The sequence below is a fragment of the Bradyrhizobium betae genome (assembly GCF_004123905.1).
GTDB lineage: Bacteria > Pseudomonadota > Alphaproteobacteria > Rhizobiales > Xanthobacteraceae > Bradyrhizobium > Bradyrhizobium betae_A.
The window spans coordinates 1-56,713 of the sequence record NZ_MZXW01000019.1; the positions used below are offsets into that span (position 1 = coordinate 1).

A 56,713-nucleotide genomic window follows, 5' to 3' on the forward strand; every position below is an offset into this window, starting at 1 on the left:
GAGCAGCTGGCCGTCAGGCCGCTCGACCGCGACGGCCGTTACGGTGTCTTCTTTGCCAGCTGGCAGGTCGGCTCAATCGACTTGACCCGCGGTCAAACTGTCAGTGATGTGTCCGAACAACCGTCAGCTATGTCCCCGGTCTGAACACTTGACCGGGCGATCCAGTACTCCGTGACTGCAGTGACCAGATGCCTCGGCGTACTGGATTCCCCGCCTTCGCGGGGAATGACAGCGGAGTTTGTGGCGAGCGCGTTCGCCACCTGTCACGATCGTTCCCCCACCCTGCCGTTCCATCAATCCAAAAACGGCATCGATCGATACTCCCTTCAACTTGGACACTTTGCCGCGTGCGCCTCTAGGAGTCGCAGTGAGGAAACGTTTCGAGTTTTAAGGAGGCGCGTGATGAGCGCAGTGGTGTCCGCAGCGGACGTGAGGAGGTCTCGCGTCAGGCTGTTCATCGTGACCATGTTGTTCCTGGTCACGACCGTCAATTATGCCGACCGCGCCACTCTGTCGATCGCGGGCCCCGCGCTCTCCAAGGAGTTGCATCTCGATCCCGTCGCCATGGGTTGGATCTTCTCGGCTTTCGGCTGGTCCTATGTCGTTGCCCAAGTGCCGGGCGGCTGGCTGCTCGACCGTTACGGCTCGCGCCTCGTCTATGCTTTCAGCATCATCGTCTGGTCGCTGTTCACGATGATGCAGGGCTGGGTCGGCTTCCTCAGCGCCGGTGCTGCTATCACCGTGCTGTTCGCGCTTCGCCTCCTGGTCGGCGTCGCGGAAGCGCCGTCCTTTCCCGCCAATGCCCGTATCGTCGCGGCCTGGTTTCCCGGCAATGAGCGCGGCACCGCGTCGGCCTTCTTCAATTCGGGGCAGTATTTCGCGACCGTGATCTTCGCGCCGCTGATGGGCTGGATCGCGCATGATTACGGCTGGCGCTACGTGTTCTTCGTGATGGGCGGGCTCGGTGTCATCATGGGCCTGGTCTGGATCAAGACCGTGTACGGCCCGAAGGAGCATCCCGGCATCAACGAGGCCGAGTTCGACTACATCAAGGAGGGCGGCGCGCTGGTCGACCTCGACGCGCCCAAAGACGATCTGAGGCACGAGCGCGCGCCTGAGGCCGGCTCCGGATGGGACCACATCCGCCAGTTGCTCTCCAACCGCATGATGCTCGGCGTCTATCTCGGCCAGTACTGCATCAACACGCTGACCTATTTCTTCCTGACCTGGTTCCCCGTGTACCTCGTCAAGGAGCGCGGCCTGTCGATCCTGCAAGCCGGTTTCGTCGCCACTCTGCCCGCGCTGTGCGGCTTCATCGGCGGCGTGCTCGGCGGTATCATCTCGGATGCGATCCTGCGCAAGACCGGCTCGTTGACGATGGCGCGGAAAATCCCGATCGTCGGCGGCATGCTGCTGTCGATGTCGATCATCGCCTGCAACTATGTCGACGGACAGGCACTGGTGGTCGGCTTCATGGCGCTCGCCTTCTTCGGCAAGGGCATCGGCGCGCTCGGCTGGGCGGTCGTCTCCGACACTTCGCCCAAGGAAGCCGGCGGCGTCTCCGGCGGCCTGTTCAACACCTTCGGCAACCTCTCCTCGATCTCTACCCCGATCGTGATCGGCTACATCCTGGCCGCGACCGGCTCGTTCAACGGGGCGCTGGTCTTCGTCGGCGCCAATGCGCTGGTGGCCGCGTTCGCCTACCTCGTGATCGTGGGCAAGATCGAGCGGGTGGTGCTCAAACGTTCCTCCTGAGCGCTCCGAGTGATCGGAGCGGGACAGGCAACTCAACGGCGGCTTCTTCAGCCGCCGTCTTTGTTTTGGGAGTGATCGATGCTAGAAGTGCCGGGGAAACGCCTTATTCATCTAAGGCATGTATCGATGTTCGACCTCAACCAGCTCCGCTGTTTCGTCACAGTGGCGGAGGAATTGCATTTCGGCCGCGCCGCCGCGCGGCTAAACATGACCCAGCCGCCGCTGTCGCGGCAGATCCAGGTGCTCGAGCACATCATCGATGCACCGCTGCTGGAGCGCACCAGCCGTTCCGTGCGCCTGACGCCTGCGGGGCGCAGCTTCCTGCCGGAGGCGCGGCGCATCCTGAAGCTTGCGGAAAGCGCCTCGCAGGTCGCCCGCCGCATCGCGCTCGGCAAGACCGGCTCGCTGAAGATCGGCTTCACGGCGGCAGCCGCCTACGGCTTCCTCCCCGAGCTCGTCGCCGCCTGCCGCGCCAAGCTGCCGGAGGTGGATTTCTCGCTGAAGGAGATGGTGTCGGGTGACCAGTTCGAGGCGCTGACCTCGGGCCAGCTCGATGCAGGTTTGCTCCGGCCGCCGATCGCGCGCCCCGAGCTGACCAGCCGCCGTGTTGTCGCCGAGCCCCTGCTCGCCGCGATCCCGAAGAAGCATCCGCTCGCGACTGCCGACAGCATCACCATCAAGGATTTCGACGACCAGCCCTTCGTGATGTATTCGCCCTATGAGAGCCGATATTTTCACGACGTGCTGGTGGCGCTGTTCACCCGCGCCGATATCCTGCCGCGTTATGTCCAGCACCTCAGCCAAATTCATTCGATCCTCGCCATGGTGCGCGCAGGCCTCGGCCTTGCCATCGTGCCGGCGGCGGCGGCGAACCTGAAAATCTCCGACGTTCGCCTGCGGCCCCTGAAGCTGCGCACGCGCGTCCCGGTCGAACTGTTCATGGTCTGGCGCCGCGACAACGAGGACCCGCTGCTCTCCGCGCTGGTCAAGATTGCCGGCGAATTGTCCTCCGCGGAGGTGATGGAAGATTGATGCTCAATCCGCATCGGTCGATATAGGGTTTGGCTTGGACGCGCATCGAACGGTCTCCTAAACCACGGCGCATGGACGCGCAGGCCTCAAGCCCGCGTCCTCCACAACACGCAAACAGGGAGCAGCGCTCATGAGCAAGATGACCCCCCAGGAAATGGCCCAGAAGATCGGATCGGGCCTCCTGTCCTTCCCCGTCACGCCGTTCAAGGCGGACTATTCTTTCGACGAGGCGACCTACCGCGCCAACATGGACTGGCTGTGCGGCTATGACGTCGCTGGCCTGTTTGCCGCCGGCGGCACCGGCGAGTTCTTCTCGCTGACGCCGTCTGAGGTTCCGCAGGTCGTCAAGATCGCCGTCGACGAGACCAAGGGCCGCGTGCCCGTGCTCGCCGGCACCGGCTACGGCACCGCCACCGCGCGCGAGATCGCGATCGGCGCGGAAAAGGCCGGCGCCGACGGCCTGTTGCTGCTGCCGCCCTATCTCACCCATGCCGAGCAGGACGGCCTCGCCGCTCACGTCGAGGCGATCTGCGCCTCCGTGAAGATTGGCGTCATCGTCTACAATCGCGACAACGCCATCCTCCAGCCCGATACGCTGGCCCGCCTTGCCGACCGCTGCCCGAACCTGGTCGGCTACAAGGACGGCATCGGCGACATCGAGCTGATGACCCGCGTCTACACCAAGCTCGGCGATCGCCTGACCTATGTCGGCGGCCTCCCGACTGCGGAAACCTTCGCGCTGCCCTATCTCGACATGGGCGTGACGACCTATTCCTCGGCCGTGTTCAACTTCGTGCCGGAGTTCGCGACCAATTTCTACGCCGCGGTGCGCAAGCGCGACCACGAGACGATCAATGCCGGGCTGAAGAACTTCATCCTGCCGCTGATCGCGATCCGCAACCGCAAGAAGGGCTATGCGGTCTCGATCATCAAGGCCGGCATGAAGGTGATCGGCCGCGATTCCGGTCCGGTCCGCCCGCCGCTCACCGATTTGACCGAGCAGGAGATGGCGGAACTGACCGCGCTGGTGAATAATCTGCCCGCCATCCGATCGTCACAACAGGCTGCAGAATAAGAGAAGACAACAGGGAGGAGCGTGCGATGGCCGAGACCAATATCTCCGGTGCACCGGTCGTCACATCGATGCAGGTGATTCCGGTCGCGGGCCGCGACAGCATGCTCCTCAATCTGAGCGGCGCGCATGCGCCGTTCTTCACCCGCAACATCGTCATCCTCACCGACAATGCCGGCCACACCGGCGTCGGCGAGGTGCCGGGCGGGCAAAAGATCTGGCAGACCCTCCAGGACGCCCGCGATCTCGTAATCGGCAAGACCGTCGGCGCGATGAACAACATCCTCGCCGACATCCGCACCGCCTTCGCCGACCGCGACGCCGGCGGCCGAGGCAAGCAGACCTTTGACCTCCGCGTCATGATCCATGCGGTCACCGCGATCGAATCCGCCCTCCTCGACCTGCTCGGCCAGCATCTCAATTTGCCGGTCGCAGCGCTCCTCGGCGAAGGCCAGCAGCGCAAGAGCGTCGAGACGCTCGGCTATCTCTTCTTCGTCGGGGATCGCCGCAAGAGCAAGCTCGACTACGTCAAAGGCGAGACCGGCAAGCCCGACTGGTTCAACCTCCGTCATCAGGAGGCGATGACGCCCGAGACCGTGGTGCGCCTCGCGGAAGCGACCCACGACCACTATGGCTTCGCCGATTTCAAGCTCAAGGGCGGCGTGCTCCGCGGTGAGCAGGAGATCGAGGCTGTCACCGCCATCGCAAAGCGCTTCCCCGACGCGCGCGTCACGCTCGATCCCAACGGCGCCTGGTCGCTCGATGAAGCCATCAGCCTCTGCAAGAACATGCACGGCATCCTCGCCTACGCCGAGGATCCCTGCGGCGCGGAAGCCGGCTTCTCCGGCCGCGAGATCATGGCGGAGTTCCGCCGCGCCACCGGGCTTCCTACCGCGACCAACATGATCGCCACTGACTGGCGCCAGCTCTCCCATGCGTTGCGGCTGGGCGCGGTGGACATTCCGCTCGCCGATCCCCACTTCTGGACCATGCAGGGCTCGGTGCGCGTCGCCCAGACCTGCCGCGACAACGGCCTGACCTGGGGCTCGCACTCCAACAACCATTTTGACATCTCGCTCGCCATGTTCACCCATGTCGGCGCCGCCGCCCCCGGCAAGGTCACCGCGATCGACACCCACTGGATCTGGCAGGACGGCCAGGCCCTCACCAAAGAGCCGCTCCAGATCAGAGGCGGCAAGATCGCCGTGCCGGATCGTCCTGGCCTCGGCATCGAGATCGACCGCGCGGCCATCGAGGCCGCGCATGAGCTCTACAAGAACCATGGACTTGGCGCCCGTGATGACGCTATGGCCATGCAGGACCTGATCCCGGGCTGGACCTTTGACGACAAGCGTCCCTGTCTGGTTCGTTAAAAACTCTGGAGGAACGAGATGACTGCGATCCTGAAAAACTTCATCGGCGGCGAATGGGTCGACGGCTCCGGCGTCACCAAGAACATCAACCCCTCCAACACCAACGATCTGGTCGGCGAATACGCCAAGGCCGATAAGGCGCAGACCGAGAAGGCGATTGCCGCCGCAAAGTCGGCCTTCCCCGCCTGGGCGCAGTCGACGCCGCAGGTGCGCTATGACGCGCTGAACAAGATTTCGCTCGAAATCATCGCCCGCAAGGAAGAGCTCGGCCGCCTGCTCGCCCGCGAGGAAGGCAAGACCCTGCCCGAGGGCATTGGCGAGGTCGCCCGCGCCGGCCAGATTTTTGCGTTCTTCGCAGGCGAAGCCCTGCGCCTGATCGGCGAGAAGGGCGCCTCGGTGCGTCCCGGCCTCGACGTTGAGCTCACCCGCGAGCCGGTGGGCGTCATCGGCATGATCACGCCCTGGAATTTCCCGATCGCAATCCCGGCCTGGAAGATCGCGCCGGCGCTCTGCTACGGCAACACCGTGGTGTTCAAGCCGGCTGAGCTGGTGCCCGGTTCGGCGCATGCGCTGTCCGAGATCATCACCCGCTCCGGCATTCCTGCCGGCGTGTTCAACCTCGTGGTCGGCTCCGGCTCGGTGGTCGGACAGACCCTGCTCGAGCATCCGGACGTCGCCGCAATCTCCTTCACCGGCTCGGTGCAGACCGGCCGCAAGATCGCGCAGGCCTGCGTGCTCTCGAACCCGATGAAGAAGTTCCAGCTCGAGATGGGCGGCAAGAATCCGTTGGTCGTGCTCGACGACGCCGACCTCAAGACCGCCGTCGAAGTCGCCGTCAACGGTGCCTATTTCTCTACCGGCCAGCGCTGCACGGCGTCCTCGCGCCTGATCGTCACCGAAGGTATTCACGACCGCTTCGTCGCGGCGATGACCGAGCGCCTGAAGGGCCTGACGGTGGACGACGCGCTCAAGGCCGGCGTGCATATCGGCCCGGTGGTCGACCAGAGCCAGCTCGATCAGGATTTGCGCTACATCAAGATCGGCCAGGACGAGGGCGCCAAGCTCGCCTGGGGCGGCGAGCTGCTCAAGCGCGAAACGCCCGGCCATTACCTTCAGCCGGCGCTGTTCACCGAGGCCAACAACAACATGCGCATTTCGCGCGAGGAGGTCTTCGGCCCCGTCGCCGCCGTCATCCGCGCCAAGAACTACGAAGAGGCGCTGGCGATCTCCAACGACACCGAGTTCGGCCTCGCCTCCGGCATCTGCACCTCCAGCCTGAAATACGCCTCGCACTACAAGCGCAACAGCGAGTCCGGCATGGTGATGGTCAATCTGCCGACCGCCGGCGTCGACTATCATGTGCCGTTCGGCGGCCGGAAGGGCTCGAGCTACGGCGCCCGCGAGCAGGGCTCCTATGCGCGCGAGTTCTACACGACGGTGAAGACGGCTTATACTTTCCCCGGCTAACCACGGGGGAAGATATCGTAGGGGTGGGCCAAGCGAAGCGTGCCCACCACCTATGCTCGACGTGAAAGATGGTGGGCACGGCGCGTTGCGCCTTTGCCCACCCTACGACTTCAGTTTCTGAGGCAAGCGCATGGACCAGGACGTCGCAGCGAAAGAGCAGCCCCGCTACATCAAGCTCAACGAGCGCGACAATGTCGCGATCGTGGTCAACGATTTCGGGCTTCCCGCCGGCTCCCGCTTCGCCTGCGGGCTGACGCTACGCGCCTTCGTGCCGCAGGGGCATAAGACGGCACTGGTCGATATCGCTGAAGGCGCACCGATCATCCGCTACGGCGAGGTGATCGGCCACGCACTCGCACCGATCCTGGCCGGTGAATGGGTGGACGAGGCGCGCATCCGCATGCCCGAGGCCCCTGCCCTCGACAAGCTCGAAATCTCCACCGCCGTCCCCGCACCGCTGCCGCCGCTCGAAGGCTTCACCTTCGAGGGCTTTCGCAACACCGACGGCTCGGTCGGCACCAAGAACATCCTCGGCATCTCCTCCTCGGTGCAATGCGTCAAGGGCACGATGGAATATGCGGTGAAGCGCATCCGCGCCGAGCTGCTGCCGAAATACCCGAACGTCGACGACGTGGTGCCGCTGACCCACGCCTATGGCTGCGGCGTCGCGATCAATGCGCCCGATGCGGTGGTGCCGATCCGCACGCTGCAGAACATCGCGCAGAACCCGAACTTCGGCGGCGAGATTCTGGTCATCAGCCTCGGCTGCGAAAAGCTCGCACCTGAGCGGCTGGTGCCGGAAGGCGTCAGCGACGCCATCGTCCGCATGCAGGACGAAGCCTTCGACGGCTTTGGCGCCATCGTCGATGCGATCATGACCCAGGCCGAGGCCCGCCTGAAGATCCTCAACAAGCGCACCCGCGAGACCTGCCCGGCCGCCGATCTCGTGATCGGCCTGCAATGCGGCGGCAGCGATGCGTTCTCCGGCGTCACCGCCAATCCCGCCCTCGGCTTCGCTGCCGACCTGCTGGTGCGCGCCGGCGCCACCGTCATGTTCTCCGAAGTGACGGAGGTGCGCGACGCCATCCAGCTGCTCACGCGACGCGCCATCAACGAGGACGTCGGCCGCGCGCTGGTGCGCGAGATGGCCTGGTACGATTCCTATCTCGCCCGCGGCGGCGCCGACCGCAGCGCCAACACCACGCCCGGTAACAAGAAGGGCGGCCTCGCCAACATCGTCGAGAAGTCACTCGGCTCGATCGTGAAGTCCGGCTCGTCTGCCATCACCGGTGTGCTCGCACCCGGCGAGAGGGCGACGCAGAAGGGCATGCTCTTTGCGGCAACGCCCGCATCCGACTTCATCTGCGGCACCCTCCAGCTCGCCTCCGGTATGACGCTGCAAGTGTTCACCACCGGCCGCGGCACGCCCTACGGCCTTGCGGCGGCGCCCGTGATCAAGGTCGCGACCCGCACCGAGCTCGCGCGACGCTGGAAGGACCTGATCGATTTCGACGCAGGCGGCATCGCCACCGGCGAGAAGACCATCGAGGAAACCGGCTGGGACCTGTTCCGCCTGATCCTCGACGTCGCCAGCGGCCGGACGAAACCGTGGTCGGATCGCTGGGGCATCCACAACGACCTCACGCTGTTCAATCCGGCGCCGGTGACCTAGCGCGAAGTTGCCGCGCGGACGTAACCGTTCGTTCCGGGGCACGTCCCCGGAACCATGTCGGACGGAGGCACGCGACACCAGGTGCCGCGCGCCGGTTCAGATGATTGCGAGTGTTCTAGCTGCCCGGAGGGCGGTAGGAGGCCCGAAGCTTGACCGCCTTCTGACGAACCTGCGTGATTTCGTCTTGGGTGAAGAGTCGCATCAGCTTCGCGTTTTGCAGCGTGCCGGCCGCAATCACCACACCGTTGATCGCAGGTGCAGCGCTGGGGTCGGGAACATCGAAGATCACCAGCACACCGGGACCATCGGTCGCTGTGCTGTACATCGAGACCAGCTTGCCGCCGGCCGCTTCAATGAGTTTCTGCGCAGCCTCCATGCGGTTGGTGGTGGGATTCTCCATGATGTTGTTGAGAGCTCGCTGCGTATATTGTCCTGTGATTGCAAAATGCATGGCGATTGACTCCCTTGGATACAAAGACGTCGTGAGTCCCGATCCGATCTGATCGGAACAGGTGTCGCTCTTGCAATAATCATGAGACTGCAACGCCCGCCGTGGGCACAGGCGCCGCCAATGATGTCCCGGTACTCCGGCACGTTCCGGTGGCGGCTCTCCAGGCAGCCTACATCAACCAACACGGACACGAAAGAGGCTTGGCTCTGATCGTCCGACTCGTTGGCTACTGAGTTACCGCTCGCGGGCGGGCTTTGCATCTCGCGAGCGGCGATGGCGGTTTCATCGACATCACCGTTCGTCGCCATTTGCGAGATGCATGTCGCCCAGCGTGACCGGCAGGCTGCGCGTGATGAGATCCGCAATCGCCGCGCGCATCCTTTCGCTCGAAGCCGGACCGTCGAGCCCCTGGTCGACCGTCCCGCTCGGACCAGCGAGCCGCATGGTCCCGGTGTTGTCGAGCGGTGCAGCCGCCCGCTTCTCGATCACGTCGAACGACTTGCCGTCGATGACGCGGACTTCGTAGAGCGCGTGGATCAGGCCGTAGTCTGCAAGCAGCGTGCGGTATTGGGCGAGCCCGACGCCTTCGACGTTGCGGCCGTTGCCGAGCTTCGATCTTGCGCGCGTGATGACGATGTAGGCGTCCAAACCCTGCGGCGCGACATCGCTGCGAACCAACTCCTTGAACGGGTCGCTGCGCAGGAGATTGACGGGCGCAACCGCGGAATCCCGGATCGCGGCGAACGCCGTGCGCCTGTAGCTCACCGGCTGCACGCGAAAACGTCCGCTCAAAAGCTTCGTCGTCTGCTGGACGATCAGCTCGTCCAGCCCCCATGCGCTGATCGAAGCGGTCTGCCCCGTGTTGCCTAGGCCGGTCAGGCCGGCTTGTGTCAGGCTCATCTCCTCGCCGATGGCCGAGACAATGCCGACGGTCTTGATCGCCTGGAGCCGCGTCGCGCGCGTCTCGAAGGCCGCGGCGGCACCGAGAGCGACAGACGCAACCGCGAGGCCCAGCCATAGAATGACAATGCGACGCATGGCGAGCTACCGGATCCTGAAGTCGAACGAATAGGACGCGCCGAGACCAACGGTCGTCTGGTTCGACGAGCCCCGCAGCTTCACGAGCGGGCTGTCGGCGGCATCGCCGAGCAGCTTCTGGTACTCGACATAGGCATGGACCTCCCATTGCGGATTGATCCGATAGGAGATCTGGCTGCCGACGCCGACCGAATGCGCGCCGCCCCTGGCATCGTACATCGGCAATCCCGACGCCAGCGCCTGCGCGGCGTCGACGCCGAAATACGGTTCTGTCGCCTTGGTACTCTTCCAGGTGAAGCGCGGGCCGGCCGAGATCGTGAGCCTCTGGATCAGCGGCACGATGACATCGGCGGAGACGTCCGCCACCGCGCCACTGTGACCACCGAAACCCTGACGCAACTCAGTGCGCAGGCGCAGCCAATCGACCGGGTAGTATTCGACGAAGCCGCCGAGCTCGTATGCGGCCTTGACGTCGCCGAGACCGGTCAGCTCGGAATATTTGTCGCTCTTGCGCGACGAAACGTATTTGAACGCAGGCCCGGCGCGAAAATTGCCGACGTCGAGCAGCGCAATGCTGGCGCTGTCGCGCGGCCCGCGAAACTGGTCGATCGATCCGGCGCGGCGGATGGAGAAGATCGGGATCGGAAGAAATTTTCCGTTCTTCGATCCGACGAAGTCAGGCGTGTACTCGCCACCGATGCCGACCATGACGGTCCAGTTGCCGGAGGGCGACGGCAGCATCGGCACCTCGAACGGCGGGGCCGGTAGCGTGAACGCAGTCTGCGCCGATGCAGACTGAGGGATCGCCACGATCGCGACCAATGCGGCAAGGATGGCGGTCAGCAAGATCTGCTGCGCGCTCACCGCAGGATCGAGAGCGGCTTCGTCAAAATGGTTCATTACAGGGCCCCGGACCGGCCTTGCTGGCCTGGTCTATACGTGTGGTTGGAGCCCAAGCATGTGGTCCGGCAAAATTGCCCCAAGATTGCAAGGCAGAAGGCAGCCGCCCCAATCCGTTTCCCGGCGCGCGCCGAGCCGCGTCGCCTGATCAACATTGCCCGAACATTGCCCGGCTGTACTCACGCTCCCGAACTTTCACCGCCGGTGCCGATAAGCCGCTGCAGCCTGCCTTTTATTCGCCAAGCTCGCTGCCTTAAAGGGAACCTCGCGCACGAACCGAAACGCCGGAATTCGGCCAGAGAGCGTCAAGGTCGGGGTTTGTTGCCCCAGCAGAGTCAAGGACGGTCCGCGTGCGTTCCCTCGTGATCGAAGACGAACCGCAGATCGGCGCCTATGTCAGCCGCCTGCTCGGCCAGTTGCACGGCGTCGTCGATCTCGTCGGCTCGATTGCCGACGCCCGGCAGGCGCTGAACAATTTCAAATACGATCTTGCCATCGTCGACCGGATGCTGCCGGACGGCGATGCGCTCGAGGTGGTCACGGCGCTGAGCCGGTCGCCGGAACGCCCCGCGATCATCATGCTGACGTCCAAGGACGCCAAGGAGGATGTCGTCGACGGCCTCAACGGCGGCGCCGACGACTATCTCGGCAAGCCGTTCGAGCCGCAGGAGCTGATTGCGCGGGTGCGTGCCGTCTTGCGGCGGCCGCGGCTGCTTGCCCCCACGGTGCTGTCGCTCGGCAATGTCGAGCTGCATCTCGGCAGCAACGAAGCCGTGGTCGCCGACACCAAGATCCTGCTGCGGCGGCGCGAGGCGCTGATCCTCGGAGCGCTGCTGATGCGCCGCGACCGTGTCATCACCCGTACCGCCCTGATCGAGGAGATCTACGGCTTCGACGACGAGATCGAATCGAACACACTCGAAGCGCAGGTCTCTCGCCTGCGGAAAAAGCTGGCCGAGCTCGGCGGCGACGTCGAGATCCGCAGCATGCGCGGCATCGGTTACATCCTGCGGCTGGCGGCTCCACGATGACGTCGATTGCCCGGACGTTTGCGCTGTCGTTGGGCATTGCCGCGACGACGATCTTCCTGACCATGCTTGGTATCTTCATCTGGCGGTATCCGACCGAGGAACGCGAGTTCAGGGCCTGTCAGGTCGTGGCCGCCATTCTTGATCGCGCGACGGTGGTCGAAGGGCAAAAACTGACGGTCCGTTCGACTCCTGCCCTCGAGGAATTGAGGGCGGACAGCCCAAACCTGTGGTACGTCGTGTCCGCGGGCGACCTGCATAGCGAGTACGGCAGCGAGCACCGGCCCGCTCTCCCCTTCGTGTTTCCCTATCACGGGCCCGTCGGCTCGTCCGTTTTCAGCACGCTCGACCAGAAGAGCACCTTCTGTCTCTCCGCCGTGCAACGGGGCCCGTTGCGGCTCGCGATGATGGTCGGCGAGCCTCAGGTCCGCTTTGGCCGGATTGCACGGACTTTTCTCTTCCGCAGGATGTTTTCGATCATGCTGGTGGCGCTGGCCTTTGCGGCAACCGTCGCCATCGGCTCGGTGCTGACCGCACGTTTCGTCTCACGCGGTATCGAGCGGGTGGCGCGCCGCGCCCTCGCGATCGACCCCTCGGCCCCGCAAGGCCTGATATCGCTGTCCGAAGTCCCTACCGAGCTGAAGCCGTTGGTTGAGGCGCTGAACCGCGCCTTCGGCGAGATCGACGCCTATATCAGGATGCAGCGTCGCTTCCTCGGCAATGCCGCCCATCAGCTCCGCACACCGCTGACACTGCTGCGCGCGAAGATCGAGGACGTGCCGGAGCCCGGCCTGAAGGTCGAACTGGTGCGCGATGTCCGCCGCCTCACCTCACTGGTCTCCGCCATGCTCGACCTCGCGCGGCTGCAAAACCACGCGATCGAAAAACGGCCGATCGATCTCGCCGAGATCACGCTGGATGTGCTGGCCGATTTCGGTCCCTCGGCGCTGGACGCCGGCATCGAGCTTGCGCTGGAGCGCGACGGGGAAAGTCCGCTCCTGGTGCAAGGCGTGGACGCCGCCATTCGCAGCGCGCTCGCCAATCTCGTCGGCAACGCACTCATCCACGCCCGCGGTGCGCGGCGGATCACCGCCACGCTCGGCCGCGACGGCATCTCGATTCACGATGACGGCGCGGGCCTGCCCGATGGCGCCGAACAGGGGCTGACCGAGCCATTTCAGACCGGCAACAGCGCGGGCGATGGCGCGGGCCTCGGCCTGTCGATTGTCCGCGAGATCATGGCCGCCCACGGCGGCGAACTGGTCATCTCTTCCGCGCCGAGTCGTGGCACGACGATGAGCCTGTACTTTGCCGCGGCCACCGCGCCGGTCAAATCTCCGCAGCTTGATCTGCAATTGCGCTGAGCGAGGCGCATCGGCTCTTCCTGCGAAACCGTCCGGAAACATTGGCGCACAAAACTTCTTCCTCGTTTCGTCCCTTCGCATCAAGCAACCAATATCTTCGCGCAAGGCAATGGGAATGTTCGCATACGAGCGAACCTGTTGCGGCATCGACGCGACCAAACCTCCGATTGCCATCTTCCACGGAGATTTTCCCAATGCGCGTTCTTTCAATGATTGCCGTTTCCGCCGCGATGATTGCGAGCTCGGCCGGTGCGTTCGCCGGCGAGCTTCCCTCTTACGAAGTGAAGTCGTTTCCGATCTCGGCGACGCAAGTCCAGCTGCTCGGCGGCGCCGGCGTCGAGGAGCAGTCGACTGCGCCCGCGATGGTCGTCGCCGGCATGCCCGCTTCGCCCGCGCAAATGTCGGTGCTGTCGCCGCGCGTCAAGCGGCTTGCGAGTGTGAATTCGGAGAGCGAGGCGCGTTGAGCTCTGTTCAGCCATTCCGGGGCGCGCGACGCGTCGTCCCGGAATGAGCCTCTACGTCATGCTGCCCGGCATGAAGCAGCGCACACGCGGGTGGCCGTCGATATAGTGCTTCCACACCATGGTGCGGCCGATCTTGTTCGGCTCGGTGATCACGGCGCCGTCGGGTACGACGACCCATTCGTCATCGAGGTGCACGCGGTAACGCCCCTTGTCGGATTCCCAATCGACATCGGCGACGACATAGCCGTCGGCATCCGAGCAGCATTGTCCGTATTCGCTATGCAGGCTCTCGAACCAGGGCTTTAGGGGCGAGTTGGCGTAGCGTCCGTCGTCGCGCGCCAGCGCCGATGTCGCCAGCAACGCCGTCAAGGCGAGCAGCACCGCCGCACACGGTCTTGCAAGTCTCATGTCGTCTTCCCGCGGATCGAAGTCAGCGCCGCGAGGGACAGGCACCGCCGTCCGCCTTCCGCGCGGTGGCGTCAGGCGGTGAGACAGCGACTCAGCTCCCCCAGCAGCTTTGCGACAGCTATGCAAATCCGGCGCCAGCGTGCATTCCGGGGAACTACTGCCGCACGCACTTGCCCACGATCGTGCGCGCCGTGCATGTGTGACGCCCCGGCGACTTAACCCAGCTGTTTTCGAGGCTTTCCTTGGCACGCCGGGACGTGTACGAACATTGCCGCGAACCTTATCGTATTGTTTAACCAGCTGTTCGATTAGAGAAATCGGGTGCTGTCGTGACTGACATCGGACCGTCAGCACTATGAGTGATTCGAAAGACCTGCTTCCCAGCCAGCAGGACCCGACCGACTTGCCCGCAAACCAGGTGCAGTTTGCGCTCGTGATTTCGCGCATGCTGGATACGGTGAAGGAGGATCCCGAAGCCAGGCGGCAGATGGTCTACGACCTTGCCCGCTACAAGCTCCAGGAGCAGTTCACCTACGCCGACGCCAAGAACATCGACCAGATGAAGCGGGCTCTCGAGGTCGCCATCGAGGAGGTCGAGAAGTTCTCGCGTGAAACGGCGCCGCTCGAGCGCCTGCCGTCGCAACAACTCACATCGTCAAAGGAGACGGGCGGTCTTCTGGTGTCCGGCGACGCGAACGTTTCGCCATGGGGAATCGGGAGGCCGCGCAGCAAGCCGCCTGCGATCTCGGGCTCGCTTCTACCCGTGATCAAGCGCACGGCGGCCATCCTGCTTGCCGTCGGCGCGGTCATCCTGATCGTCTCGCAGCGGGACAATATCGCAGCGCTGCGCCGGCTGGTGTCGTCGCAGGCCCCGGAGATCGCGCTGGTCGCGCCCAAGCCCGAGACGACGATCGCGGTTGCCAAGCCGGAAATGGTCACCGCCGTCGCGCCTCCGGCGAAACCGGCGCGCGTGCTTCCGACCGACTATGGCATCTACGCCTTGATCGATGATCAGTCGCTGGCGGAGTTGAACGCAACCGGCATCGCGGCGCCAGACATACGGATCGCGATTTCAGCGGCGTTCAAAAAACCCGATCGGCCCCATTTGCCCAACGGTCGCGTCAAGTTCATCGTGTTTCGCCGGGAAGCCGCAAACGCGGGCCCGATGCGCGCCGAGGTTCGGGTGGTGGCGAAGGTCGCCAGGGAGTATTCGAACGACGCCGCAGGCAAGACGCCGGGTGGCGGCGACGACGTCGGGGTCATCCGCAACTTCGCCTATCCGTTCCGGGTGGCGCCGATTCCGGCAACACCCGAAATGTACGACATTCACGCAAGCGATCCGGAGCTCGACCTTCCGCCGGGGCATTACGTCCTGAGCCTGGGAACGCAGAGCTACTATTTCCAGGTCGACGGCCAGATCACCGATCCCAGGCAGTGCCTCGAGCGGGTCGTCGCCACCACCGGCACGTTCTACGCGCCTTGCAAGAATGCGCGGACGTATTAGCGCGCCTCTGCGCTCACAAAGACGAACTGAGGCGCGCACGCACCACGCACTCAGCTGTCATCGCCCGACTTGATCGGGCGATCCAGTATCGAGAGACCTGCGAGAGCTTGCTCTCACAACATCTGCCGCAGCGTACTGGATCCCCCCGCCTTCGCGGGGAATGACAGCAGTGTTTGAGGCGAGCACCGTCTGAACGACGCCGAGAGTGCGCAGCAGCCCTACTGCTTCGGCGCGGGCGCCATCATCGCGCCGCCCTTCTTCGCGGGCACAGGCTTCGGCGCAGTCGCGGCGGTCGCCTGTGCGGGCAGATACTTTGCGACGATGGCGGGATCGAGCTGGGCGATGTTGGCGTCGGGCAGGCGCGTCCAGGTCTCGTCCTTGCCGAACAGGGAGATGCCGAGGAAGCCACGCATGGTCAGGGTCTGGCCATCGGGGCTCACCGTCATCTTGGCCTTCCAGATGTTGCCGTCGCGCGGATTGACCACGTTGCCGCCGTCATACTTCAAGCCGTCGCGCTTCATGTCGCGGATGAAGGACAACCCGAGCACCGGCGCGTTCTTGCGATCGTCGGCGCATTTCGAGCAGATCTCGTTCGGGTCATCGCCGGGCCGCGGAAAGGTCTTTGCGATCACGCCTTCGAAGATGCCGTTGTGGTCGATGAAGAGGAACCATCCCACCGTCTTGCCGTCTTCGACCTTCTGCCAGAGCCCTGCGGCGGTTGGCTGGCCCGACACCGCAGCTGGCACTTGCGCCGCAGCCGGCCTCACCGCGCCAAACGACAACGCGAGCGCGAGGAGCGAGAGCAGCCGAAAGCTGGAAAAGAGTTTCCGCATTATGATCACCTTGCTAAGCCAGTCGCGTTGCCAAGCCAAAACTGGAATGGCCGCAGACTACGGCGATTTCGCGAACGGTTCCAGCACCAGAAACATGGGGCACCGCGTTCCCGCCCCTCGCCCGTCAGTTGACACCGAGCTTCTTTTGCAGGCTGGAGGACGAGGTCGTGTATTGGAACACGAGCCGCTTCTCCGGATACACGTAGCGGTGGGCTTTTTGCGACATCAGCGCACCCTCGTGGAAGCCGCACAGGATCAGCTTGATCTTGCCGGGATAGGTGTTGATGTCGCCGATGGCGAAGATCCCAGGCACGTTGGTCTCGAACGCTGAGGTCTCGACCGGCACCAGATTGTTCTCCAGCGCAATGCCCCAGTTCGCGACCGGGCCGAGCTTCATGGTCAGCCCGAAGAACGGCAGCATGGTGTCGCAGGCAATATCGCTCATGCTGTTGTCGTTGCCCTTGATCGTGGCACCGGCGAGCTTGCCGTCGGCGCCTGACAGCGCGGTGACCTGGCCGAGCCGCAGATCCATCTTGCCGCCGGCGACCAGCGCACGCATCTGCTCGACGCTGTGGGGTGCTGCGCGAAAATCGTCGCGACGATGCAGCAGCGTGATGCGCTTGGCGATCGGATGCAGATTGAGCGTCCAGTCGAGCGCGGAATCGCCGCCGCCGACGATCAGGACGTTCTTGTCGCGGAACGTCTCCATCTTGCGCACGGCGTAGTGCACCGAGCTGCCTTCATAGGCCTCGATGCCGGGCACCGGCGGGCGCTTGGGCTGGAACGAGCCGCCGCCGGCCGCGATCACCAACACCTTGCATTCGAACACCTTGCCGGTGTCGGTGGTGCAGCGAAATGCGGGATCGCCGATCCTCTCCACCGTCTCGATCATTTCGCCGAGATGGAAGGTCGGATGGAACGGCTTGATCTGCTCCATCAGGGCATCGGTGAGACCCTGCCCCGAAACCTGCGGAATGCCGGGAATGTCGTAGATCGGCTTTTCCGGATAGAGCTCGGCGCACTGGCCCCCGACCTTGTCGAGGATGTCGACGAAATGCGCCTTCATGTCGAGAAGGCCAAGCTCGAAGGCGGCGAACAGGCCGCAAGGGCCGGCGCCAATAATCAGCACATCGGTTTTGATCACGTCGCTCATGTCGTCTCTTTATCGATGGTTATCGGTTGGACGGCGCCCTGCGGGCAGAAGTGACCCTGCCTGTCTAGCCAACGGGGATGGATCAGGGAAGGCATAAAAGCGGGAGCGCCCCGCAGCCGCGCCCACTTGCCGGGTCAGGATAACTGGGCTGTAACGGGAAGCGATATGACGGAGATCAATCGGTGAACGCACCAAGCCGCCTCGATACGACGCCGCGCCTGGAGGACTTCCCTTTTCGCCTCAGCGACAATGTCCGCTTCGGTGATCTCGATCCCAACCAGCACGTCAACAACGCGGTCTACGCTACCTATTTCGAGACCGGCCGTGTCACGCTGATGAAGCTCCCGGAATATGGGCTGACCCCGCCGGGCCTCGCCTGGATCATGGTGCGGCTCGACATGCATTTCCGCGCCGAGCTGCACTGGCCGAACACGATCGAGCTCGGTCTTGGCGTCGTGAAACTGGGACGGACGTCGGTGACCTTCGAGCAGGTCGTGTTTTCAAACGGGACGTGCATTGCGTCGGCGACGTCCGTCGGCGTCCTGCTCGACGAGGCGACGCGGCGGCCGGCGCCGCTGACCGCAGAGGTGATCGAGAAGTTCAGACCCTGGCACAAGCGCGGCATCGAGGTCGCGCCGCCCGCCGCATAGACGAGAAATGTTTAGGCTTGGCGTTCGGGCGTTGCCACGACCAACCCGTCGAGTTCGTCGGAGACCTTGATCTGGCAGGACAGGCGCGAGTTCGGGCGCACGTCGAAGCCGAAGTCGAGCATGTCCTCTTCCATCGGCGTCGGGCTGCCGACCTTCTCGCGCCAGGCTTCATCGACATAGACATGGCAAGTCGCGCAGGCACAGGCGCCGCCGCATTCGGCTTCGATGCCGGGAATGCTGTTACGGATGGCGGCTTCCATCACGGTCGCGCCGTTCTCGACGTCCACCGTGCGGGTTTCGCCCTTGTGATCGACAAAGTGAATTTTGGCCATGTGTGCTCGTGCTGCCGCGATCTTGGGAAAAAGGAGGGTCTGGGCTGTCCTATAACGGGTCGATCAGGCCTGCGCTAGTGCGTAGGCCGCCCGGTTTTTGCGGGGATCGCCGGCCTAGTGCTTCAGGATCGTCTCGATCGCGGCGCGGACCTCGGCCACGGCCTCTTTCAGTGCGGCGAAGGCGTGGGGCTGGTTGTGGCCGATCCGGATCGCGGTCTCCAGGCTCGCGGCGGCGTCCGCCACGGCAAAGGCGCCGATCCCGCGCGCCGAGCCCTTGAGCTTGTGGGCGAGCGCGCCGGCATCAGTCGGGAGCGCCGCCATCGCCGCGATCAGGCGGACCGCCTGCTCGGCGAACATCGCGAGCACTTCCTGTTCCAGCTCGGCATCGCCGAGCGTCATCCGGGAGAGATGGTCGAAATCGAGCGGGCTGTCGATCGGTGCAAGCGGGGGCGAGGGCATCCAGTCCATCCGTTGCAGTTCAGGCGTCATGGCGCAGGCCCCGGCATCGCGCGTCAGTCCGCCGGTCCGGCGGTCAGGTTCCGCCCACCCAAGCATGGAAATGGTTAACGAAATGTTTGGGCCGTTTTACGCAAATCCGCCCGTTTATTGACGAAAAGTTGCCGCAATCCGGCGAGTCCGGTGGAGAATTGCATTGATTGCTAAGGCGTTACGGCGCGATCCTGTTAACGATGATTAAGATTGTCTTAATCGCGGGCATTTCATTCGCGACGCTCTGCCAATAGGATGTTTTGGAAATTGGCGGACAAGCCGTCCGGGTGGGGACGGCTCGGAAATCCGCGCAAGCGGCATGATCCGGACTGTGAGCTTGCGTAGCGCGCGGGGCTCGCGGGGGGACGCGTACCAGTAACGAGGGCTCGGACTGAACATGGCAAACACTCCGAAAAAGGCCAAGGATCCCACGGAAGTTGCGCTTTCTGCGATCCAGGAAGCCCTGAACATCAGCGACACGGCGGCCGATACCAGCCGCAGCGCCTCCATGCGCAACGAAACGGCATCTTCTTCCATGGCGCCGCCCCCTCCCCCGATGTTCGACGAGCCGAGCTTCGAGCCGCATCCTGCCGCCAACGAACGCGCCGTGTTCGACCCGATCGAGGAGCCGCGTTCCTCGCGCCGCGCCGCCAACGACGACCGCGCGACCATCGGTCAGCTGCTGCAGACGTTGCAGACGGCACGCCCGACCCGCAACATCTACACGGGTGCGATCATCTTCACCGTCATCTGGCTCGCGGCCTGCGCGGCGCTGACGGTAGGCTTCCTGCCCTCGATCCGGGCCGCCATGGGCGAGAGCGGCGGCGTGCTGGCGATTGCCGGCCTCGTCACGATGTTCTTCGCGCCGATCATGCTGTTCTTCTTCCTGGCGAGCCTCGTCTGGCGCGGCCAGCAGATGAGCGCGGTCGCGCAGGCGATGGCGCAGGTCGCGATCCGTTTCTCCGAGCCGGAAGGCTCGGCCTCCGATTCCATGGTCACCGTCGGCCAGGCCATCCGCCGCGAGGTCGCGGCGATGGGCGACGGCATCGAGCGCGCCATTGCGCGCGCCGGCGAGCTCGAGACGCTGGTCGCCAACGAGGTCGCAGCACTCGAGCGCGCCTATTCCGACAACGAAGTGCGCATCCGCGCCCTGCTCCAGGACATCGCGCATCAGCGCGACAACCTCGTCGGCCAGGCCGAGCAGGTCCGCAGCGCCATCTCCGGCGTGCAGATCGATCTGCGCCACGACATTGCCCTGATCTCGGACGCGATCGCCTCGCGCGTCGACGAGGTCGCCAAGTCCATCACCGGCGCTCTCGAAGAGCGCGGCGCCCACATCACGGGCGCGCTGAGCAATGCCGGCGACAACATGATCCTCGCCCTCGGCGAGCGTGGCGGCGACCTGCTCGACCGCCTCGAGGAAGCCAGCAACGAGACCACGCGCGCCGTGCTCGACGCCAGCGAGCGTCTGACCACCAGCCTCAACTTCAAGACCGGCCACGTCCACGACGAGTTCGTCGACCTCGCTGACCGCGTCCACGAGATGCTGAACGAGCGCATCGACCGCATCACCGGCGAGTTCGAGCAGCGTTCCGCCGCGATCGTCGACGGCATCTCCGAACGCACCGAGCAGGTGCATGATAGCCTGAAGAACTCTTCGGACTCGCTGCTGCTCGAGCTCGAGCTGCGCTCCAACGACCTCTCGGCCAAGATCGACGACGCCGGCAACCGCCTCGCAACCCAGATCATGACGAGCGGCGACAAGGCGAGCGACGCGCTCGACGCCACCGTCAACACCCTCGTCGCCAAGGTCGTGAGCCAGACCGAGACCGCGCACGATTCTCTCTCCTTGCAGATGAGCGCCTTCGACGAGCTGGTGAAGAACCAGGGCACCGAGCTGGTCGAGAAATTCGCCCGCGACTCCGGCACGCTGGGCGCGCTGATCACCCGCCACATCTCCGAGTTCGACCGCACCGTGAAGACCTTCGGCGGCGAGATCGTCGAGCGCATGGGCCAGCGCACCCATGACATCCATGAATCGCTGAAGACCTACGTCGACAATTTCGACTCTCGCTTCACCGCCAACGGCGGCGCGATCACGGATGTGCTCGACCAGCGCCTGGTGCAGTTCGAAACCGTGATCGGCGAACGCGTCACCAACCTCGACGCCTCGCTGAACGGCAAGATCTCCAGCCTCGACAGCACGATCGAAGGCCACATCAAGACCTTCGACGACCAGCTCGGCGGCCGCGTCAGCGCGCTGGAACAGTCGTTCGACACCCGCGCCACCTCCGTCACCGAAACGATCGACGCGCGCCTCAACACGCTCTCGACGTCGCTGACCGACGGTGCCGCGCAGGCGATCCAGTCGATCGACTCCCGCCTCACCCACCTCACGACGTCGCTCACCGACGGCGCGTCGCAGACCATTGAGGCGATCGACTCGCGCCTCAATCACCTCACGACCTCGCTGACCGATGGCGCTTCGCAGACCATCCAGTCGATCGACACCCGCCTGACGCACCTCACGACGACGCTGACGGGCGGCGCGACGCAGGCGCTGGAGTCCATCGACTCCCGCCTCACCTACCTGACCACCGCTGTGACCAACGGCGCATCGCAGGCCGTGCAGTCGATCGACACCCGCCTCACGCTGCTGACCTCGACGCTCACCGACGGCACCGCGCAGGCGATCGAGGCGGTCGACCGCCGCATCACCGGCGTCACCGAGATCATCGACGGCCGCAGCACGCACCTGACCGACACGGTCACGGCGCGCTTCCAGGATATCCACCAGGCCATCGAGACCAAGGTCGGCTCGGTCGCCAGCGACATCGACGTGCGCGTGGCGCAGTTCGAGGACCTGCTCGGCTCGCGCGTCGAGGCCGTCGCCGGCCGCATCGAAAGCAGCGGCCGCCAGGCCAGCGAGGACATGATGTCCCGTGCCGAGATGATCTCGACCGCGATCCGCTCGCATGTCGAGGACGCCGAGCGCTCGCTCACCAACCTCGTCGTCAACACCAGCGAGACGATCCAGACCGGTGCGCGCACCGCGCAGCAATCGCTGATGACGGTCTCCTCTGACGTCAACGCCCAGCTCAAGATGACCTCCGCCGAGGTCGAGCGCGCGCTGACCGCGGTCGGCACCGGTGCTGCGAACTCGATCCTGACCAGCGCCCGCGAGGCGCAGTCGACCCTGGTCGCCGCCTCCGGCGATGCCTCCAACCAGATCAAGGGGCTTGCAGCCGACGTCGAACGCACGCTGTCTGCGACCGGTTCGGCTACTGCAGCCTCGATCCTGGCCGGCGCCCGCGAGGTGCAGACCACGCTCGTCACGGCGTCCTCGGACGCGGCCAACCACGTCAAGACGCTCACCGCCGACGTGCAGCGCTCGCTGTCGCTGGCCGGCACCACCACGGCCGAGGCGATCACCGCCGGCGCCCGCGATGCGCAGAGCGCGCTGATCGCGGCCTCGAGCGAGACCGCCAACCAGATCAAGGCGCTGTCCTCCGACGTGCAGCGCTCGCTTTCGATGGCCGGCACCTCGACGGCAGAGACCATCATGACTGGCGCCCGCGAAGCGCAGAGCACCCTCGTCAATGCGTCCTCGGATGCGGCGAGCCAGGTCAAGTCTCTCGCGGCCGAAGTGCATCGTTCGCTCTCGCAGGTCGGCCAGTCGACCGCCGAGACGATCACCACCAGCGCCCGCGACGCCCAGAGCACCCTGCTCTCCGTCTCGGCCGAGCAGACCGGCCAGGTCCGTTCGCTGGCTGCCGAGATGCAGCGCGCGCTGGCGACCGCCGGCGGCGCCACCATCGAGGCGCTCACCAGCGGCGTGCGCGAGGCGCAAGGCACGCTGATCTCCGCCTCCACGGATGCGGCCAGCCAGATCAAGTCGCTGACCACGGACATCGAGCGCACGCTGACCTCGGTCGGCGCCGACACCGCTTCGACCATCCTCAACAGCGCGCGTGAGGCGCAGACCTCGCTGACCTCGACGTCGGCGGATGCCGCAAGCCAGATCCGCACGATCTCGACCGAGATCGAGCGCGTGCTGAGCACGGCCACGACCAATGCGACCAACGATATCCAGACCAGCGCGCTCAACGCCCAGAACGCGCTGATCAACGCCTCCAACGAGGCGAGCTCGCGCGTCAAGTCGAGCTCGGCCGACGTCGAGCGCTCGGTGCTCGCCGCCAGCAGCAGCTTCGGCCAGGCCATGACCGGCAAGACCGACGAGATCGTCACCTATGTGCAGCAGCAGGCCGACCGTCTGACCAACATGATCGACGCCAAGCGCGGCGCGCTGGTCGACGCGATCGGCTCGAAGACCAGCCAGCTCACGCTCGACATCGACCGCGTCACCTCCGATGCGCTGAAGTCGATCGAGACGCGCGGCCATGCCTTCTCGCAGACCATGATGGGCAACGGCTCGGAAGTCGCCCGCACCATCAACGCGGCGAGCGAGATGGCGACCGGCGCAGTCGGCAAATCGCTCAAGGACCTCGAGCAGGCCTCGCGCTCGGCGATCGACCAGTCGCGCCAGGTCTCGATCGCGGCCGTCACCGAGATGCAGGAGACCAGCAAGATCCTGCGCACCGACACGGTCGCCCTGTTCGAGCGTCTGCGCGAAGGCAACATCCTGCTCCAGGAGGTGCTGACCGGTGCGCACGACAACCTCAACTCGCTCGAGCGTGCGCTGGTGACCCGCGTCGCCGACTTCGTCTCGGCGATGAACGACGTCACCTCGCGCAACGGCGCGGCGACGCAGAACCTAGAAGACCAGCTCAACGTCTTCAACACCAAGACCACGCGGGCGCTCCAGGATCTCGGCGAGCTGTCGACCCAGTTCGACGCGCACGGCAAGGCGCTGGTCGATGCCGCCCAGGTCGTCGAGCAGAGCAACAAGAACACCACCGCCTCGCTTGCCGAACGCAAGGCGGCGCTGGAATCGCTCGTCACCACGATCGACCTGCGCACCACCGATCTCGACCAGCGTCTGTCGCGCTTCACCGGCCTGCTCGATGAATCGCTGGCCGCCGCCGAAGAGCGTGCCCGCGACATCGCCCGCGTCGTCGCGGAGACTGCCGGTGCCGGCTCGGCCGCGATCACCCGCCAGTTCGAGGCGGTGCGGTCGGCGTCGGAAGAAGAGCATCGCCAGACCATCGATGCCATGCAGGACATCTACCGCCAGACCACGGACGAGGCGGATGCGATGTTCAAGCAGTCGGCCGAGAAGTTCGGCAACCTCGTCGCCAGCATGAAGCAGATGGCGTACGAGATGCACAACGAGCTCGAAGCCACCCGCAACGAGTTGCGCCGCGGCGTGCTCGAGATGCCGCAGGAGGCCGCCGAGAGCACGGCGCAGATGCGCAAGGTGATCGTCGACCAGATCGAGGCCCTCGCCGAGCTCAACCGCATCGTGGCCCAGCATGGCCGTGGTCTCGACGTCTCGACGTCGGGCCGCGCTTCTGTCGCCGTCCAGCGCCAGGAAGAGCCGATGATGGCGGCCGTCGGCGCGCGCAACACCGAGACCCGCATGCGCGACACCGGCAGCGCCTCCACGCTGCCGCCGCCGGACCTCGGCATGCCCGCGCCCTCGCGCCGCACCGAAGCGCCGCCGGTCGCACCGTCCAGCAACGACCAGGGCCGTGACGGCTGGCTGTCGGACCTGCTCAACCGCACCGACGCCAACCAGGGCGCACCGACCGGTCGTGAGGCGCCCCGCGGCCGCGCTGCGCCCGCGCCGCAGCCGCAGGCCCCGCAGCCCAGCAGCAATCCGCTGGAATCGCTGTCGCTCGACATCGGCCGGCTGATGGACCGCAACCTCGCGGCCGAGATGTGGGACCGCTACCAGCGCGGCGAGAACAAGGCCTTCACCAAGCGCCTCTACACGCCCGCCGGCCAGAAGGCCTTTGACGAGGTCGCCCGCAAGTACCGCGCCGACCGCAACTTCAAGGGCACGGTCGATCGCTACGTCGCCGAGTTCGAACGCCTGCTCGACGAAGTCGCCCGCGACGGCCGCGGCCCGCAGGAGCTGCGCAGCCACCTGACCTCCGAGACGGGCCTGGTGTACACGCTGCTGGCACATGCGGCGGGCCGGCTGGGGTAAGCAGTGCGTAGCGACAACGAATAGCGGCAGTGCGTAGCGACAACGAATAGCGAATGAAAACGGAGGCCTCACGGCCTCCGTTTTTGTTTTGGGGTGATCGTACGCTCGCGTGCCCCGGACGCAGCGCAGCGCTTCTTCAGCGGTGCGCTGCAGAGCCGGGGCCCATTTCGCGACACTGTATCGTGTTGCCTTCTGGGTCCCGGCTCTGCGCAGCAGCGTTGCACGCTGCAGCGCGTCCGGGACACGAGACCTGATTGCACACTCTCTCCGCGTCGTCATTGCGAGGAGCCCTTGCGACGAAGCAATCCAGAATCCCTCCGCGGAGACAGTCTGGATTGCTTCGCTACGCTCGCAATGACGAGGTGAGAGACGAGCGCCTACTGCCGCCTCCGCTCCGTCGCCGCCGGCTTCGGCGGCTCGGCGGGCGGCGGAGCGGCGGCTGGTGCGCTGTTGCTGGCGCCGAACAGCACGCGGGTCGGGTTGCGATCAAAATTGTTCACGGCGCGGCTGATGTCGCCGAGGGTACGGCGGCCATCGGTCATCAACGCGCCCGAGCGCTTGTCGAAATCATCGGCCAGCTCGCGGATCGACTTCACCGCCTGGAACAGCTCGCCGCCGTCCTTGCCGCCGGCGAGCGTGTTGAGGCCGAGCATGAGGCTGTCGGCCTTGAGCATCACGCCGTCGACCTTGGCCATCACGCCGTCGATCTTCTCGGAGTTGCGGGCGAGCGAGTTGGTGAAGGTCTCGAGGTTCTTCAGCGAGTTCTTCACCGATTCCTGATTGTCGGCGACGATCTTGTTGATGTTCTGCAGCGTGCCGCGGATGGCCTCGGTAACGTCCTGGAGCTTGTTCGGATCGGCCAGCAACGTCGGAATGCCGTCCTCGTCGAGCGATGGCGGCGGTGCGGCCTCCTCGCCGCCCTTGAGCGAGATCGCGGCGACGCCGGTGAGGCCCTGGAATTCGAGGCCGACCAGAGTGTCCTTGCGGATCGGGGCGTTGTTCTCGATCATGGCGAGTGCGACAACCCGACGCGGGTTGTCGAGCTTCACCGAGACCACTTCACCCACCCGGATACCGTTGAAATTGACGCTGCCACCGTTGCGCAGGCCCGCGGCCGGCCCCTCGAACACCACGCGCAGCGGGCTGCGCTGCTTGGTGGAGTGCAGCGACTGGAACCACAGCACGAAGCCGATCGCCGCGGCGATCACCGCCAGCGTGAACGATCCGATCAGTACGTAATTCGCCCGCGTTTCCATCAGCTGCTACTCCGGCTACTTCAGCCCATGACCGCGCGGGCGCGCTTGCCATGGAAATACTGCCTCAGCCAGGGATGCTGCGAGGCCTGCATGTCGGCGATCGACCCTGCCGCAATGATCTTACCGTTCCCTAAAACGGCGATGCGGTCGCAAGCTGTGTAAAGGCTGTCGAGGTCGTGGGTTACCATGAAAACGGTCAGCCCCAAAGTGCGCTGGAGCGTCCGGACCAGCTCGTCGAAGTCGCCGGCGCCGATCGGATCGAGACCCGAGGTCGGCTCGTCCAGGAACACGAGGTCCGGATCGAGCGACAGCGCACGCGCCAGCGCCACGCGCTTGATCATGCCGCCCGAGAGCTCCGAGGGAAAGCGCTCGGCAACTTCGGGCTTGAGGCCGACCATGGTGAGCTTGGCCATGGTGATCTCGTTCATCAGCCGCTGCGACACCCGCAGATATTCGCGCATCGGAAACTGGATGTTCTGCCGCACCGTCAGCGAGGAGAACAGCGCGCCCTGCTGGAACAGCACGCCCCAGCGGCGTTCGACGTTGCGGCGCTGCGAGGTGCTGGAGGAATCGAGATCGACGCCGAACACCTCGATGGAGCCTGCGACCTTCGGCACAAGTCCGATGATGGTACGCGTCAGCACCGATTTGCCGGCGCCCGAGGGACCGACAAATCCCAAAATCTCGCCGCGCTTGACGTCGAGGTTGAGGCCGTCGAGCACGCGCGTCGCGCCGAATTGCACGGTGATGTCGCGGACGCGGATGATGGGATCTTGAATCTCGCTTTGAGCTTCTCTTGCCATCGTCACATCCCGATCGAGGCGAAGAAGACGGCGAACACGCCGTCCATGACGATGACGAAGAAGATGCCCTTCACCACCGACGCGGTGGTGTGCTGTCCAAGCGATTCCGCGCTGCCCTGCACGGCGAGGCCCTCGACGCAGGCGACGATGCCGATCACGGCGGCCATCACCGGCGCTTTCACGATGCCGACGATGAAATGGTCGATCGAGATGGCGTCGCGCAGGCGCAACAGGAACGCTTCAGGATCGACGCCGCCATAGAGCCAGGCGACCAGACCGCCGCCGTAGAGCGCGGCCATCGCGCCGAGAAAGGCCAGGATCGGCAGCGCCAGCACCAGCGCCAGCATGCGCGGCAGCACCAGCACCTCGATCGGGTCAAAGCCCATGGTACGCAGCGCGTCGATTTCTTCCCGCATCTTCATCGAGCCGAGCTCGGCGGTGTAGGCGCTGCCCGAGCGGCCCGCGACCATGATCGCGACCAGGAGCACGCCGATCTCGCGCAGCACCAGCACGCCGAGCATGTCGACGACGAAGATGTCGGCGCCGAAGCGGCGGAAATGGAAGATACCTTGTTGCGCGATGATGCATCCGATCAGGAAGGTGATCAGCACCACGATCGGCACCGCGCGCCAGCAGACCTGCTCCATGTGGTGCACGGTCGAGGTCAGGCGGAACGAGCGCGGGTGGATCAGGGTGCGAAAGCCTGCCGCGAGCACCGCGCCGAGCATGTCGACGAGGCCTGCCACCGTCCCGGCGAGGCCGGCAACAGTGCGGCCGATCTGCTCCAGCATGCCGGTGATGGTGATCGTGCCCGAGTCTGTCACGGGGCTTGCCCTGACCCGCCGCACCTCGTCCACGAGGCTCGAATAGTTCGCCGAGAGGCCCGCGATCTGGGCCTCGACCGCGCCTTGCGTCAGGCTGCGGCGCAGCCGCTCGATCAGCCAGGCGCCAAAGGTGTCGAGCTTGGCGACCTCGGAGACATCGATGAAGATGCTTTGGGGGCTGCCGGCCAGCTTCTCGGCATCCGCCACCATCCGCTCCAGGACCGGCGCGAAGCTCGCGGTCCAGGTTCCGGTGGCGCAGAGTGCCAGCGCATTGCCCTTCGCAATCCGTTCCAGCTTCGGATCGCTACTCAAGATGTCCGCTCCCGTGCCGGGGCGGAGAAAATCGGATGGTTGCGCACGCGCCCTTACCCGGAGAAGGTATCCCCAACTGGTTAATGTTAGTTGCTAGAGGTAACTAGCAGGTTCAGATTTCGCCAGAGTTCAAAATGACTTCCAGCAAAGTTCCGGCACTTCGGGCGCGAATCGAGCGCTTTCCCATCGCCGGCAGTTTCACCATCAGCCGGGGCGCCAAGACCGAGGCCGTGACCGTTGTGGCCGAAATCAGCCGGGACGGCCTGACCGGCCGCGGCGAGTGCGTGCCCTATCCGCGCTATGGCGAGACGCCCGAGGCGACGCTGGCCGCCATCCAGGCCATGCAGCAGGCCGTGGCGGCGGGCCTCTCGCGAGAGGCCCTGCAAGCCGCCATGCGGCCGGGCGCGGCCCGCAATGCCCTGGACTGCGCCCTGATCGACCTCGAGGCCAAGGCGGCCGGCCTGCGCGCCTGGAACCTGCTGGACCGCCCGCTGCCGGGCGAGCGCACCACGGCCTACACGATTTCGTTAGGCAGCCCCGAGGCCATGGCCGCGGCGACCGCCAGGGCGGCGCACCGCCCCCTGCTCAAGATCAAGCTCGGCGGCGACGGCGATCCGGATCGCATCGCAGCGGTGCGCAAGGCCGCGCCGGAATCCGAGCTGATCGTCGATGCCAACGAGGCCTGGACCGAGGCCAATCTCGAGCAAAATCTCGCCGCCTGCGACGCCGTCGGCGTCACCCTGGTGGAGCAGCCGCTGCCATCAGGCAAGGACGAGGCGCTGGCGCGGATCAAGCGGCCGCTCGTGGTCTGCGCCGACGAGAGCGTGCATGACCGCTCTTCGCTGGCGCCGCTCCGCGCCCGCTACGACGCCGTCAACATCAAGCTCGACAAGGCCGGCGGCCTCACCGAGGCGCTCGCCATGGCCGATGCCGCGCAGGCGCTCGGCTTCGAGATCATGATCGGCTGCATGGTCGCGACCTCGCTGTCGATGGCCCCCGCGATGTTGGTGACTCCGCAGGCCCGCTTCGTCGATCTCGATGGCCCGCTGCTGCTGGCGCGCGATCGCGATCATGGGCTTCGTTACGACGACAGCCTGGTCTACCCGCCGGACTCTTCACTCTGGGGATGAGCGATCAGCCGGTGCCGCGCCGACCAGATCAGAAACGCGCCGGCGGCGGCCATCGCAGCCATGACGTAATACAGGCCGTCGCCGATGCGGGCGTAGATCGCGCCTGATGCGATCGAAGTCGCCGCGCCCAACAGCCCGCTGCACGCGGCGTAATAGCCCTGCCCGCGCGCGATCTGATGCGAAGGCACGCGTTGCACCAGCAAATTCATGGTACCGACGATGGTCATGCCGAAGGTGAGGCCGTGGCCGAGCTGCACGACCGCGAGCAGCGCGAGCGGCGGCTCGTTGGCGGTGACGATCCAGCGCACCACGGCGCTTAGTCCCCCGATCGCGATCAGCGTGGATGGGTGCAGCGAGAAGCGCGGCGACAGCGCGAACACGACGATCTCGGCGATCACGCCCAGCGTCCACAGACCCGCGATGGTCAGCCCACTGATCCCATGCTGCTGCCAGTTGATGGCCGAGAAGGTGTAATAGGCGACGTGGCTGCCCTGGATCAGCGCGGCCGAAGCGATCACGGCCCAGAAGCCGCCGTCGCGCAGCAGCGCCTTGCCGGCATGCGTCTCGGCGGTCTTGCGCCTGACGTCGTCGAGGGGCTGAAGCAGCAGGCTGGCCGCGACCGCAACCACCGCCCATGCGACGATCACCCAGATCAGGTCGCGCGCCGCGATGATATCGACGAGATAGCCGCAGGCGAGCGAGCCGGCGGCGAACGCCGCCGAGCCCCATAGCCGCAACGGCCCGTAGTCGAGCCCGTAGCGCGCGACGCCGCGCAGCGCATAGGCATCGGTGAGCGGGGTCGTCGGCGTCCACATCGCGCAGGTCAGCGCGTAGATCAGGAACAGCGCCAGCGGCTGGTGCTGCAAGCCGACCGTCACAAAGCCGATCGCGGTCGCCAGCACTGACACCATCATGGCGGTGCGAATGGCCTGTCGCTTTTCGGCAAAGGCGGTGATCTGCGGCAGCGTGGTGAAGCGCGTGATCGCCGGCAGCGCGTTGATCAGGCCGATCCAGCTTGCGTCGATGCCAATCGCCTTCAGCCAGACCGGGAAGAACGGCAGATGCGTGCCTGAAACCGCGAAGACCGCCGAGTAGAACACGGCAAGGCTCACGGCGAATCGCCGCTTCACGGTGGCTTGCGTGGGGATTTGTGATTCGGGTTGCATCAAACCAATTGCGATTCGGTCGATATCGTGGTGATCGTTACAGTAACGCGCACTGATTTGCGCGACGAGATTGTCATGGCCAACGAAGCATTCGCCCTCTCGCCCATGTCTGCCCGCGCGGCCGAGCCGAACGAGCAGGATTACGACGCGATCCGCGAAGCCTTCATGGAGACCGCGCGCGGCCGCTGGTTCCTCGGCGAATATGCCAAGCGCAACCGCAACGCCGACACCAGCATGGTGCTCGACGCGGTCGCGAAAATCGAAGAAACCCTTGCGGCACAGCGACAACCTGTCGTCGAGGACCGCCTGCCCGAGGCGCTGGTCGAGATCCGCCGCGCCATCCGCGAAGCCGAGACCATCGCGATTGCCGCCTTCGATCCCGCGGCGATCGAGGCGAGCCTTGCCGCCATTCCCCGCGGCGTGCGCATCATCAAGGAGATCTCCTGGCGCTGGCGCGAGATCGGTGCCGACGGGCGAATCTGCGATCTCATTGATTCGCAGCTCGCCTCCATCGAGGCCGCCTGTGGCCAGATTTCGACCATCGACCCCCGCATCGAACTCAAGGCCGCATTCGATCTGCTCAGGGATCGGGTCGGGCAGCTCGACGGTGACGGCGACACAGCGCCGCAAGCGGCGGCGAGTCCCGCGCCGGCGCCGGTCGCCGAGGCTGCGCCTGTCGAGACCCCGCCTGCCGCAATGGTGAGCGAAGCCCCCGTGGCTTTTACGGAGACGCCCCGGGACATCGTCGAGACACCCGCAATTGCCGAACCGGCAATGGACGTCGCGATCGAGCCGGAGATCGTCGCCGACAATCACGTCGCGCGCGAAGAGGAGATCGCCGAGCCCACCGCCCTCGCGGAGGTGACCGACGAGTTCTCGCTCGACGCCGCGGCGGAAGCCGAGGACGAAGCCATCCTCGATGCCATCGCGCTGGAGATGGCCGCGCCCGATCCGGAGTTCGACGCGATCATCGAGCCGGTCGAGATGGAAGCCGCAACGCCCGAGCCGATGGCTGCGGAGGTCGCAGCGCCGATTGCAGCGGAGATGCCGCAGCCGATCGCGCCGGAGCCCGTCGTCGCACCGGTCGTGGTGGAGCCCGCCGAAGACGCCCCGATTGCGATGGATTCGCTCGCGCGCCTCACCAGCGCCATCGCAGAAGCCGCCGCCGAAGTGATGGAGCAACCGCCGCAGGCCATCGCCGCCACCGCACCATTCGCCGCAGCGCCAGCCGCGACGCTTCCGATGCCCTCACTATCGGCCGCGTCCTTGCACGAGCCCTCGCTCGGCGCCACCATCCTCGCCAGCGGCATTTTGCAAAAGCCCCGCGCCGCCGCCAACGATCCGCTCGCGCCAATCCGCCGCATGACCCAGGCCGAGAAGATCGCGTTCTTCTCGTAAGGTCTCAACTCTCGTGTCCCGGACAAGCGAAGCGCAGAGCCGGGACCCAGAAGCTGCAAATTCCCGTGTAGCATGGGCGCCGCCTCGGCAGCGCACCGTCGAAGAGATGCTGCGCTGCGTCCGGGGCACGCAAGTAAGATGCGGCGTCCACTCTCGCCGCACGGTCATTGCGACGCCATCAGCTCCGTCATCCTGAGGCGCGAGGCATGGGACGCAACGCGTCCCATGAGGAGCCTCGAAGGATGAGCGGCCCCGATGCAGCCGGGCCGTCACCCTTCGAGGCTCGCCGAAGAGGCGAGCGCCTCAGAGTGACGGTGATGGAGCTGAGGACCATGTCAGTGTAAGTAAGGGACTCCAGGAGCCCATCGTCAAAATCTGTCCCCCACCGAAAACACCCTCACCCTCTGGCGCCCTGTCGGACCGAAAGAACTGGAGCTGATCCAGCAAGCCGGCATGCGTGCGTTCCCGCCGCGCCTTCCGGACCAGCCGATCTTCTATCCTGTGCTGAGCGAGGACTACGCCATCAAGATCGCGCGCGACTGGAATGTGCCGGCGAGCGGCGCGGGCTTCGTCACGCGCTTTGAGGTCGAGCGCAAGTTCATCGCGAAGTACGACGTGCAGGAGGCCGGCGGCCGCGCGCATCTGGAGTACTGGATCCCGGCCAAACACCTTGATGACTTCAATGCTGCGATCGTCGGCCAGATCGAGGTTGTCGGCAGCTTCCCCTAGCCGCTGCGCACCCGCCCGTTCACCCGCAATTCCAGACCGCGCCGATCGGCGTCCGCGTCCAGCACGGCCCAAAACTGCCGCCGTTGTAGCGGCCACCGCCGAAGCCGGGCCGGCCGAAATAGCGCCACTCGCCATCCCAGCCGTAATATTGGGGAACCGGGTCGATGTACCAGTGGCGGCGGTCGCTGCGCGACATGCGCCGCATCGCTTCCTTCTGCTTATAGAGGGGAATGCTGTTGCTCAGCGGCTGGCGATAGCCCGGCAGGAAGCCGTAGCCATGCCAGGCTTGCTTGGGGCGTTTTTGAGTTGACGCAGCGGACGCGATAGCGGGCAGCAGCGACAGGACGACAGCAACAGATAGACACATGAGGCGCGACATGGAGCAAGCATAGACAGTCGGTTGCAGAGAGGCCACTCAAATTCGAGTGCGAGGCTCTTTTGCCTCATGCGAATTGCAGATTAGCCGATCTTGCCGCGCACATAGGTCTCCGCGCGCTCCAGCAGATGATCGAGCGAACTCTCGGCTGTATCGAGCACCAGATGTTCACGATCCCATGGCTCATAAGCACGGCTCACGACGTCATCCCAGGTTGGAAGCTTGAGACCATCAATGTCGGGCAAGCGGCTTTCCACGCGCTGCCGGTGCACCACCGGGTTGCCGCAAACCACTTCGATCTCGATCATGCAGGCCGAGCTCTGCAAAGCGGTCTGTCGCCATCCCGCACGGCTTGCCAGCACCGGATTGACGCAGTCCGCGATGACGCTGCGCCCGAGCCTCAGATTTTCGGCGGCCAGCGCATTGGCAAGGACATAGCCCGTTGCGCCGACCGCGAGATCTGCGTCCCGCAACGTCTGCTCGATGGAATCGATCCGGAGATACGTCGCCGCGAGCCGAACGGTCAGTTCGCGAGCAATCGTCGTCTTGCCGGTGCCCGGAAGGCCGCCGAACACGATGAGTATGGGTGATCGCTTCATGGTGCCCTAACTGATCACGCCCTTCCTGATCAGGAAGCAGCCATAGCCCCTGCTGTCCCCCACCTGCACCACACCAAAACCCGCCGCCGCCGCGCGATAGAAATCCGGCCGCGAGAGTTTTCCTGGAGCAACGGCGCGGCCGACGGCGCGCTCGATCTCGGCGAGCACCGCGCGCTGCACATCGGGGACGCGGTCGGGGTCGTCGACCGGCGCCATCACGCGCACCGGATCGGGATCGAAATCATCGAGCGGGTAGACCGACATGATGGCGCGGATGGCGGTCTCCATGCTCAGGCCCGGCAGCTGGATCAGGCGCTGCGACGTGGTTCTCTGCGCGATGCGGGTGGCCGGATGATTGGCATCGACGAACACGAGGTCGTCGCCATGGCCCATGGAGGCGAGCAGCCAGAGCAGATCGGGCGTGAGGATCGGATCGATCGATTTCAGCATGTGACAGCCGGTTCCAGCGTGATTCAGATCACGCACACTAGCATGGTGATCGTAATCACGGACCACCGGCTCGAACGCGGCCAAGCTGCCTCGCAACCAATCTCGCATCGAGATCAGTGCCAGAGGAGCACGCCATGTTCCGCCTAAAGCCTTTCCTGATGACGGCCAGCCTCGTGGGAAGCCTGTTCGGCTTCGCCTGCGGCCCCGTTTCCGCGCAAGTCGCCCCGGTCCAGCCGGCCCCCACCGCGTTGCAAGGCCCGGAACAGCGGGTTGCGCTGGTGATCGGCAATTCGAACTACCAGAACGCGCCGCAGCTCGCCAATCCCGACAATGATGCCGAGTCGATGGCGCAGTTCTTGAACTCGGCCGGCTTCGAAGTGGTGGCAGCGACCGACCTGACCCAGAATGACATGCTCCGCGTCGTGCAGGATTTTTCCGCAAAAGTGTCCGCGCGCGGTCCGAACACGGTGGCCATGGTCTACTACGCCGGCCACGGCGTGCAGCTCGCCGGCGAGAACTATCTCGTCCCGGTCGATGCCAAGGTGTCGAGCCAGACCGAGCTCGTCAACAATTCGGTTCGCCTCGTCGACGTGATGTCGACACTGGAGACGATCCCGAGCCGCATGCGCATCGTCATCCTCGATGCCTGCCGCAACAACCCGTTCCCGAACGTGAACGACGCCGGCCGCGGCCTTGCCATCGTCGATGCGCCGAACGGCTCGATCGTCGGCTACTCGACCGCGCCGGGCGCGGAAGCGCAGGACGGCACCGGCGGCCACAGCCCCTACACGCAGGCGTTCCTGAACGTCGCGCGTGAGCCCAACGTGCCGATCGAGCAGCTGTTCAAGCGCGTGCGCCTCCAGGTGAACGAGACCACCAGCGGCGCGCAGATCCCGTGGGAAAGCTCCTCGCTTACGAGCGACTTCACCTTCTTCGGCGACACCGCGGTTGCCGCCAACCGCGCGCCCGTGAATGCGCCTGTCGTGCAGATGGCCTCCAATTTGCCGAGCCGCTCGACGCGGCAGGCCTATGATTACGTCGTGTCCGAGGGCCGGCCGGAGTACTATCAGGAGTTCATCCAGATGTACCCGCACGACCCGCTGTGCGACCACGTCCGCTGGCTGCTCAACAACCTCCTGCTCACGCAGGCCTGGCACAAGGCGGTGCTGGCGAACTCGCCGCTCGGCTACAAGAGTTTTTACGACAGCTACAGCAACACGCCCTATGCGCAGGTCGCGCTGAACCTCGAGGCCCAGCCGAAGCTGATCCCCCTGATGCAGGCGACCAAGTTCCTGGCGCCGCAGACCATCAATCCGACCTTCAAGATCGGCAATCTCGGCCAGCCGAAGTATATGCCGCTGCAACAGGGCAATGGTGGTGGCCAGATGAACGGCAACCTGCCGATCGTGCAGAAGCCGGGCGACAGCAATGTGATCGGCAAGCTCGGCAATGGCGGCCAGATCGTCAACCTGCCGGCGGGCAACAACCAGCCGAACCAGAACGGCACGCCGTCGCAGACCCCTGGCAAGATCGTCACCCTGCCTGCGCCGACCAACACGACCAATGGCAATGGCGGTATCGGCAAGATCGTGACCCTGCCCGCGACCAACAACAATCGGAACGGCGGCAACAACAATGCCGACACCAACAACGGCGCCACCAACAACAATCCTGGCAAGATCGTGAGCATGCCGGTGAAAGTCGGCAAGGGCAGCTCTACTGTCGACGCGAAGCCGGTGACCGTTCAGACGCAGAACAACCCGATCCGCATCAACAACGGCGTTAAGATCGTCAACAACCCGGTGAACAAGGTGCAGGTGCAGAACACCCAGCAGACCAACCACCCGCAGTTCAACACGACCAACCGGATCGGCAACGGCGGCACCAACAACTTCCGCCAGTCGATGAACCAGGCCCAGAGCATGGGTGGCGGCAACAATCACCGCGGCTTCATGCACTGATCGCGCGGAGAAGAAGGTGCGCTCCCTCCCCCGCTTGCGGGGGAGGGTTGGGGAGAGGGTGCTTCCGCAGAGAGACTCCCCAAGAGGAGCGAGCCCCCACCCGGCGCTTCGCGCCGACCTCCCCCGCAAGCGGGAGAGGTTGCACCGAGCAAGCGGCAAGTTCGAATCCGCCCAACGACAATTGAGGAAGGGGCAGAGCAGAAACGCTCTGCCCCTTCTTCATGTCAAAAAATCAGGCCACCAGCTCGGCAAACAGATCCGCGTCAACATTGCCGCCGGACAGCACGATGACGACGTTCTTCCCGGCAACATCGAGACGTCCCGCAAGCAGCGCGGCAAGGCCGACCGCGCCACCCGGCTCGACCACGAGCTTCAGCTCATGGTAGGCGAACGAAACCGCCGCGCCGACTTCCTTGTCCGACGCGGTCACGCCGCGCGCCAGCAGCTTGCTGTTGATTGCAAACGTCATCTCGCCGGGGATCAGCGCCATCAGCGCATCGCAGATGGTGCGGCCTGCAGGCCCATGCGGCTCGCGATGGCCCGCGGTCAGCGAAATGCCGTGATCGTCGAACGCCTCGGGTTCGGCCACCACGATCTCGGCCAGCGGATAGCGCGCCTTGACCGCAGTCGCAACGCCCGCGATCAGGCCGCCGCCGGAGGCCGGCGCCACCACGATGTCGGGGCTAAGACCGAGCGTTGCCATGTCCTCAGCGATTTCGCGGCCGGCGGTGCCCTGCCCCGCGATCACGAAGGGATCGTCATAGGGCCTGACCAGCGTCGCACCGCGCTTCTCGGCGATATCGCGCGAGATCGCCTCGCGGTCGTCGTTATAGCGGTCGTACAGCACAACGTCGGCGCCGTAGGATTTGGTGCGCTCGCGCTTCGACAGCGGCGCGTCCGCGGGCATCACGATGGTTGCGTGCATGTCGAGGATTTTTGCCGCCGCCGCCACGCCCTGGGCATGGTTGCCGGAGGAGAACGCGACGACGCCGCCGGCCCGCTTGTCCTGCGGGATCGAGAACACCTTGTTGAAGGCGCCGCGGAACTTGAAGGAGCCGGTGCGCTGGAGCATCTCCGGCTTCAAAAACACTTTGGCACCGACGCGCTCGTTGAGCACGGGAAAGGACAACAGCGGGGTGCGGACGGCGAAGGGCGCGAGCACGCGCGCTGCGGCATCGATATCGGCAGGGCCGATCGGGAGGAGCTGTTCGGTCATGGCCGAACTGTATCGCGGCAGCCTCGGCGCGGGCAAGACACCTCCGCGCGATGAACGGTGGCTTTCAGGCTACGAAACTAACCGGGTCCGCCCCATTCCTGCCTGATAGCACCGCGCCGACCGCCAGAATGCTGTCTATGAAGGCCCTCGCCGAGGCTTCCCAGGTGTAGCTGGAGGCGAACTCCACACAGTCCTGCCGGGAGATGTCGAGCGCCGCGAAGCAGGCGTTGCGCAGATCGTGATCGAGCGCGCCGACCGGCGCATCGCCGATCACGTCGCGGGGACCCTTCACCGGGAAGGCTGCAACCGGCAGGCCGCTGGCGAGCGCCTCCAGCAGGACCAAGCCGAACGTGTCAGTCTTGCTGGGAAACACGAACACGTCCGCCGCAGCATAGATCTCCGCCAGCGCCTCGCCGTGCTTCTCGCCGAGAAAGATCGCGTCGGGATAAGCCTCTTCGAGCGAGGCACGCGCCGGTCCGTCGCCGACGATCACCTTGGTGCCGGGCAGGTCGAGATCGAGGAACGCCTCGAGATTCTTCTCCACCGCGACGCGGCCGACCGACAGGAACACCGGCCCCGGCAGGCAGAGGTCGATGGCGCGGGGATGGAACAGGCCGGTGTCGACGCCGCGCGGCCACAGCACGACATTGTCGAAGCCACGCTCGGTCAGCTCGCTGGCGAGCGCAGGCGTCGCCGCCATCACGGCACGGCTGGGCGCATGGAAACGACGCAGCGCCCGCCAGATCAGCGAGCCCGGAACCGGCACGCGGGCGCGGACATATTCGGGGAAGCGGGTGTGGAAGCTGGTCGTGAACGGCAGCTTGCGCTGACGGCAATAGCGGCGAACCATCAGGCCGATCGGCCCTTCCGTCGCGATGTGGATGCTGTCGGGGCGCGCTTCCTCGATCAGTTTTGCGATTCGCGCCGGGCGCGGCATCGCGAGCCGCACGTCGCGATAACTGGGCATCGCGAAGGTGCGGAACGATTGCGGCGTCAGGAACGTAAATTCGGCGCCAAGATCTTCGGCGTGAAGCGCCCCCGCAGCATCAGCGAGCTTGGTCAGCGTCCGAACCACACCGTTGACTTGCGGGTGCCAGGCGTCGGTCGCGACCAGGATGCGCATCAGGCGGCCCTCGTTATGCAGCTCTGGCTGCCACCTGCGGGACCTGCGCCGGCTTCTGCGCATGGTCCGCCCAGGTGATGATCTCGAAATGGCCGTCGTCGTGCTCGACGAGCGCGGTGCAGCTCTCGACCCAGTCGCCGCAATTCATGTAGCGGATGCCGTTCTCGTCGCGGATCACGGCATAGTGGATGTGGCCGCAGATCACGCCGTCGGCGTCATGGCGCCGTGCTTCGGCGGAGAGCGCCTGCTCGAACGCGCCGATATAGTTGACGGCGTTCTTGACCTTTTGCTTGGCCCATTGCGACAGCGACCAATAGGGCACCTTGAACATGCGGCGGAAGAAGTTGACGAAGCGATTCATCTGGATCGCGAAGTCGTAGGCCTTGTCGCCGAGATGGGCGAGCCAGCGCGCGTTCTGCACCACGAGGTCGAAGATGTCGCCGTGGATGACGAGATAGCGCTTGCCGTCCGCGCCGGTGTGAACGGTGTTCTCCACCACGTCGATGCCGCCGAAATGCGTGCCGTAATAATTGCGCAGGAATTCGTCGTGATTGCCGGGCACGTAGATGATCTTGGCGCCTTTGCGCGCCTTGCGCAGCAGCTTCTGGACCAGGTCGTTATGCGATTGCGGCCAGTGCCAGCTCGATTTCAGCGCCCAACCATCGACGATGTCGCCGACGAGATAGATCGTGTCGGCGTCGTGGTAACGCAGGAAATCCAGCAGAAGGTCGGCTTGAGAACCGCGGGCTCCGAGATGAACGTCGGAGATAAACAACGTGCGAAAGCGCCGCTCCGGGCTCTCGTCACTCACATCGTAACTTCCCATGCGCCAGCCTGTAACAAATGTCCCGTGACAGGGGGATGACAGATTGAACCCTTGAGGCACCCTCGAATACGAATCAGGCCTTGCCTCGCCCTCCCCGCGAATATCAGTCGCATGCGACAATCAGGCGACATGAGGCCGCAGCGGCCTCCGCAAAGCTACGGAACCGCACGGCCTTAGTGGTTAATGCCGCGGTCAGTGGCGCCGCGCGCCGCCGGCGTCAGTAAAACTTGTGGAAATGATGGATCGGCCCGTGGCCGTGACCGACGCTGAAACGGTCGGCGGCCGCGATCGCGGCACTGATCCAGGCCTTGGCACTGCGCACGGCCTGCTCGAGCTCCTCGCCCTTGGCGAGCCCCGCTGCGACCGCCGAGGATAGCGAGCAGCCGGTGCCATGGGTATTCTCAGTGGCGACGCGCGGCGCGGCGAGCGCGATCGTTGTCTGGGAATCGACGAGATAGTCGGTGCTCTCGGCGCCCTCGCCGTGCCCACCCTTGATCAGCACCGCCCGGCAGCCGAGCGCCATCAGCCGGCGCCCCTGGCTTTCGATCGCGGCCTCGCTTCGTGCAATGGGCTCGTCGAGCAGAGCCGCGGCCTCCGGCAGGTTCGGCGTGATCACCGAGGCGAGCGGCATCAGTTTCGTGCGCAGCGCCTCGACGGCTTCGGACGCGAGCAGGCGATCACCCGATGTCGCGACCATCACGGGATCGAGCACCACATGCCGGGGCTTCCAGCGCGACAGCGCTGCCGCGATCGCATCGATGCTGGCGGCCTGCGCCACCATGCCGATCTTCACCGCGCCGATGTCGAGATCGGAGAACACGGCGTCGATCTGGGCGGTGACGAACTCGGCCGGCACCGCGTGAATGCCGGTCACGCCGCGCGTGTTCTGCGCGGTGAGTGCCGTGATGGCGGAGGCGCCATAGACGCCGAGCGCGGCAAAGGTCTTGAGGTCGGCCTGGATGCCGGCGCCGCCGCTGGAGTCGGAGCCGGCGATGGTGAGCGCCACGGACGTCGTCATTGCCGGACACACTCGGTTGAAAGGGACAGCACCATGCCCTGTCCTAGCGCGCCCCGGATGAGCCAGCAAGCCGGGCCGGCCGGGGAACAGCGACTCATCTGGAAGTGGCCCTGCGTAGGCCTGTCGACCCGCAAGCGTGCATATCACCGGAAAATATGACTTCGCCATAGCCCGGCCTTGGCACCCGCCCCGACGAGTGAGACGGTAATTGGCGGATTCGTCCAGGGGCGCCATGTGCTGGCCGGCCTCGGCCCGCAAGACTTATCGGGGTGGAATCATGTGGGCTTACTTCGAACGCATCCTCGACTCCTCGATGTTTTCACCGCACGGGATCTGCCTGCTGTGGGAGCCCGAGCTGATCTGGCTCCACGTCATCTCGGACGCCTTCATTGCGGCAGCCTATTTCTCGATTCCGTTTGCGCTTGCGATCCTCGTCACCAAGCGGCGCGACCTCAAATTCGGCTGGGTCTTTTGGGCCTTCGCCGTTTTCATCATGGCGTGCGGCCTGACCCATGTGCTGTCGATCTACACCCTCTGGGTCCCGGTCTACGGCATCGAGGGCCTGGTCAAGGCGGCGACGGCCGTGGCATCCGTGTTCACCGCCGGCGCGCTCTGGCCGCTTCTGCCGAAGATCCTGACCATCCCCTCCCCGTTCGAGCTCCGGAAGGTCCAGGCCGCGCTCGAGGAGGAGGAGATCAAGAGCCGGGACGCGGCGCAGCTGCTCCGGCAGGTCGAAGACGCCCAGCGCGCGCTGCGCGAGAGCATGACGCGCCTCACCGCCGTCGTCGACACCGCGGTCGACGGCGTCATCCTGTTCGACGCGCAAGCCCGCATTCTCCTGTTCAATCCTGCCAGCGAACGGCTGTTCGGCTATCGCGCCGACGAGGTCATGAATCTCGACATCGGCATGCTGATGTCCAACGAGAAGAGACCCTCCTCCCCCGGTCAAGCACGGCGTCTCGCAACCGGAGAGGCCGTCGGCGTGCGCAAGGACGGATCGACCTTTCCGATGGATCTGTCGGTGGGCCAGGCGTGGCAGGACGGCGAGCTGATCTACGTCGGCATCGTCCGCGATCTGACTGCGCGCAAGCTGACCGAGCAGCAGCTCCAGCAGGCCCAGAAGATGGAGACGGTTGGCCAGCTCTCCGGCGGCATCGCCCACGACTTCAACAATCTGCTCACCGTCATCATCGGCAACGCCGAGCACCTCAGCGAGCAACTCAAGTCCCGGTCCGACCTGCGGCAGTTCGCCTACGACATCTGCCAGTCCGGCGAACGCGGCGCGGAGTTGACGCGAAGGCTGCTCGCGTTCAGCCGCCGCCAGCTGCTCCAGCCGCAGACGATCGACTGCCGCGAGCTGCTCGAATCCATATTCAAGCTGCTCAAGCGCACCTTGCGCGAAAACATCGAGATCAAGACGGCGTTCGGCCCGCGCGCGATCCAGGCTTTTGCCGACCGCGCCCAGCTGGAATCCGCCGTGCTCAATCTTGCACTGAACGCGCAGGACGCCATGCCGTCAGGCGGCCACCTGACGCTGAGCACCGAGCTTGCCGCGATCGACGAGGACTATCGCGCCCTGCATCCGGAAGTGGCGGCCGGCAGCTACGCCTTGATCTCCGTGACCGATGACGGCGAAGGCATGACGCCCGAGGTCATCGAACACGCCTTCGAGCCGTTCTTCACCACCAAGGAGGTCGGCAAGGGCTCGGGCCTCGGGCTCTCCATGGTCTATGGCTTCGCCAAGCAATCCGACGGCCATGTCTCGATCTACAGCGAACGGGGCCTGGGCACGACGGTCCGGATCTACCTGCCGCGCGCCGGCGGACAATCCCTGACCGAGCCGCCGGAGAACGAAGAGGCAGCACCGAGAGGATACGAGACGATCCTGATCGCGGAGGACGATCCGTTTGTCCGCTCCTCGGCCATTCGCAGGGTGGAAGCGCTCGGCTATCGCGTCGTCGCCGCCGTCAACGGCAAGGAAGCCTTGCAGCGGCTGCGCACCGACCCCGGCATCGACATGCTGTTCACCGACATCATCATGCCCGGCGGGATGAGCGGCTGGGACCTGGCCGAACAGGCCCGGCGGATTCGCCCCTCGCTGCCGATCCTGTTCACCTCGGGCTATGCGCTGGAGGCCCTGATCGAGCAGGGCCGCGCGCAGGCGCAGGCGATCATCCTGACCAAGCCCTACCGCAGGGCCGAGCTCGCGCAGCGGCTCAGGGACGCATTTGCGGCGGCGACCGTGACCTCCTGAGCGCCGGACTGGCGGCCCGGCAGCCGGCTTGCTAAATCGGGCTGGGTTTGGCCTATTAGAGCGTTTTCGAGCGAAGTGGATACCGGTTCGCGTAAAGAAAACGCGTCAAAACAAGAAGCTAGAGCCCCGTTCCGATTAAATCGGAACGGGAATGGCTCTAGCGGCCTGCTATGCCTTCGGAGTGACTGCAATGGTTCCCTTTTTCGTCCAGATCAAATGCAAGCTCGGCCAGTCCTATACGGTCGCCAATGCGCTTGCCGAAGCCGAGATCGCCTCCGAGATCTACTCCACCGCCGGCCATTACGATCTGCTGGTGAAGTTCTATGTCGACAACGACACCGACATCGGCCACTTCATCAACGAGAAGGTGCAGGTTCTGCCTGGTATCCAGGACACGCTCACCATCATCACCTTCAAGGCGTTCGGCACGAGCTGACTGCCCGCATTTGGCGCAAGCGGCATGGTTGCGCAGCCGGCCGCCTGTGTTAGCGTCCGGCCGTTGAAATTGAACTGAGTACTGCAAGTCATGGCCCTCACCACCTCGGTGCCGCTGCTGATCAGCCAGCAATTTGATAGCGAAGTGGTGCTCGCCAACTATCAGAACGGCGTCTACTACAACCTCGACGGCAGCGCGGCGCAAGTCTGGCTCGGCCTCAAGGCCAACCGAACGGTTGAGGAGATCGGCAGCACTCTCGCGGCGGCGACCGGCGGCGACGGGCCGGCCATCACACAACAGGTGCAGGCCTTCGTCGACAGCATGCTGGCGGAAGGCCTGATCGCCGAAGGCGATGCCGATGCGCGCGCCGAGACATGGGCGCCGGTGTTGTCGGGCACATTCGTTACCCCGGAATTCCAGCGCTTCGACAATCTGCGAGATCTGCTCCTGATGGATCCCGTGCATGATGCCGGCGAAGAAGGCTGGCCGCTGCGCGAGACCCAAGAAGCGAAATGAGAGCTAGCGATCTCATTCGGCAGGAGATCGCTGGGGTCTTCGCCAAGACGGCCCTGGTGCCGGTCGAAGCGCACGCCCGCTGCGGCCCGTTCGGCTTGGACCTCGGCTTTGCCTCGCAGGATTTGGCCGGCATGTTCCTGCCGGCCTATATCCAGTCCACGCCCGGGACGATCGATCTCGACCTGCGCTTCATAAGCGCCGATCACTACGACCTTTCCGCGCTGGTGCCGGTGGCCGCCGAGAAGCCGCGCCTCCTGATCGAGGACGGCATCTATTCGGTATGGCAGCCCGCTGTCATTCCCGTGCTCTATGCGGTCGACCTCGCGGCAAGACGAGGCATCGCCTGGCTGCCCAAGGGTGAAGCGCCGCCCTGGATCCGCAGCCGTCCCGCGATCTCGCTGATCCATGCCATGATGCACGACACGCCCTGGTGCGCCGTCCATGGCGCGGCGGTGGGACACGACGCAGGTTTTACGCTGCTCGCGGGCGAAGGCCACAGCGGCAAGACCACGGCGGCGCTGGCCTGCACGAAGGCCGGCTGGCGCTATGCGGGTGACGACTTTGTCGCGGTCAACAGCGCCACCGGCCGGATCGAGCCGCTGTTCTGCTCGGCGCGCTTGCGCCCTGCCCTGGTCGAGACCTTTCAGAGCTTCATCGGCGAAACCACGGCGGTCTCGGATTTCAACGGCGAGCCGCGCCACGAGCTGAGCCTCGCCGGTCTCGGCGACCGCATCGGCGGCGGCAAGCTGCGCGCGACGTTCATCCCGCGCCGGCGCGGCGCGGCAACGCCCGAGTTCACGCCGGCGAAGCAGTCGGACGCGTTTCGCGCTCTGCTGCCGACCACCGCCTACGAATTGCCGGGATGGCCGAACGAGATCGCCGCCAAGGTCGCGAAGATCGCTGGCCTCGCACCGGTGTTCTTCACCGACACCGGCACCGCGCCGATGGAGATTCCCACGGCCTTCGCCCACCAGCTGGACCAGCTCTGAGGCCGCATGCGCGTCTCCGTGGTCATCGCCGCCTACAATGCCGAGGCTTACATTGCCGAGGCGATCGAGAGCCTGCTCGGCCAGACCGTTCCGCCCGATGAGGTCATCGTCATCGACGACGGCTCGACCGACGGCACGCGCGGCATTCTCGATGGCTTCAGTGACCGCATCGTCGCGTTCACCCAGGCCAACAGCGGTCAGGCCACAGCCGTCAACAAGGGCCTGGCGCTCGCATGCGGCGAGCTGATCGGCTTCTGCGATGCGGACGACCTCTGGACCCCGCGCAAGCTTGAACTGCAATTGGCGCTGCTGGAGCGCGACGGCGCCATTGAGGCCGCGTTCGGCAAGGTGCAGCAATTCGTCAGCCCCGACGTGCCGGAACAGCACCGCGTGCGCCTCACACCGGCCGTCGAGATCATGCCGGGCGAGCTGAAGCAATGCATGCTGATCCACCGTGCTGCGCTCGACCGGGCCGGCCCATTCGACGAGACGCTGCCGGCGACCTTCTTCATCGCCTGGCTCGGCCGCGCCAAGCAGAGCGGATTGAAGATCGCCCATGTCGATGACATCCTCGTCCGACGCCGGCTGCATCTCGGCAATGGCGGCCGCACCAATACGGACGCTCAGAACCTCCAGACGCTGATGGCGCTGCGCAAGGCCATCAAGGCGCAGCGGCCGCCGGAGTGAACACCGGCACGCCGTCGACCGCGACCCACTTCACGAACAATCCGAGCAGGCGGTGGTCGATCGAATGGCCGATATCCATCGGACGCCCGACGTCGAGCATCCGCAGCGCGACGACGATCTTCCGCTCGCCCGTGCCGACGACCTTCGCTTTCAGCGTCAGCCTGAACGGCATCGGGTCGTTACGCCCCGCGATCATCTGCAACACCTCACCGGTGCCGGTAAAGGCCGCGAAGCGAAAGCTCTCGATGCCCGGCGGCAGGAACGGGATCACCGCCAGCTCCACCACGGCAAACGTCTGCGGCTGTCGATCGATCGGCACGTCGATGACGGCGAACTGATGATCAGTCCACCGCCCCTCGTCTTCCGGAATGGAAAACCCCTGTCCGAACCAGACGCCTTTTCCGCGCAGCGGATGCGTCGTAGCAGCCGCCTGCTGCCAGATCCGCTTCAGGATCGCGTCCCGAAACAAGGGAAAATGCGTGACGCTGGCATCGAACGCGGCGATGGCCGCGCCCGGCAGCCGCAGCCAATCCAACCCGCGAAACGGCGCCTTGAACTGCGCGCGCAATGACGCGAAGAAGGCCACCCGGAACTGCTGCCATGGCGTGCGCTGCGCCCATGGCACCGCGCGCAACCTCATCTCGACGGATTTCCCGGGCGGGCCGTAGCGCCACAACTGCTCCACCAGGCCATCCGGCATGAGCGCCGGCATCTCCCGCGCGACGACGTCGAGCAATTGCGCCGCGAACAGGCCGCCGTTGTAGCGCGTCACGATCGAACGGAAGCGATCCCAATCGACCTTGTTGCCGTAGTTCTCCAGCACGTGGACGACCTCGAGCGCCCGGAACACCATCTCCTTCTGATCGGCAGGCTCCGGCCGCATGGCCGCGATCGCCAGCTGCTCGGCAAGGCCCGGGATCAGCACGTCATGGGTCAGCAGCTTCGCCCGCTCGGCGGTCCTGAACAGCTCCTCGGTGAAGCTCTCGTCGTCGAGCCAGAAGATCGCGCGCCAGTGCAGATCGATGGCCCGGCTGAAGCCGGCCCGCGACATCGCGGCAGCATGGATGTCGCGGTCGAAATCGGACTCCGAGAACAGCTCGACCTTCATGCCATGGCTGCGGAACGAAGCCTGCCGCAGCACCTCGATGGCGCGCGGCGCCTCGACGCGGCGAACCAGGAGATCGTAATCCCCCGTCATGCGCTTGGCCATGTAGCTCTCGTCGCGCGCAAACAGCGCGCCGCCCTTGATCAGCAGCGCGTCGATGCCGGCACTTTCGAGCGCGCGATTGGCCTCGACGAGATCGCGAACCCGCGTCGCGTTCGACAACCAGACATGCTTGACGACACCGCGCATCCGCTTGGTGTCGGCATCGACAATCCCGGCCCTGTCGACGGTGGCGACGAGCAGCGGCATGGTGCGGTAGACGATCTCGTCGGCGGCCTCCAGCGGCTCGGAGGCGCGCCAGTCCCGATAGGCGTCGATGGCGGTCTGGCCCTGTCCGAGAGCGGCCCGAAACAGCGTCAGGAAACGCCCATGGAGCACGAGCGGGAGCTTTGCTGCGCCAGCCATCTCAACCGAACGGTTGAGATGCGATGCCTGCTGCATCCGGCCCGGCACAATCACGCGTCGAAACAACGGGCGCTACCCGCGCAAAGACCAGACAACCCATCGTGACGCAATTCCAATTCGCAACCGGCAGCAAAACATGCGGGTGCGCTCCCGGCGTGTCAATTGGAAAGGCCCTGCGTCAGGCGCCACCTTCCTTGCGCTTCGGTCGCGGCGGGCCGTCCACCGGCGGCAGCGACTTCAGATAATCCGCCATCGCCGCAAGATCCGCTTCCGGCAATTGCGAAATGTTCTTGATCACGCGCGTCATCGCGCCGCCGACGCTGTCGCCGTCGGGCAATTCGCCTGACTTCAGGAAATAGGAAAAATCCTTCACGCTCCACTCGCCAAGGCGCTTCTGCGTGATGTTCGGCACCCATCCCTCGCCTTCCGGATTGGGCCCACCGGCAAAGCGCTCGCCCGAGATGATGCCGCCCAGCACATTGCGCGGGCTGTGGCATTCGGCGCAATGGCCAAAACTATTCACGAGATAGGCGCCGCGATTCCATTGCGGCGACTTGGTGCCATCGGCGACGAACGGCTTGCCGTCCATAAACAGGAATTTCCAGATGCCGACATTGCGCCTGATGTTGAACGGAAAGGGCACGTCGTGGTCACGCACTTTTCCTGCAACGGCCGGCAGCCTTTTCAGATAGGCAAAGAGATCGAGCACGTCCTCGCGCTTGGCGTGCTGGTAGGAGGTGTAGGGAAAGGCCGGGAAATAATGCTGCCCGTCAGGTGAGACCCCGCGCATGACCGCGTTGACGAAATCGGCCTCGGTCCATTTGCCGATGCCGTAGGTCGGATGCGGGGAGATGTTGGGCGCGTAGAACGTTCCGAACGGCGACTTGATCGCGACCCCGCCGCCGAGCCTGAGACGATCGGGCTGGTCGGGAACGGCATGGCAGGACGCGCAGCCGCCGGCGTTGAATATCACCTCGCCATTGGCGAGGTCAGGCACATGGGCCGGCCCCGGGCCAACGGCGGCCACCACCGGCGCACTGAGCCACCAATAGACCCCGGCAGCGGCAATCGCTGCAAGCAGCGCCGCCCAAATTGTTCGTTGCAACATTCGCTCCATCCACGCGTTGGGTCGAGCCTATGACCGATATCCGCGCGGCTCCAGCCACGAAGAATTTAAGGCGTCCCCCGCGGTCACGGGAATAAACTGAAACGGCGGCTGTTGGAAGTTTGGAAGCCCAACGAGGTCACCAGGGAGAATGTTCATGAACAAGATCGTCATCGCCATATTCGCGCTCGGCGCCGTTGCCTTTACAGGCTCGGCCAGCGCCGAAAAGCTGAAAGCAACGCTCGACGCCAAGTCCGAGGTCCCGGCCACGACCAGCAGCGGCACCGGAACGGCCGATCTGGACTATGATGCCGCCAGCAAGAAATTGTCCTGGAAACTCACCTATTCCGGCCTGTCAGGCCCCGCCACCGCGGCCCACTTCCACGGCCCGGCCGAGGCCGGCAAGAACGCCGGCGTCGCGGTCCCGATTCCGGGCGCCGCCAATAGCCCGGTCGAGGGCTCGGCGACGCTGACCGACGCGCAGGCCGCCGATCTCCTCGCCGGCAAGCTCTACGTCAACATTCACACCGCGGCCAATCCGGGCGGCGAGATCCGCGGTCAGGTGACGAAGTAGGCGAAGACGCCGCTTCGTCGCGGAAAGGCCGGACGCAAGGAGGGAGCGTCCGGTCTTTTCGATTCTGCACGTCTCGATTCCGGTGTCTCGATTCCGCGCGTCTCAGGCGGGACGCTTCCGCACCGCGACCTGATGGCTCCTGAGGATCATCTCGGCATCGCCGTGCCAGGCGAGGAACGTGTCGACGGCAGGCGCGACGCGCTCCGCGTCGGGATTGTCGGGCTTCCAGGTATAGTCGTCCACCAGCATCACGCCGCCGACGCGCAACAGGCGCCAGGCGCCGAGGCAATCGATCATCACGTCGTCGCGCTGATGGCTGCCGTCGACATAGATGAAATCGAACACCGCGTTCTCTTCGCGCAGCAGCCCGAGCGCCTTGATCGAGGTGCCCGCGATCTTGCGAAGGCGCGCTCCATGGGCGGCGAGATTACGGTCGAAGCGCCCGCCATCCTCCTCGGGGAAGAGGTCGACGCAGGTCAGATGCGCGCTCGCGAAGAATTCTAGCCAGAACAGCGCGGATCGTCCCTCCTTGGAGCCGATCTCGAGCACCCGTGTCGTCGTATCGCGCATGTCCTTGAACAGCGTGCTCCAGACCATCGTGCGTCCCGCCACGTAGTCGCGCCGAAATTCCCTGCCCGCAAAGATGTGCGCATAGGGGTCCTGGGCTCGCGCCAGCTCGACGACCCGCGCGTGAAGCTGCGTCAATCGGGATGACTCGCTCATGAGAGGCGCGACCTTGGCTGTGCGACGACGCCCGCCATTGTGCCATCGACCTGACGCTTTATGATCGCCTCCAGAGCAAAGGGCCGCAACATGACCACTCCCAACGAGATTTATCCCGCCTTCCCTGGCAAATTATCGCACCAAGGGGCCTGCCGGAAGCCTGCTCGCGCGCCATCGCATATCCTGGCGGCCGTGGCCGTTGCCGCAACGGTTCTTTCGTTCTCTGGACCGGTCGTCGCGCAATCCGACATGGAAAGACAAGCTCAATGCGAGCTGTCTGCCATCCGCGACACGCGATCGCCCCTTGCGGTCCAGTATATCCGCTCGGCCTGCAACTGGCTCGCGGTCAACGGCGACTCCCTGCTGAACGCATCCAACAAGGGCTATTATGTCTGCCTCGTGCGGCAGCTCTCGGGTGCGCAGAGCAACGAGGCTGCCGCAGCGATCATGTCGGCATGCCGCACGTCCAATCCGCTGTGAAGCGCACTCAAGCCGCGTTCAGCGCTTGCCCGAGATCCGCGAGCAAATCCGACGGATTCTCGATGCCGATCGACAGCCGGATCGTGGAATCGAGCACGCCGATTTTCTGGCGGATGTCGGCGGGAACGCCGGAATGGGTCATGGTGGCAGGCAGGCTCGCAAGCGATTCCGTTCCGCCAAGGCTCACCGCCAGCTTGAGGATCTGCAGCGCGTTGAGGAAATTCACGGCCGCCGCCTTGCCGCCGACGATGTCGAACGAGAAGGTCGATCCCGCCCCCAGGCATTGCCGCGCGAACACGCGGCCCGCGGGCGAGGTCTCCTCGTGATGACCGAGATAGTGGACCTTCGCGACCTTGGGATGATCGCGCAGATAGGCCGCCACAAGGCGCGCATTCGCATCGGCCTTTTCCATCCGCAGGCTCAGCGTCTCGAGCGAGCGGTTGATCATCCAGCAGGAATGCGGATCGAGCTGGGTGCCGATCGCGCCGCGGAGCTGCTTGATGCCCTTCATGATGGCCTTCGCGCCGAGCGCGGCGCCCGCGATCAGGTCCGAATGGCCGCCGACATACTTTGTCAGCGAATACAGCGAAATATCCGCGCCGTGCTCGATCGGCCGCTGAAACACGGGACCAAGCAGCGTATTGTCGCAGGCGATGATCGGGGTGTGTCCCTGGGCTTTGCCGATGGCATCGGCGACGCGGCGGATCATCGCGATGTCGACCAGGCCGTTGGTGGGGTTGGCGGGCGTCTCGATCAGGATCATCGAGACCCGGCCCTTGCGCATCGCCTCGTCCGCGGCCTGTTTGACCGCCGCTTCATCGATGCCGTCGGCGAATCCGACCGCGCCGATCGACAGGCGCGCCAGCGTGTTCGTCAGCAGGGTTTCCGTGCCGCCATAGAGCGGCTGAGAGTGCAGGATGACATCACCGGGGCGGACGAACGCGAGGATCGTGGTCGAGATCGCCGCCATGCCGGATGAAAACAGCGCGCAGCTCTCGGTGCGCTCGTAGATCGCGAGCCTGTCCTCGACGATCTCGCTGTTGGGATGATTGAAGCGCGAATAGACCAGCCCCGCGCCCATCCCTTCCGGCGGCTCGCGCCGGCCGGCGACGAAATCGAAAAAGTCCTGCCCGTCCTCGGCCGTTTTGAACACGAAGGTCGAGGTCAAAAACACCGGCGGCTTGATGGCGCCTTCCGACAATTGCGGATCATAGCCATAGGTCAGCATCAGGGTTTCCGGATGCAGCATATGGTTGCCGATGTGGGTCTTTGACGGGAACGGTTTTGCCATGGCCTGTCTCGCTGTTCCTGATTCAGTGCTCGCGGCGCTGGCTCAGACAGCTCGCATCGACGTCGCCGCGGTTGGCGTGAAGATAGCTGCTCCAGCGGCGATCCGTCAGGGCTTGCGGGCAGAATTTCCTGCGGCTCAGGCGTTGCGACTCGCGGCCACGGTCGAGCGACAAAAAGGCGGCTGCTGTCGCAGCCGCCCTTTCCGAATTCCCCGTAGCCCGGATTTCGCTTGCGCTCCATCCGGGCTACGAAAAGCTCAGCCGTTCTTCACGCGGAACGTCTCGTGGCAGCCGCCGCATTCCTTGCCAACTGCGGGGAAAGTCGCCTTGAGCGAGTCCAAATCCTTGATCTTGCCCTTGGCCTCGCTGACGACCTTGCCGAAACTTGCGGCCTTGGCGTCGAAACCGGCCTTGTCCTCCCAGATCTTCGGCGAGGCGCTGTAGTCGCCCTCGGGCTTCAGGCCCTTGGCGCTTGCCGGAAACAGGTTCGGCAGCTTCTTGGCGGTGTCCTCGAACTGCGCCAGGGCCGTATCGACGGTGGCCTGGTCGTAGGGCTTCTCGCCCTTGACCATCGCCGCCACCGCGCCGGCATTCTTGCCATTGCCCTTCATGAGGGTCTGGACTTCCTTGACGGAGTCCTGTTGTGCCCAAACCGCGCCCATGCCAAGCAGCAGCACGCCCCCGACAACCAACACTCGCTTCATTCGCAAAATCCCTTTCGTTAAGACGGATCGTGCCGACCCCACATTGGGCCAACACCATCAGGCAGGTTTCATTCCATCCAAGGCGTGGCGAAAAATCGTCGCACCTTGGATTGTTCGGTTGGGCTCGAAATCACAGGCTGTGACGGCGATGGTGCTCGTTGATGGCGATCCAAACCCGCTCGGGCGTCGCCGGCATGTCGATGTGGTCGATCTTGTATTCGCGCCAGAGCCCGTCGACGATTGCGTTGACCACGGCCGGACAGGAGCCGATCGCGCCGGCCTCGCCCGCCCCCTTCACCCCCAGCGGATTGGTCGTGCAGGGAACGTTGGCAGTCTCGAACACAAAGGCAGGCCCGTCCGCCGCGCGCGGTAGCGCGTAGTCCATGAAGGTCGCGGTGATCAGCTGGCCGTCACTGGGGCCATAGACCACCTGCTCCATCAGCGCCTGGCCGATGCCCTGCATGGCGCCGCCATGCACCTGCCCTGCCAAGAGCAGCGGATTGAGGGTCTTGCCGAAATCGTCGACGATCACGTAGTTGACGATCTTGATGATGCCGGTGGCGGGATCGATCTCGACCTCCGCGACATGGGTGCCGTTGGGATAGGTGCCGTCGGCGCTGGCAAAGGTCGCGCTCGCATTCAGCTTCGACGGATCGGCACCCGGCCGCTTGGCGAGATCGGCGAACGAGATCGAACGGTCAGTGCCGGCGATGCGCACGATGCCGTCGGTAATCTCGAGGTCGCCGACGCTGGCCTCCAGCGCCTGCGCCGCGATCGCCTTCAGCTTCTCGCCAAGCTCGCGCGTGGCGCGCTCGACGCTGACGCCGCCTGACGGGATCGAGGCCGAGCCGCCGGTGCCGAGGCCCGTGGCGATCATGTCGGTATCGCCCTGGTGGACGTGGACACGCTCGGGCGCAACGCCGAACTGCTCGGCGACGATCTGCGCGTAAGCGGTCTGGTGGCCCTGCCCGCTCGACTGCGTGCCGATCAGGACGGTGATGTCGCCATTGGGATCCATCCGCACATTGGCGGTCTCCTCGCCCATGGTGCCGCAGATCTCGACATAGCTCGCAAGACCAATGCCGCGGATCAGGCCGTTCTTCTTGGCCGCCTTGGCGCGCTTTGGAAACTCCTTCCACTCCGCGATCTCCATCGCGCGCTTGAGATGCGCGGCAAAGTCGCCGGAATCGTAGACCTTGCCCGTGGCGGTCTTGTAGGGCAGCGCCTTCGGCTGGATGAAGTTCTTGCGGCGGATCGCGTCCGGCGTCATGTCGAGTTTTCGCGCGCAGGCGTCAACGAGGCGCTCGATGACATAGGCGGCCTCAGGCCGGCCCGCGCCGCGATAGGCATCGACCGGCACGCTGTTGGTGAAGATGGTGCGCACCCGGCAGTGGAAGGCCTGGATGTCGTAGAGGCCCGGCAGCATGCCGGCGCCACCGTGCGGGATGTAGGGCCCGAACGTCGAGAGATAGGCGCCCATGTCGCCCATCAGGTCGCAATCCATCGCGAGGAATTTGCCGTCCTCTGCCAGTGCCATCTTCGCGGTGGTGACGTTGTCGCGGCCTTGCGCATCACCCATGAAGTGCTCGGTGCGGTCCGCGGCCCACTTCACCGTTTTCTTCAGTTTCTTTGCCGCGACCGCCAGCAAAGCGTATTCGCGGTACGGAAACAGCTTTGTGCCAAAGCCACCGCCGACGTCGGGACAGATCACCCGCATCTTGTCGGTCGGGATGTTGAGCACGTTCTGGCAGAGGATGTCGCGCAGCCGATGGCTGCCCTGGCTGCCGATCGTCAGCGTCAGATGATCGCGCTTGGCGTCGTATTCGCAGACCGCCGCGCGCGTCTCCAGGAAGCTCGCAACCACGCGCGGATTGACGATGGAGATTTCGGCCACCGCATGCGCCTTGGCAAAGGCGGCTTCGGTTGCGGCCTTGTCGCCGATCGAGACGTCAAACAGCACGTTGCCGGCCTTGTCCGGCCAGACCTGCGGCGCGCCTTTCTTGACGGCGTTGACGACGCCAGTCACCGCCGGCAGCGGGCTCCATTTGACCTCGATCGCCTCGATCGCGTCGCGGGCCTGGTCGATGGTCTCGGCGACCACGAAGGCGATGGAATCGCCGACATGGCGCACTTCGTCCTTGGCCAAGATCGGATAAGGAGGCCCCTTGAACGGGTCGGTCTCGAGATTGAACAGGCAGGGCAGATCGCCGAGATCGGCGACGTCGGCCGCGGTCAGAATCAGCGCGACGCCGGGAAGCCCACGGGCGCGGCTCGCATCGATGGTGAATTTGGCATGCGCATGCGGCGAGCGCAGCATCAGGCAGCGGAGCGCAGCCTGCGGCGCGTAATCGTCGGTATAGCGGCCCTTGCCGCGAATCAGCGCGTCATCCTCCTTGCGCAGCACGCTTTGGCCAACGCCGAACTTGATGGGAGCCGCCATTTTCTTGTCCCGTCCTATGGTTGTTTTGCGGGCCATATTGCCGTGGAAAAAGTGGCAGTGCAAACGGGTTTAGGCAGGACCGATCCGCGAAAAATTCGCCTCCGCCCCTGCCCGTCACAGTGGGATCGGGCGGAAAGGTCGCAGCGCAGTCATTTCCCTGTGAAGATCGATGATTCTACACCGCAGCGCACGCCTGAGAACAAGCGGCTGTACTGACCGCCGCTTGTTCTCAGAGCGCATGTCCGTCTCTCGCAGTTAATCATTTACATCCCACCGCGGCTCAAGAGATACCGCGTGCTATCTCTCAGCCTGTCGATCGCCCGCTCGGGTGTGAGGTGGTCGATCTCACCGCGTGTCAGGCCGATATCCCTCAGCTCCCTGTCACTCAGGTCCTGCAAGCTGACTTGCTGGCCCTGGCGCCGCTGCTGAAACGCACGCCAATATCGCTTGAGCAAGCCCAGGACGCTCCGCGTCGATGCGGCCGGTGGTCCGGCGGCGTCCTTTTCCGACAAAGCGTCGTCCAGCGCTGCGGCGGACGCCTTCAGGCGTGCTGCTAAAGCCTGGTCGATCGCGTCCTTCGCCTGCACGATCGAGAGGTTGAGTGCGCGCCTTGCGGCATCGCTCTCAATCCCGGATGAGATGTTCGTCAGTTGGGGTGGCATCGCATGCTCCTGCTGTTGTGCCGGCAGGGAGCGTGGCCAAACAAAAGGCCCCGTCCGATGCCGGCGGGGCCTGGTGGAAAAGGTGTCGTCGTCGAATTGCTAGCGCGCGACTCCTTCCACGGCCCAACCGAAGCGGGTCATGTGGTTGAAGTTGATTTTGCGCGAGCATTTGATCATGCGATGCCCATAACACGGCAACCGCATAAAATCAACAGGTGCGCCAACGCCCGCTGCAGCCTGAAGGCGAATCCCATGCGGGGACCAAAGCCCGGCGACGCTCTGCCGCGGACCAGACAGGCTGGGAGCCAAAACGGTTCTGCTGATGGCATCAGGTCCGCAAGTCACCAGAAACGAATGGAATCAAGCAGCTGAGTTGAACAGGCGGAACGATATTTCGTTGTGGTTGTTGTCTCGTCAGATCCCCGAACGTGGCGGGATCGAAGACGAAAAAGTCAGCAGAACAAAATGGTCCGATCCCTGTCATCCCTTGCAATTTTCATGCTCCTCGGAGCGTCGGTGATCGCCTTCCCGCCTTTTGCTCCAAAAGTGCAGGCGGATGAACTCGTGGCGCTGGCCAAAGGGGACCGGCTCGAAATTCGAGCCGCCTCGTCAGGTTGCTCAGCGCAGGTTTGGCCGGACTTTTCCACGTCCTGCTTGCGACGCGCCGGCTCTGGAACGAAAATCCTGGAAGCTCGCCTCGTGACTGCCCGGCGATAATTCAGCCTGTTCGATCCGCTCGCCTGAGGATCGGCCCTCCCCAGTTCTTACCGCCACATCAGCCGGGTGAGGACCAGATCGTCGCGCTGAGACGAGCCAGCGCAGGCGCCCGCGAATTGGCTGGCCTTCTGTTGTCGAAAAGCGCAGCAATCGGTAGCCGGTGCGAGCCTCGGTCATCAGGCAATCGGCTTATGAGCATTCGCGCGTGCCGAGACGTCATCGGCCCGCCGAGAAAGTGAAATCTCCATGTCGACAGATCCAACTGAAGTGCCGAACGTTCTCATCGTGGAGGACGAGATGATCCTGCGTATGCGTGCAGTCGACATCGTGGAGGATGCCGGCTTCTGTCCGATCGAGGCGGTCAATGCCGACGAGGCCATCTCGGTTCTGGAGTCTCGATCGGACATCTCACTGCTGATGACCGACATCCAAATGCCGGGCAGTATCGACGGCCTCAAGCTCGCCCATGCGGTGCACGAGCGCTGGCCCTCGATCAAGATCATATTGGTGTCCGGCCAAGTGAAGCCGTCCGAGGCGGAACGACCGGCGAACAGCAGATTTTTCGGCAAACCGCTGGGCGTCGAGCAAATGATCACCGAGTTGCAAGCCATGGTGGGCGCAGGAGCTTTGAAGATCGTGCCGACGGCAAGCGATTGGACGCTCGGTGGGGCGCTTGACGCCGCACAGACGGCTGCTTCCCCCTCCCGGTCGGAGCAGGAGGCCTCTCTGTCAGCCGAAAACGACAGCCTTCGCTTGCTGCTTGAACAAGCCGAGATAGACGCGCGGGCCCTGATCATCCAGGCCGGCATCGACGCCGAGCAGCGGAGTGCCGCCGACAAACTGCAGAAGCTGATCCTCGGAGAGCTTCATCATCGCGTCAAGAATACACTTGCCATGGTGAGCGCGATCGCATCCCAGAGCTTCCGCGGAGCGCCAAGTATCGAGCACGGACAAAAGGCAATGGAGGGCAGGCTGCTCGCATTGGGACGCGCCCATGATCTACTGCTGCAGGTTAGTTGGGCCGATGCGAGCCTGACCCACACGCTGAGCAGCGCAACGGAGCCCTATGACAGTCAGGGAGGCAGACGCTTCCACTTCAATGGACCGGATATCAGGATTACCTCCGTCGCCGTCATTGCGCTTGCGATGACGTTCAACGAACTCTGCACCAACACGACCAAATTCGGCGCCCTGTCCGTCCCCACGGGCCGCGTCGAGATTTCGTGGGCGATTGACGAGTTGACGCAGAGGCTCCGCCTTGTCTGGACTGAAAGGGGCGGTCC

General features: G+C 64.9%; 50 protein-coding genes and 1 pseudogene (1 of these 51 cut by a window edge). 25 read left to right on the plus strand and 26 right to left on the minus strand.

Annotated elements, in window-relative coordinates; translation table 11 throughout:
• From B5V03_RS42330 to garD, 7 genes and pseudogenes are all read left to right on the plus strand, one after another.
• Positions 1–144: pseudogene (locus B5V03_RS42330) on the plus strand (IS481 family transposase); the annotation flags it as partial.
• Between the two features lie 258 nt (positions 145–402).
• Entirely contained in the window at positions 403–1,755 is a 1,353-nt protein-coding gene (locus tag B5V03_RS16705; RefSeq protein ID WP_164988069.1) for an MFS transporter, read from the plus strand.
• A gap of 126 nt (positions 1,756–1,881) precedes the next feature.
• The gene (locus B5V03_RS16710; protein ID WP_129271421.1) at positions 1,882–2,787 is read left to right on the plus strand and encodes a LysR substrate-binding domain-containing protein; all 906 of its coding nucleotides are present in this window, start codon (positions 1,882–1,884) and stop codon (positions 2,785–2,787) included.
• A gap of 130 nt (positions 2,788–2,917) precedes the next feature.
• Positions 2,918–3,862: a 5-dehydro-4-deoxyglucarate dehydratase gene (kdgD, locus tag B5V03_RS16715; protein WP_129271422.1), complete on the plus strand. Its 945-nt coding sequence runs from the start codon at positions 2,918–2,920 to the stop codon at positions 3,860–3,862.
• Positions 3,863–3,888: 26 nt separating this feature from the next.
• Positions 3,889–5,232, plus strand: coding sequence for a glucarate dehydratase (gene gudD / locus B5V03_RS16720; RefSeq protein ID WP_129271423.1), 1,344 nt, complete (start codon positions 3,889–3,891; stop codon positions 5,230–5,232).
• A gap of 18 nt (positions 5,233–5,250) precedes the next feature.
• Complete coding sequence (locus B5V03_RS16725; RefSeq protein WP_129271424.1) at positions 5,251–6,699, plus strand: aldehyde dehydrogenase family protein; 1,449 nt, start codon at positions 5,251–5,253, stop codon at positions 6,697–6,699.
• A gap of 130 nt (positions 6,700–6,829) precedes the next feature.
• Entirely contained in the window at positions 6,830–8,371 is a 1,542-nt protein-coding gene (gene garD / locus B5V03_RS16730) for a galactarate dehydratase (protein ID WP_129271425.1), read from the plus strand.
• Between the two features lie 115 nt (positions 8,372–8,486).
• Here the strand turns inward: garD and B5V03_RS16735 are convergent, their stop codons facing one another.
• The 3 genes from B5V03_RS16735 to B5V03_RS16745 form a co-directional block, all read right to left on the minus strand.
• The gene (locus tag B5V03_RS16735; protein WP_129271426.1) at positions 8,487–8,822 is read right to left on the minus strand and encodes a GYD domain-containing protein; all 336 of its coding nucleotides are present in this window, start codon (positions 8,820–8,822) and stop codon (positions 8,487–8,489) included.
• Positions 8,823–9,113: 291 nt separating this feature from the next.
• A complete protein-coding gene (locus tag B5V03_RS16740; RefSeq protein WP_129271428.1) occupies positions 9,114–9,860 on the minus strand; it encodes a hypothetical protein in 747 nt (248 codons plus the stop codon).
• Positions 9,861–9,866: 6 nt separating this feature from the next.
• Positions 9,867–10,760 carry a MipA/OmpV family protein gene (locus B5V03_RS16745; protein ID WP_164988070.1) on the minus strand — a complete coding sequence of 298 codons (894 nt, stop codon included), beginning with the start codon at positions 10,758–10,760 and terminating at the stop codon, positions 9,867–9,869.
• Positions 10,761–11,110: 350 nt separating this feature from the next.
• Between B5V03_RS16745 and B5V03_RS16750 the strand changes: the two genes are divergently transcribed.
• The 3 genes from B5V03_RS16750 to B5V03_RS16760 all read left to right on the plus strand — a co-directional run bounded on the left by B5V03_RS16750 (position 11,111) and on the right by B5V03_RS16760 (position 13,616).
• Entirely contained in the window at positions 11,111–11,791 is a 681-nt protein-coding gene (locus B5V03_RS16750; RefSeq protein ID WP_129271430.1) for a response regulator transcription factor, read from the plus strand.
• 29 nt (positions 11,792–11,820) lie between these two features.
• Positions 11,821–13,152 (plus strand): sensor histidine kinase, encoded by a 1,332-nt coding sequence (locus B5V03_RS16755; RefSeq protein WP_245502245.1) that lies wholly within the window; start codon positions 11,821–11,823, stop codon positions 13,150–13,152.
• A 194-nt stretch (positions 13,153–13,346) separates the two neighbouring features.
• On the plus strand, positions 13,347–13,616 hold the full coding sequence (locus tag B5V03_RS16760; protein ID WP_129271434.1) for a hypothetical protein: 270 nt from the start codon (positions 13,347–13,349) through the stop codon (positions 13,614–13,616).
• Between the two features lie 51 nt (positions 13,617–13,667).
• Here the strand turns inward: B5V03_RS16760 and B5V03_RS16765 are convergent, their stop codons facing one another.
• Positions 13,668–14,024: a hypothetical protein gene (locus B5V03_RS16765; protein ID WP_129271436.1), complete on the minus strand. Its 357-nt coding sequence runs from the start codon at positions 14,022–14,024 to the stop codon at positions 13,668–13,670.
• A 355-nt stretch (positions 14,025–14,379) separates the two neighbouring features.
• Here B5V03_RS16765 and B5V03_RS16770 point away from each other — a divergent pair, with 355 nt between their 5' ends.
• Positions 14,380–15,528 carry a hypothetical protein gene (locus B5V03_RS16770; RefSeq protein WP_129271438.1) on the plus strand — a complete coding sequence of 383 codons (1,149 nt, stop codon included), beginning with the start codon at positions 14,380–14,382 and terminating at the stop codon, positions 15,526–15,528.
• 218 nt (positions 15,529–15,746) lie between these two features.
• Here B5V03_RS16770 and B5V03_RS16775 read toward each other — a convergent pair whose 3' ends face one another.
• Both B5V03_RS16775 and B5V03_RS16780 read right to left on the minus strand, forming a co-directional pair.
• Entirely contained in the window at positions 15,747–16,361 is a 615-nt protein-coding gene (locus B5V03_RS16775; protein WP_164988071.1) for a DUF2147 domain-containing protein, read from the minus strand.
• A gap of 124 nt (positions 16,362–16,485) precedes the next feature.
• On the minus strand, positions 16,486–17,514 hold the full coding sequence (locus tag B5V03_RS16780) for an NAD(P)/FAD-dependent oxidoreductase (RefSeq protein WP_129271442.1): 1,029 nt from the start codon (positions 17,512–17,514) through the stop codon (positions 16,486–16,488).
• A 182-nt stretch (positions 17,515–17,696) separates the two neighbouring features.
• Between B5V03_RS16780 and B5V03_RS16785 the strand changes: the two genes are divergently transcribed.
• Complete coding sequence (locus tag B5V03_RS16785; RefSeq protein WP_129271444.1) at positions 17,697–18,164, plus strand: acyl-CoA thioesterase; 468 nt, start codon at positions 17,697–17,699, stop codon at positions 18,162–18,164.
• 11 nt (positions 18,165–18,175) lie between these two features.
• Here B5V03_RS16785 and B5V03_RS16790 read toward each other — a convergent pair whose 3' ends face one another.
• Both B5V03_RS16790 and B5V03_RS16795 read right to left on the minus strand, forming a co-directional pair.
• Entirely contained in the window at positions 18,176–18,496 is a 321-nt protein-coding gene (locus tag B5V03_RS16790; protein ID WP_045008721.1) for a 2Fe-2S iron-sulfur cluster-binding protein, read from the minus strand.
• Positions 18,497–18,610: 114 nt separating this feature from the next.
• Positions 18,611–18,985, minus strand: a complete 375-nt coding sequence (locus tag B5V03_RS16795) for an Hpt domain-containing protein (protein WP_129271446.1) — start codon at positions 18,983–18,985, stop codon at positions 18,611–18,613.
• 397 nt (positions 18,986–19,382) lie between these two features.
• Between B5V03_RS16795 and B5V03_RS16800 the strand changes: the two genes are divergently transcribed.
• Positions 19,383–25,097, plus strand: a complete 5,715-nt coding sequence (locus tag B5V03_RS16800; protein WP_129271448.1) for a negative regulator of septation ring formation — start codon at positions 19,383–19,385, stop codon at positions 25,095–25,097.
• A gap of 377 nt (positions 25,098–25,474) precedes the next feature.
• Here B5V03_RS16800 and B5V03_RS16805 read toward each other — a convergent pair whose 3' ends face one another.
• Genes B5V03_RS16805 through B5V03_RS16815 form a run of 3 tightly spaced genes read right to left on the minus strand, consistent with a single transcriptional unit; the run spans position 25,475 to position 28,292 of the window.
• Complete coding sequence (locus B5V03_RS16805) at positions 25,475–26,353, minus strand: MlaD family protein (RefSeq protein ID WP_129271450.1); 879 nt, start codon at positions 26,351–26,353, stop codon at positions 25,475–25,477.
• A 20-nt stretch (positions 26,354–26,373) separates the two neighbouring features.
• Positions 26,374–27,156 carry an ABC transporter ATP-binding protein gene (locus B5V03_RS16810; protein WP_164988072.1) on the minus strand — a complete coding sequence of 261 codons (783 nt, stop codon included), beginning with the start codon at positions 27,154–27,156 and terminating at the stop codon, positions 26,374–26,376.
• Positions 27,157–27,158: 2 nt separating this feature from the next.
• Positions 27,159–28,292, minus strand: coding sequence for an MlaE family ABC transporter permease (locus B5V03_RS16815; protein ID WP_129271454.1), 1,134 nt, complete (start codon positions 28,290–28,292; stop codon positions 27,159–27,161).
• 134 nt (positions 28,293–28,426) lie between these two features.
• Between B5V03_RS16815 and dgcA the strand changes: the two genes are divergently transcribed.
• A complete protein-coding gene (gene dgcA / locus B5V03_RS16820) occupies positions 28,427–29,422 on the plus strand; it encodes an N-acetyl-D-Glu racemase DgcA (RefSeq protein ID WP_129271455.1) in 996 nt (331 codons plus the stop codon).
• Here dgcA and B5V03_RS16825 read toward each other — a convergent pair.
• Positions 29,392–30,588, minus strand: a complete 1,197-nt coding sequence (locus B5V03_RS16825; protein WP_129271457.1) for an MFS transporter — start codon at positions 30,586–30,588, stop codon at positions 29,392–29,394. The two genes, dgcA and B5V03_RS16825, sit on opposite strands and share 31 nt — an antisense overlap.
• Positions 30,589–30,663: 75 nt before the next feature.
• On the opposite strand from B5V03_RS16825, the gene B5V03_RS16830 reads away from it, so the two are divergent.
• Positions 30,664–31,986 (plus strand): hypothetical protein, encoded by a 1,323-nt coding sequence (locus tag B5V03_RS16830; protein WP_164988073.1) that lies wholly within the window; start codon positions 30,664–30,666, stop codon positions 31,984–31,986.
• Between the two features lie 435 nt (positions 31,987–32,421).
• Positions 32,422–32,715, plus strand: a complete 294-nt coding sequence (locus B5V03_RS16835; protein ID WP_433995340.1) for a hypothetical protein — start codon at positions 32,422–32,424, stop codon at positions 32,713–32,715.
• Positions 32,716–32,734: 19 nt separating this feature from the next.
• Here B5V03_RS16835 and B5V03_RS16840 read toward each other — a convergent pair whose 3' ends face one another.
• The 3 genes from B5V03_RS16840 to B5V03_RS16850 all read right to left on the minus strand — a co-directional run bounded on the left by B5V03_RS16840 (position 32,735) and on the right by B5V03_RS16850 (position 34,140).
• Positions 32,735–33,094 (minus strand): hypothetical protein, encoded by a 360-nt coding sequence (locus tag B5V03_RS16840; RefSeq protein WP_164988074.1) that lies wholly within the window; start codon positions 33,092–33,094, stop codon positions 32,735–32,737.
• Positions 33,095–33,174: 80 nt separating this feature from the next.
• Positions 33,175–33,690, minus strand: coding sequence for an AAA family ATPase (locus B5V03_RS16845; RefSeq protein WP_206736157.1), 516 nt, complete (start codon positions 33,688–33,690; stop codon positions 33,175–33,177).
• 6 nt (positions 33,691–33,696) lie between these two features.
• Positions 33,697–34,140: an RbsD/FucU family protein gene (locus tag B5V03_RS16850; protein ID WP_129271463.1), complete on the minus strand. Its 444-nt coding sequence runs from the start codon at positions 34,138–34,140 to the stop codon at positions 33,697–33,699.
• Positions 34,141–34,274: 134 nt separating this feature from the next.
• Between B5V03_RS16850 and B5V03_RS16855 the strand changes: the two genes are divergently transcribed.
• Positions 34,275–36,101: a caspase family protein gene (locus B5V03_RS16855; protein WP_164988075.1), complete on the plus strand. Its 1,827-nt coding sequence runs from the start codon at positions 34,275–34,277 to the stop codon at positions 36,099–36,101.
• A gap of 232 nt (positions 36,102–36,333) precedes the next feature.
• Here the strand turns inward: B5V03_RS16855 and B5V03_RS16865 are convergent, their stop codons facing one another.
• The 4 genes from B5V03_RS16865 to thiD form a co-directional block, all read right to left on the minus strand.
• On the minus strand, positions 36,334–37,317 hold the full coding sequence (locus B5V03_RS16865) for a threonine/serine dehydratase (RefSeq protein WP_129271469.1): 984 nt from the start codon (positions 37,315–37,317) through the stop codon (positions 36,334–36,336).
• 64 nt (positions 37,318–37,381) lie between these two features.
• Positions 37,382–38,440, minus strand: coding sequence for a glycosyltransferase family 4 protein (locus B5V03_RS16870; protein WP_129271470.1), 1,059 nt, complete (start codon positions 38,438–38,440; stop codon positions 37,382–37,384).
• 13 nt (positions 38,441–38,453) lie between these two features.
• Positions 38,454–39,266 (minus strand): UDP-2,3-diacylglucosamine diphosphatase, encoded by an 813-nt coding sequence (locus B5V03_RS16875; RefSeq protein WP_129271472.1) that lies wholly within the window; start codon positions 39,264–39,266, stop codon positions 38,454–38,456.
• A gap of 217 nt (positions 39,267–39,483) precedes the next feature.
• On the minus strand, positions 39,484–40,284 hold the full coding sequence (gene thiD, locus B5V03_RS16880; protein ID WP_129271474.1) for a bifunctional hydroxymethylpyrimidine kinase/phosphomethylpyrimidine kinase: 801 nt from the start codon (positions 40,282–40,284) through the stop codon (positions 39,484–39,486).
• Between the two features lie 277 nt (positions 40,285–40,561).
• On the opposite strand from thiD, the gene B5V03_RS16885 reads away from it, so the two are divergent.
• The 5 genes from B5V03_RS16885 (at position 40,562) to B5V03_RS16910 (ending at position 45,166) form a co-directional block, all read left to right on the plus strand.
• The gene (locus tag B5V03_RS16885; protein ID WP_245502246.1) at positions 40,562–42,538 is read left to right on the plus strand and encodes a hybrid sensor histidine kinase/response regulator; all 1,977 of its coding nucleotides are present in this window, start codon (positions 40,562–40,564) and stop codon (positions 42,536–42,538) included.
• Positions 42,539–42,728: 190 nt separating this feature from the next.
• Positions 42,729–42,974, plus strand: coding sequence for an Lrp/AsnC ligand binding domain-containing protein (locus B5V03_RS16895; RefSeq protein ID WP_129271476.1), 246 nt, complete (start codon positions 42,729–42,731; stop codon positions 42,972–42,974).
• 90 nt (positions 42,975–43,064) lie between these two features.
• The gene (locus B5V03_RS16900; protein ID WP_129271478.1) at positions 43,065–43,490 is read left to right on the plus strand and encodes a PqqD family protein; all 426 of its coding nucleotides are present in this window, start codon (positions 43,065–43,067) and stop codon (positions 43,488–43,490) included.
• The gene (locus B5V03_RS16905; RefSeq protein ID WP_129271480.1) at positions 43,487–44,479 is read left to right on the plus strand and encodes a hypothetical protein; all 993 of its coding nucleotides are present in this window, start codon (positions 43,487–43,489) and stop codon (positions 44,477–44,479) included. The genes B5V03_RS16900 and B5V03_RS16905 overlap by 4 nt, the downstream gene beginning before the upstream one ends.
• A 6-nt stretch (positions 44,480–44,485) precedes the next feature.
• Complete coding sequence (locus B5V03_RS16910) at positions 44,486–45,166, plus strand: glycosyltransferase family 2 protein (protein ID WP_129271481.1); 681 nt, start codon at positions 44,486–44,488, stop codon at positions 45,164–45,166.
• Here the strand turns inward: B5V03_RS16910 and B5V03_RS16915 are convergent.
• Positions 45,141–46,772: a nucleotidyltransferase family protein gene (locus B5V03_RS16915; protein ID WP_129271483.1), complete on the minus strand. Its 1,632-nt coding sequence runs from the start codon at positions 46,770–46,772 to the stop codon at positions 45,141–45,143. The genes B5V03_RS16910 and B5V03_RS16915 overlap by 26 nt on opposite strands.
• A gap of 142 nt (positions 46,773–46,914) precedes the next feature.
• The gene (locus B5V03_RS16920) at positions 46,915–47,844 is read right to left on the minus strand and encodes a cytochrome c (RefSeq protein WP_129271485.1); all 930 of its coding nucleotides are present in this window, start codon (positions 47,842–47,844) and stop codon (positions 46,915–46,917) included.
• 154 nt (positions 47,845–47,998) lie between these two features.
• On the opposite strand from B5V03_RS16920, the gene B5V03_RS16925 reads away from it, so the two are divergent.
• Positions 47,999–48,415 (plus strand): CHRD domain-containing protein, encoded by a 417-nt coding sequence (locus B5V03_RS16925; protein ID WP_129271487.1) that lies wholly within the window; start codon positions 47,999–48,001, stop codon positions 48,413–48,415.
• A 102-nt stretch (positions 48,416–48,517) separates the two neighbouring features.
• Here the strand turns inward: B5V03_RS16925 and B5V03_RS16930 are convergent, their stop codons facing one another.
• Positions 48,518–49,138, minus strand: a complete 621-nt coding sequence (locus B5V03_RS16930) for a class I SAM-dependent methyltransferase (protein WP_129271489.1) — start codon at positions 49,136–49,138, stop codon at positions 48,518–48,520.
• Between the two features lie 90 nt (positions 49,139–49,228).
• Here B5V03_RS16930 and B5V03_RS42730 point away from each other — a divergent pair, with 90 nt between their 5' ends.
• On the plus strand, positions 49,229–49,618 hold the full coding sequence (locus tag B5V03_RS42730) for a VF_A0006 family four-cysteine protein (RefSeq protein WP_283811539.1): 390 nt from the start codon (positions 49,229–49,231) through the stop codon (positions 49,616–49,618).
• A gap of 7 nt (positions 49,619–49,625) precedes the next feature.
• On the opposite strand, the gene B5V03_RS16940 is transcribed toward B5V03_RS42730, so the two are convergent.
• The 4 genes from B5V03_RS16940 to B5V03_RS16955 all read right to left on the minus strand — a co-directional run bounded on the left by B5V03_RS16940 (position 49,626) and on the right by B5V03_RS16955 (position 54,713).
• Entirely contained in the window at positions 49,626–50,909 is a 1,284-nt protein-coding gene (locus B5V03_RS16940) for a cystathionine gamma-synthase family protein (protein WP_129271491.1), read from the minus strand.
• A 255-nt stretch (positions 50,910–51,164) separates the two neighbouring features.
• Complete coding sequence (locus tag B5V03_RS16945; RefSeq protein WP_129271493.1) at positions 51,165–51,611, minus strand: c-type cytochrome; 447 nt, start codon at positions 51,609–51,611, stop codon at positions 51,165–51,167.
• A gap of 130 nt (positions 51,612–51,741) precedes the next feature.
• Positions 51,742–54,051 carry a xanthine dehydrogenase family protein molybdopterin-binding subunit gene (locus tag B5V03_RS16950; protein WP_129271495.1) on the minus strand — a complete coding sequence of 770 codons (2,310 nt, stop codon included), beginning with the start codon at positions 54,049–54,051 and terminating at the stop codon, positions 51,742–51,744.
• Positions 54,052–54,314: 263 nt separating this feature from the next.
• Positions 54,315–54,713: a DUF1127 domain-containing protein gene (locus B5V03_RS16955; RefSeq protein WP_129271497.1), complete on the minus strand. Its 399-nt coding sequence runs from the start codon at positions 54,711–54,713 to the stop codon at positions 54,315–54,317.
• Positions 54,714–55,676: 963 nt separating this feature from the next.
• Between B5V03_RS16955 and B5V03_RS16965 the strand changes: the two genes are divergently transcribed.
• Positions 55,677–56,713, plus strand: partial view of an HWE histidine kinase domain-containing protein gene (locus B5V03_RS16965; RefSeq protein WP_129271500.1) — the 5' portion only. Its footprint extends 154 nt past the window's final position; 1,037 of the gene's 1,191 nt are visible here — the first part of the coding sequence; the start codon lies at positions 55,677–55,679; the stop codon falls past the right edge of the window.

Bases quoted from the DNA above. Each gene is read 5' to 3' on its own strand.
- B5V03_RS16735 (WP_129271426.1), bottom strand. From the start codon at position 8,822: ATGCATTTTGCAATCACAGGACAATATACGCAGCGAGCTCTCAACAAC.
- B5V03_RS16790 (WP_045008721.1), bottom strand. From the start codon at position 18,496: ATGGCCAAAATTCACTTTGTCGATCACAAGGGCGAAACCCGCACGGTG.
- B5V03_RS16945 (WP_129271493.1), bottom strand. From the start codon at position 51,611: ATGAAGCGAGTGTTGGTTGTCGGGGGCGTGCTGCTGCTTGGCATGGGC.
- B5V03_RS16840 (WP_164988074.1), bottom strand. From the start codon at position 33,094: ATGTCGCGCCTCATGTGTCTATCTGTTGCTGTCGTCCTGTCGCTGCTG.
- B5V03_RS16775 (WP_164988071.1), bottom strand. From the start codon at position 16,361: ATGCGGAAACTCTTTTCCAGCTTTCGGCTGCTCTCGCTCCTCGCGCTC.
- B5V03_RS16910 (WP_129271481.1), top strand. From the start codon at position 44,486: ATGCGCGTCTCCGTGGTCATCGCCGCCTACAATGCCGAGGCTTACATT.
- dgcA (WP_129271455.1), top strand. From the start codon at position 28,427: ATGACTTCCAGCAAAGTTCCGGCACTTCGGGCGCGAATCGAGCGCTTT.
- B5V03_RS16710 (WP_129271421.1), top strand. From the start codon at position 1,882: ATGTTCGACCTCAACCAGCTCCGCTGTTTCGTCACAGTGGCGGAGGAA.
- B5V03_RS16825 (WP_129271457.1), bottom strand. From the start codon at position 30,588: ATGCAACCCGAATCACAAATCCCCACGCAAGCCACCGTGAAGCGGCGA.
- gudD (WP_129271423.1), top strand. From the start codon at position 3,889: ATGGCCGAGACCAATATCTCCGGTGCACCGGTCGTCACATCGATGCAG.
- B5V03_RS16950 (WP_129271495.1), bottom strand. From the start codon at position 54,051: ATGGCGGCTCCCATCAAGTTCGGCGTTGGCCAAAGCGTGCTGCGCAAG.
- garD (WP_129271425.1), top strand. From the start codon at position 6,830: ATGGACCAGGACGTCGCAGCGAAAGAGCAGCCCCGCTACATCAAGCTC.
- B5V03_RS16885 (WP_245502246.1), top strand. From the start codon at position 40,562: ATGTGGGCTTACTTCGAACGCATCCTCGACTCCTCGATGTTTTCACCG.
- B5V03_RS16915 (WP_129271483.1), bottom strand. From the start codon at position 46,772: ATGCAGCAGGCATCGCATCTCAACCGTTCGGTTGAGATGGCTGGCGCA.
- B5V03_RS16955 (WP_129271497.1), bottom strand. From the start codon at position 54,713: ATGCCACCCCAACTGACGAACATCTCATCCGGGATTGAGAGCGATGCC.
- B5V03_RS42730 (WP_283811539.1), top strand. From the start codon at position 49,229: ATGACCACTCCCAACGAGATTTATCCCGCCTTCCCTGGCAAATTATCG.
- B5V03_RS16795 (WP_129271446.1), bottom strand. From the start codon at position 18,985: ATGACGCCTGAACTGCAACGGATGGACTGGATGCCCTCGCCCCCGCTT.
- B5V03_RS16800 (WP_129271448.1), top strand. From the start codon at position 19,383: ATGGCAAACACTCCGAAAAAGGCCAAGGATCCCACGGAAGTTGCGCTT.
- B5V03_RS16850 (WP_129271463.1), bottom strand. From the start codon at position 34,140: ATGCTGAAATCGATCGATCCGATCCTCACGCCCGATCTGCTCTGGCTG.
- B5V03_RS16725 (WP_129271424.1), top strand. From the start codon at position 5,251: ATGACTGCGATCCTGAAAAACTTCATCGGCGGCGAATGGGTCGACGGC.
- B5V03_RS16805 (WP_129271450.1), bottom strand. From the start codon at position 26,353: ATGGAAACGCGGGCGAATTACGTACTGATCGGATCGTTCACGCTGGCG.
- B5V03_RS16900 (WP_129271478.1), top strand. From the start codon at position 43,065: ATGGCCCTCACCACCTCGGTGCCGCTGCTGATCAGCCAGCAATTTGAT.
- B5V03_RS16875 (WP_129271472.1), bottom strand. From the start codon at position 39,266: ATGGGAAGTTACGATGTGAGTGACGAGAGCCCGGAGCGGCGCTTTCGC.
- B5V03_RS16845 (WP_206736157.1), bottom strand. From the start codon at position 33,690: ATGAAGCGATCACCCATACTCATCGTGTTCGGCGGCCTTCCGGGCACC.
- B5V03_RS16905 (WP_129271480.1), top strand. From the start codon at position 43,487: ATGAGAGCTAGCGATCTCATTCGGCAGGAGATCGCTGGGGTCTTCGCC.
- thiD (WP_129271474.1), bottom strand. From the start codon at position 40,284: ATGACGACGTCCGTGGCGCTCACCATCGCCGGCTCCGACTCCAGCGGC.
- B5V03_RS16780 (WP_129271442.1), bottom strand. From the start codon at position 17,514: ATGAGCGACGTGATCAAAACCGATGTGCTGATTATTGGCGCCGGCCCT.
- B5V03_RS16770 (WP_129271438.1), top strand. From the start codon at position 14,380: ATGAGTGATTCGAAAGACCTGCTTCCCAGCCAGCAGGACCCGACCGAC.
- B5V03_RS16920 (WP_129271485.1), bottom strand. From the start codon at position 47,844: ATGTTGCAACGAACAATTTGGGCGGCGCTGCTTGCAGCGATTGCCGCT.
- B5V03_RS16895 (WP_129271476.1), top strand. From the start codon at position 42,729: ATGGTTCCCTTTTTCGTCCAGATCAAATGCAAGCTCGGCCAGTCCTAT.
- B5V03_RS16705 (WP_164988069.1), top strand. From the start codon at position 403: ATGAGCGCAGTGGTGTCCGCAGCGGACGTGAGGAGGTCTCGCGTCAGG.
- B5V03_RS16745 (WP_164988070.1), bottom strand. From the start codon at position 10,760: ATGAACCATTTTGACGAAGCCGCTCTCGATCCTGCGGTGAGCGCGCAG.
- B5V03_RS16925 (WP_129271487.1), top strand. From the start codon at position 47,999: ATGAACAAGATCGTCATCGCCATATTCGCGCTCGGCGCCGTTGCCTTT.
- B5V03_RS16940 (WP_129271491.1), bottom strand. From the start codon at position 50,909: ATGGCAAAACCGTTCCCGTCAAAGACCCACATCGGCAACCATATGCTG.
- B5V03_RS16830 (WP_164988073.1), top strand. From the start codon at position 30,664: ATGGCCAACGAAGCATTCGCCCTCTCGCCCATGTCTGCCCGCGCGGCC.
- B5V03_RS16760 (WP_129271434.1), top strand. From the start codon at position 13,347: ATGCGCGTTCTTTCAATGATTGCCGTTTCCGCCGCGATGATTGCGAGC.
- B5V03_RS16740 (WP_129271428.1), bottom strand. From the start codon at position 9,860: ATGCGTCGCATTGTCATTCTATGGCTGGGCCTCGCGGTTGCGTCTGTC.
- kdgD (WP_129271422.1), top strand. From the start codon at position 2,918: ATGAGCAAGATGACCCCCCAGGAAATGGCCCAGAAGATCGGATCGGGC.
- B5V03_RS16865 (WP_129271469.1), bottom strand. From the start codon at position 37,317: ATGACCGAACAGCTCCTCCCGATCGGCCCTGCCGATATCGATGCCGCA.
- B5V03_RS16930 (WP_129271489.1), bottom strand. From the start codon at position 49,138: ATGAGCGAGTCATCCCGATTGACGCAGCTTCACGCGCGGGTCGTCGAG.
- B5V03_RS16855 (WP_164988075.1), top strand. From the start codon at position 34,275: ATGTTCCGCCTAAAGCCTTTCCTGATGACGGCCAGCCTCGTGGGAAGC.
- B5V03_RS16870 (WP_129271470.1), bottom strand. From the start codon at position 38,440: ATGCGCATCCTGGTCGCGACCGACGCCTGGCACCCGCAAGTCAACGGT.
- B5V03_RS16810 (WP_164988072.1), bottom strand. From the start codon at position 27,156: ATGGCAAGAGAAGCTCAAAGCGAGATTCAAGATCCCATCATCCGCGTC.
- B5V03_RS16765 (WP_129271436.1), bottom strand. From the start codon at position 14,024: ATGAGACTTGCAAGACCGTGTGCGGCGGTGCTGCTCGCCTTGACGGCG.